Source organism: Centipeda sp. (in: firmicutes), assembly GCF_057271695.1.
This window is the reverse complement of record NZ_DBHIVL010000006.1, coordinates 1-44,710: the sequence shown is the minus strand read 5'-3', so window position 1 is coordinate 44,710 and position 44,710 is coordinate 1. Positions and strand designations below refer to the sequence as shown.

Annotated in this window: 35 protein-coding genes, 2 tRNA genes, 1 pseudogene and 2 riboswitches; of the genes and pseudogenes, 11 read left to right on the top strand and 27 right to left on the bottom strand. The window is 54.0% G+C overall.

What is annotated here, in order from left to right; genetic code table 11:
* Positions 1-21: 21 nt before the first annotated feature.
* Genes ACO6BQ_RS02155 through lgt form a run of 4 tightly spaced genes read left to right on the top strand, consistent with a single transcriptional unit; the run spans position 22 to position 4,718 of the window.
* Positions 22-1,968: a peptidase U32 family protein gene (locus ACO6BQ_RS02155; RefSeq protein WP_489119278.1), complete on the top strand. Its 1,947-nt coding sequence runs from the start codon at positions 22-24 to the stop codon at positions 1,966-1,968.
* A gap of 21 nt (positions 1,969-1,989) precedes the next feature.
* The gene (locus ACO6BQ_RS02150; protein WP_489119276.1) at positions 1,990-3,303 is read left to right on the top strand and encodes an aspartate aminotransferase family protein; all 1,314 of its coding nucleotides are present in this window, start codon (positions 1,990-1,992) and stop codon (positions 3,301-3,303) included.
* Positions 3,304-3,313: 10 nt separating this feature from the next.
* Positions 3,314-3,865, top strand: a complete 552-nt coding sequence (locus ACO6BQ_RS02145; RefSeq protein ID WP_489119274.1) for a phosphoribosyltransferase family protein — start codon at positions 3,314-3,316, stop codon at positions 3,863-3,865.
* A gap of 19 nt (positions 3,866-3,884) precedes the next feature.
* Positions 3,885-4,718, top strand: coding sequence for a prolipoprotein diacylglyceryl transferase (gene lgt, locus ACO6BQ_RS02140; protein WP_489119272.1), 834 nt, complete (start codon positions 3,885-3,887; stop codon positions 4,716-4,718).
* A 41-nt stretch (positions 4,719-4,759) separates the two neighbouring features.
* Here the strand turns inward: lgt and ACO6BQ_RS02135 are convergent, their stop codons facing one another.
* The 11 genes from ACO6BQ_RS02135 to ACO6BQ_RS02085 form a co-directional block, all read right to left on the bottom strand.
* Positions 4,760-5,518, bottom strand: a complete 759-nt coding sequence (locus ACO6BQ_RS02135) for an ABC transporter ATP-binding protein (protein WP_489119291.1) — start codon at positions 5,516-5,518, stop codon at positions 4,760-4,762.
* Between the two features lie 16 nt (positions 5,519-5,534).
* Positions 5,535-6,584, bottom strand: coding sequence for a FecCD family ABC transporter permease (locus tag ACO6BQ_RS02130; protein WP_489119270.1), 1,050 nt, complete (start codon positions 6,582-6,584; stop codon positions 5,535-5,537).
* Complete coding sequence (locus ACO6BQ_RS02125) at positions 6,581-7,588, bottom strand: ABC transporter substrate-binding protein (RefSeq protein WP_489119268.1); 1,008 nt, start codon at positions 7,586-7,588, stop codon at positions 6,581-6,583. The genes ACO6BQ_RS02130 and ACO6BQ_RS02125 overlap by 4 nt, the downstream gene beginning before the upstream one ends.
* Positions 7,589-7,655: 67 nt before the next feature.
* Positions 7,656-10,091, bottom strand: coding sequence for a TonB-dependent receptor domain-containing protein (locus ACO6BQ_RS02120; RefSeq protein WP_489119266.1), 2,436 nt, complete (start codon positions 10,089-10,091; stop codon positions 7,656-7,658).
* Positions 10,092-10,331: 240 nt separating this feature from the next.
* A riboswitch (cobalamin riboswitch) is annotated at positions 10,332-10,503 on the bottom strand.
* Positions 10,504-10,717: 214 nt separating this feature from the next.
* A complete protein-coding gene (locus ACO6BQ_RS02115; protein WP_489119264.1) occupies positions 10,718-11,875 on the bottom strand; it encodes an amidohydrolase in 1,158 nt (385 codons plus the stop codon).
* Positions 11,876-12,215: 340 nt separating this feature from the next.
* Positions 12,216-12,821, bottom strand: coding sequence for an ABC transporter ATP-binding protein (locus tag ACO6BQ_RS02110; RefSeq protein ID WP_489119262.1), 606 nt, complete (start codon positions 12,819-12,821; stop codon positions 12,216-12,218).
* A 1-nt stretch (position 12,822) separates the two neighbouring features.
* Positions 12,823-13,641, bottom strand: coding sequence for an ATP-binding cassette domain-containing protein (locus ACO6BQ_RS02105; RefSeq protein WP_489119259.1), 819 nt, complete (start codon positions 13,639-13,641; stop codon positions 12,823-12,825).
* A gap of 8 nt (positions 13,642-13,649) precedes the next feature.
* Positions 13,650-14,498 (bottom strand): ABC transporter permease, encoded by an 849-nt coding sequence (locus ACO6BQ_RS02100; RefSeq protein ID WP_489119257.1) that lies wholly within the window; start codon positions 14,496-14,498, stop codon positions 13,650-13,652.
* Positions 14,495-15,481, bottom strand: a complete 987-nt coding sequence (locus ACO6BQ_RS02095; protein WP_315440355.1) for an ABC transporter permease — start codon at positions 15,479-15,481, stop codon at positions 14,495-14,497. Before ACO6BQ_RS02095 ends, ACO6BQ_RS02100 begins: the two co-directional genes overlap by 4 nt.
* Positions 15,482-17,071: an ABC transporter substrate-binding protein gene (locus tag ACO6BQ_RS02090; RefSeq protein ID WP_315440356.1), complete on the bottom strand. Its 1,590-nt coding sequence runs from the start codon at positions 17,069-17,071 to the stop codon at positions 15,482-15,484.
* 181 nt (positions 17,072-17,252) lie between these two features.
* A riboswitch (cobalamin riboswitch) is annotated at positions 17,253-17,424 on the bottom strand.
* Between the two features lie 75 nt (positions 17,425-17,499).
* The gene (locus tag ACO6BQ_RS02085) at positions 17,500-17,625 is read right to left on the bottom strand and encodes a secretion protein HlyD (RefSeq protein ID WP_315451520.1); all 126 of its coding nucleotides are present in this window, start codon (positions 17,623-17,625) and stop codon (positions 17,500-17,502) included.
* Positions 17,626-17,772: 147 nt separating this feature from the next.
* Between ACO6BQ_RS02085 and ACO6BQ_RS02080 the strand changes: the two genes are divergently transcribed.
* From ACO6BQ_RS02080 to ACO6BQ_RS02065, 4 genes are all read left to right on the top strand, one after another.
* Positions 17,773-17,849, top strand: a tRNA-Val gene (locus tag ACO6BQ_RS02080).
* Positions 17,850-17,891: 42 nt separating this feature from the next.
* Positions 17,892-17,967, top strand: a tRNA-Val gene (locus ACO6BQ_RS02075).
* Positions 17,968-18,065: 98 nt separating this feature from the next.
* The gene (locus tag ACO6BQ_RS02070; protein ID WP_315451451.1) at positions 18,066-18,590 is read left to right on the top strand and encodes a flavin reductase; all 525 of its coding nucleotides are present in this window, start codon (positions 18,066-18,068) and stop codon (positions 18,588-18,590) included.
* Between the two features lie 2 nt (positions 18,591-18,592).
* Positions 18,593-19,291: a Crp/Fnr family transcriptional regulator gene (locus ACO6BQ_RS02065; protein ID WP_489119254.1), complete on the top strand. Its 699-nt coding sequence runs from the start codon at positions 18,593-18,595 to the stop codon at positions 19,289-19,291.
* Positions 19,292-19,681: 390 nt separating this feature from the next.
* On the opposite strand, the gene ACO6BQ_RS02060 is transcribed toward ACO6BQ_RS02065, so the two are convergent.
* From ACO6BQ_RS02060 to ACO6BQ_RS02045, 4 genes are all read right to left on the bottom strand, one after another.
* Positions 19,682-20,821 (bottom strand): YDG domain-containing protein, encoded by a 1,140-nt coding sequence (locus ACO6BQ_RS02060; RefSeq protein WP_489119251.1) that lies wholly within the window; start codon positions 20,819-20,821, stop codon positions 19,682-19,684.
* A gap of 42 nt (positions 20,822-20,863) precedes the next feature.
* Entirely contained in the window at positions 20,864-21,826 is a 963-nt protein-coding gene (locus ACO6BQ_RS02055; RefSeq protein ID WP_489119249.1) for a M26 family metallopeptidase, read from the bottom strand.
* Positions 21,775-22,281: a two-partner secretion domain-containing protein gene (locus tag ACO6BQ_RS02050; protein WP_489119247.1), complete on the bottom strand. Its 507-nt coding sequence runs from the start codon at positions 22,279-22,281 to the stop codon at positions 21,775-21,777. Before ACO6BQ_RS02050 ends, ACO6BQ_RS02055 begins: the two co-directional genes overlap by 52 nt.
* A gap of 239 nt (positions 22,282-22,520) precedes the next feature.
* Positions 22,521-23,405: an Rpn family recombination-promoting nuclease/putative transposase gene (locus ACO6BQ_RS02045; RefSeq protein WP_489119244.1), complete on the bottom strand. Its 885-nt coding sequence runs from the start codon at positions 23,403-23,405 to the stop codon at positions 22,521-22,523.
* Positions 23,406-23,461: 56 nt separating this feature from the next.
* Between ACO6BQ_RS02045 and ACO6BQ_RS02040 the strand changes: the two are divergent.
* Positions 23,462-23,566, top strand: a pseudogene (locus tag ACO6BQ_RS02040) (secretion protein HlyD); the annotation flags it as partial.
* A 78-nt stretch (positions 23,567-23,644) separates the two neighbouring features.
* Here ACO6BQ_RS02040 and bioB read toward each other — a convergent pair.
* The 6 genes from bioB to uvrA all read right to left on the bottom strand — a co-directional run bounded on the left by bioB (position 23,645) and on the right by uvrA (position 31,999).
* Positions 23,645-24,655 (bottom strand): biotin synthase BioB, encoded by a 1,011-nt coding sequence (bioB, locus tag ACO6BQ_RS02035; RefSeq protein WP_489119241.1) that lies wholly within the window; start codon positions 24,653-24,655, stop codon positions 23,645-23,647.
* Between the two features lie 90 nt (positions 24,656-24,745).
* Entirely contained in the window at positions 24,746-25,573 is an 828-nt protein-coding gene (locus ACO6BQ_RS02030) for a methyltransferase domain-containing protein (protein ID WP_489119239.1), read from the bottom strand.
* Positions 25,570-27,027 (bottom strand): O-linked N-acetylglucosamine transferase, SPINDLY family protein, encoded by a 1,458-nt coding sequence (locus tag ACO6BQ_RS02025; RefSeq protein WP_489119237.1) that lies wholly within the window; start codon positions 27,025-27,027, stop codon positions 25,570-25,572. Before ACO6BQ_RS02025 ends, ACO6BQ_RS02030 begins: the two co-directional genes overlap by 4 nt.
* Complete coding sequence (locus ACO6BQ_RS02020) at positions 27,024-28,178, bottom strand: metallophosphoesterase (protein WP_489119235.1); 1,155 nt, start codon at positions 28,176-28,178, stop codon at positions 27,024-27,026. Before ACO6BQ_RS02020 ends, ACO6BQ_RS02025 begins: the two co-directional genes overlap by 4 nt.
* A gap of 19 nt (positions 28,179-28,197) precedes the next feature.
* A complete protein-coding gene (locus tag ACO6BQ_RS02015; protein WP_489119233.1) occupies positions 28,198-29,115 on the bottom strand; it encodes an AEC family transporter in 918 nt (305 codons plus the stop codon).
* Positions 29,116-29,167: 52 nt separating this feature from the next.
* Entirely contained in the window at positions 29,168-31,999 is a 2,832-nt protein-coding gene (uvrA, locus tag ACO6BQ_RS02010) for an excinuclease ABC subunit UvrA (protein WP_489119230.1), read from the bottom strand.
* 135 nt (positions 32,000-32,134) lie between these two features.
* On the opposite strand from uvrA, the gene ACO6BQ_RS02005 reads away from it, so the two are divergent.
* Entirely contained in the window at positions 32,135-32,248 is a 114-nt protein-coding gene (locus ACO6BQ_RS02005) for a secretion protein HlyD (protein WP_226372156.1), read from the top strand.
* On the opposite strand, the gene ACO6BQ_RS02000 is transcribed toward ACO6BQ_RS02005, so the two are convergent.
* The 6 genes from ACO6BQ_RS02000 to leuS form a co-directional block, all read right to left on the bottom strand.
* On the bottom strand, positions 32,211-32,741 hold the full coding sequence (locus ACO6BQ_RS02000; RefSeq protein ID WP_489119227.1) for a restriction endonuclease subunit S: 531 nt from the start codon (positions 32,739-32,741) through the stop codon (positions 32,211-32,213). The two genes, ACO6BQ_RS02005 and ACO6BQ_RS02000, sit on opposite strands and share 38 nt — an antisense overlap.
* Before the next feature lie 20 nt (positions 32,742-32,761).
* Positions 32,762-33,754, bottom strand: a complete 993-nt coding sequence (xerA, locus tag ACO6BQ_RS01995; protein WP_489119222.1) for a site-specific tyrosine recombinase/integron integrase — start codon at positions 33,752-33,754, stop codon at positions 32,762-32,764.
* 49 nt (positions 33,755-33,803) lie between these two features.
* The gene (locus tag ACO6BQ_RS01990; RefSeq protein WP_489119220.1) at positions 33,804-37,640 is read right to left on the bottom strand and encodes a restriction endonuclease subunit S; all 3,837 of its coding nucleotides are present in this window, start codon (positions 37,638-37,640) and stop codon (positions 33,804-33,806) included.
* 11 nt (positions 37,641-37,651) lie between these two features.
* Positions 37,652-39,700 carry an excinuclease ABC subunit UvrB gene (uvrB, locus tag ACO6BQ_RS01985; protein ID WP_489119218.1) on the bottom strand — a complete coding sequence of 683 codons (2,049 nt, stop codon included), beginning with the start codon at positions 39,698-39,700 and terminating at the stop codon, positions 37,652-37,654.
* A 116-nt stretch (positions 39,701-39,816) separates the two neighbouring features.
* Positions 39,817-40,968, bottom strand: a complete 1,152-nt coding sequence (locus tag ACO6BQ_RS01980; RefSeq protein WP_489119216.1) for an HD-GYP domain-containing protein — start codon at positions 40,966-40,968, stop codon at positions 39,817-39,819.
* Positions 40,969-41,010: 42 nt separating this feature from the next.
* A complete protein-coding gene (leuS, locus tag ACO6BQ_RS01975) occupies positions 41,011-43,485 on the bottom strand; it encodes a leucine--tRNA ligase (protein WP_489119214.1) in 2,475 nt (824 codons plus the stop codon).
* A gap of 299 nt (positions 43,486-43,784) precedes the next feature.
* On the opposite strand from leuS, the gene ACO6BQ_RS01970 reads away from it, so the two are divergent.
* Positions 43,785-44,537: a sulfite exporter TauE/SafE family protein gene (locus ACO6BQ_RS01970; RefSeq protein ID WP_489119211.1), complete on the top strand. Its 753-nt coding sequence runs from the start codon at positions 43,785-43,787 to the stop codon at positions 44,535-44,537.
* The last annotated feature ends 173 nt before the right edge of the window (positions 44,538-44,710 follow it).

The following is a 44,710-nucleotide window of genomic DNA, read 5'->3' as shown; positions in this document are numbered from 1 at the left end:
CCAGAAGGAGTTTTTTACACAATGCTGTTACACCGAAAATCCGTCGAACTGCTTGCCCCGGCGGGCACATGGGATGCCATGACCGCAGGCATTGCAGCGGGTGCGGATGCCGTCTATCTCGGCGGCAAACATTTCAATATGCGTCTGCATGAGGGCGACTTCAATTTCGATGACGAGCGCCTGAAGGCAGCCGTGGACTATGCGCACGCGCACAATGTTGAGCTCTACATCACGCTCAACAACCTCATCAGCAACGAGGAGCTGCCCGCGCTGCGCGAATACCTCGCCTACCTCAACGAGATCCGTCCCGACGCGATCCTCGTCCAGGACTTCGCCGTGCTCGAACTCGTACACGAGATGGGCATCACCGTCCCCCTGCACACCTCCGTCATGATGAATACGCACAACGAACACGCCATCGAAAAACTCAAGGAGTACGGCATCACGCGCATCGTCGTCGGGCGCGAGATGACGCTCTCCGAACTCGCACTTTTCCGCACGCGCACGGGCATAGAGGTCGAGTACTTCATGCACGGCGATATGTGCATCTCCGAAAGCGGACAGTGCATCCACTCGGGCGTGCTCTTCGGACAGAGCGGCAACCGCGGACGCTGCATGAAGATCTGCCGCTGGCCGTTCGCCCTCATCGATGAGACGACAGGAGAAGTGCTCGATGCGAACAGCCCTGGGCCGTACAAGCTCGCACTCAAGGATATGTGCATGTACCGCTCCATCCCCGCACTCATTCAGGCGGGGGTCTATTCGTTCAAAATCGAGGGGCGGATGCGTTCGCCCGAGTTCATCGCGCGGCTCGTCTCTACCTACCGCAAGGCGATTGATGCCTACATTGCAGACCCGAACGGCTATACAACGGATGAGGAGGGCTGGCGTACGCTCTACGACAATCGTGTACGCGACTACACGACGACGTTTGCATTCGGACAGCCGACCGCCGTCGATATCGGCATGACGGGCGAGCGCGAACCGCGCTTCTTCAGCCAGGCGATCGAAGAGGCGGGCTTTGCCGACGAGGTGCTGCGCGCCGAACGCCCGATTGAAAAGGAAAATGCGCCGAGCCGCCATCTCAGCGTTCGCGTCGGCACGGTCGATGCTGCGCGTGCGGCAGTGGATGCGGGTGCCGATACCGTCTACGTCGGCGGCGAGACATTCCGCCCCAACTGCCCGTGGAAGCTCACGGACTACGAGGATCTCGTCCGCTATGCAGCAGGACGCGCACGCGTCATCGTGAACACACCGCGCACGACCATGCGCCGTGAGTGCGGCGAACTCGAACAGTTCTTTGCCGCACTGAACGACATCGGCGTTGACGGCATCATGGTCGGCAACCTCGGCACGCTGAAGCTCGCACGCACGCTCACGAAGCTGCCTGTGCAGGCGGATCATTCGTTCAACATCTTTAACCACCTCGCAATCACCTTTCTCAAGGAGAACGGGCTCACAATGGCAACCGCCTCCTACGAGCTTTCGTTTCAGCAGCTGCGTCAGATCGTCGAGAACGCTGTGCTGCCCGTTGAGGCAGTCATCCACGGTGCATACGAGTCGATGATCTGCGACTACAATTTCCCCGCGATGTCGCTGCCGAACTACAGCGAGCTTGCTGCACCCGAGCTGTTGGATCGCCTCTACGCGTTCCGTGACGAGGCTGGCGGCGTGCACTCCATCCGCATCGACCAGTACGGGCGCAACCACCTCTACTTTGCAAAGGATCTGTGTCTCTATCCCTACCTGGAGAAGTTCAACGGACTCGGCTCCTATCGCATCGAGGCGCAGGACTATACGGCGGACGTGACCGCAGAGATCGTCCGCATCTACCGCGCTGCACTCGACCGCCTCGCGGCGGGCAGTGACGGTTTCCGAGCGGCAGACTTTGACCGCCTCACAGAGATTGCGCCGCGCCCCTTGGGCATCGGCACCTACCGTTTCCGCCAGAGCCGCAATTCCATTTGAACACCATAGAAAGCGTATTTCATGAACATCGACTCATCGAACGAGAACGGATACATCGGCGCAGCCGCCATCCTGGAAAAGAAGAAGAAATACATCATGCCCTGCCTCGGGCATTTCTACAGCGAGCCGCGCCAGATCGTACGCGGCGAGATGCAGTACCTCTACGACAGCGAGGGCAGGAAATATCTTGACTGCTTTGCGGGTGTCTCCGTCATCAACTGCGGGCACTGCAATCCCACGATCAATGCCGCCGTCACAGAGCAGCTGAACACGCTCCAACACGTCTGCAACATCTACCTTACGGAGAACTTCGTCAACCTTGCTGAGCAGCTTGCACGCATCACACCGGGAAAACTCCAAAAGAGCTTTTTCTGCTCCACGGGCACAGAGGCGAACGAGGGTGCAGCACTTCTCGCCCAGATTGCCACGGGCAGCAGCGAGCTCATCGCTCTGCGCGGCGGTCTCCACGGGCGCACGAAGCTCACGATGAGCCTCACGGGCATCTCCATGTGGCGCACCGACCCGAATCCCGTCGGCGGCATCCACTTTGTCAAAAATCCCTACTGCTACCGCTGCCCGCATCAGCATACGCCCGAGGAGTGCGGCATTGACTGCACCTACGAGCTCGAGGAAACGATCAAAAGCGCCACCTCGGGACGACCTGCCGCATTCATTGCAGAGAGCATTCAGGGCAATGCGGGCATCATCGTCCCGCCCAAGAACTACTTCAAACGCGTCAAGGAGATTCTCGACCACTACGGCGTACTCTTCATCGCGGACGAAGTGCAGACAGGCTTTGCGCGCACGGGCAAGATGTTCGCCATTGAGCATTTCGGCATTGCACCCGATATCATGACGATGGCAAAGGCACTCGGCAACGGTGCCCCCATCAGCGCATTCATCGCAACCCCCGAGGTCGCGGATACCTACACGAAGCCCGGCGCATCGACGCTCGGCGGCAACCCCGTCTCCACAACGGCGGGACTCGGTGTCATCCGCTATATCGAGGAGCATGATCTCATCGGGAATGCCGAGCGACGTGGGAAGCAGCTGCGTGCAGGCCTCAGGGAAATCCAAAAACGCCATCCCATCATCGGCGATGTGCGCGGACTCGGACTGATGGTCGGCGCAGAGTTCGTCCACGCGGACAAATCCCCCGCCGCCGCCGAACTGGATGCCGTGCTCGAAGGGCTGAAGAACCGCGGCTTTATCGTCGGCAAGAACGGCATCGGACGCAACGTCATGGCGTTTCAGCCGCCGCTCATCATCACCGAGGACAATATCAACGACGTACTGAACGCCGTAGAGCTCGTCCTCACGGAGAAAGGACTCTAAAGGGTGCATTATGGCAAAACGATACTACGATCTTACGGTCGCGGGCTGCAAGCGCAGCCTCCCCATCCTCAACCTGAGTGACAGTCTTGCGATTGCGGGCTTCGTCATGCTCGGCGATGTCGAACTCTGCGAAAGCTGTGCGCGTGAACTCGCAAAGAAGGTGCCCGCCGAAACCGAGATCATCATGACCGCCGAGACAAAGGGAATCCCCCTCGCGGCGGAGCTGGCACGCCAGCTTGGAATGCCCTACTACGTCACTGCACGCAAATCTGTTAAGGCGTACATGGAAGATCCCATCTGGGTCGAAGACGAATCCATCACAACGATGGGCAAGCAACGTCTCTACCTCATGAACACGGACATCGAGCGTATCAAGGGGCGCAAGGTGCTCCTGCTCGACGATGTCATCAGCACGGGCGGCTCCATGACGGCACTCGGCAATCTCGCCAAAAAGGCGGGTGTCCACATCGTCGGACAGGCAGCCGTCCTCGCCGAGGGCGATGCCGCAAAGCGCACGGACATCATCTTTCTTGAGGAGCTCCCGCTCTTTGAGGCAGAGTAGAGAGGATAGGTAGGCTTCCTTGCATCAATACCTCTTCTACATCGGAGACTTCCCCATCCGCTCGTACGGTGTCGTCATCTCCCTCTCCATCCTGCTCGCGACGGGTGTCGGCTACTTTCTCGCAAAGATGGACGGACGCGGCTATGAGAAGCACGTTCCCGATCTCGGCATCTACTGCGGCATCGCGGGACTCCTCGGCGCGCGGCTCTGGGACGTGTTCTTCTTCGACTGGGACTACTACCAGCACCACCTGACCGAGATTCTGAACGTCTGGCAGGGCGGCATGGCGATCCAGGGCGGTGTCTTTCTCGGGGTGCTCGTCGGCATCCTCTACAGCCGGAAACACAAGCTCGACACCATCCACTTTATGGACATTGCCGCACCTGCGATTGTCCTCGGACAGGCACTCGGCCGCTGCGCGAACCTCCTCAACGGGGATGCCTTCGGCGCACCGACAGGCAGCAGTTACGGCATTCTCTACCCCGACACCACCCTCGCGCACCACACCTACGGTGCGCAGCCGCTCTGGCCGGCGGAGGTCTGGGAGGGGCAGCTCGACATCGTCATCTTTGCCCTGCTGCTCATCTTCCGCGCACGCGGACACGCACGCGGACAGTGCTTCGCCCTCTACGTCATGCTCTACAGCCTCGTGCGCTTCGCGCTCGAATACCTGCGCGGCGACTATACGGAGAAATACCTCGGGCTCTTTACCAGTGCCCAAATGACCAGTCTCGGCTTCGGTCTTGTCGCCCTTGCGATCTTCCTCTGGCTCGGACTGCGTGGGACACCCGCCATAGAGAATGTTCCCGAGAACACATCCACACAATCTAAAAAAAATAAACGTAGGAAATAATTTTAGCCCCGATCAGCGAAAAGCGTTGATCGGGGCTGTTTTCATAGATGATATGAAATTACAATCGTGCCATCCTCCAACGGATGAATGCGTGCGTGCACACCATAGAGCTCATAGATAAATTCATTCGTGAAAATCTCCTGCGGTGTCCCCTCCCTCAAGATTACACCGTCCTTCATCGCAATGATCCGATCGCAGTACGAGGCGGCGACATTGAGATCATGAATCGCGGCAATCACCGTCAGATTCATCTGCCGAATATTTTCCATGATCTCTAATTGGTAGCGAATGTCCAGATGATTGGTCGGCTCATCGAGAATCAGACACGCCGTCGACTGCGTAAGCGCCCGCGCGAGAAGGACGCGCTGCTGCTCGCCGCCCGACAGACTGGAAAAGGGCTGCTCCTCAAATGCCCCCATTCCTGTGAATGACAAATAGTGCTTGGCAAGTTTATAGTCCTCCTCATTATAGCTCTCCAGCATGCGCTTATGGGGGCTGCGCCCCATCAGAACGACCTCGAACACGCTGAAATCAAATGAAAAGGCATGATGCTGGGCAAGCACAGCCTGTTGTGTTGCCGTCTCGCGCACGGACAGATCACCCAGCCGCTCACCGCCAAGAAAGACGGCACCGGAATCCGGTTTGAGCACGCGATAGATGCACTTGAGAAGCGTACTCTTCCCGCTCCCGTTCGGACCAATAATGCCCACGAACTCTTTATTGTGTACCGCAAGAGAAATTTTATTCAGAATCTGCCGTTCATCAAAGCTCTTTTCCAGCTCTTCTACGCGAATATCCATCGTATGCTCACCCCACCTACGCGCCGCCAAAGCCATACGTCCGCTTCACCATCAGATAGATAAAGCAGGGCGCCCCGATCATCGAGATCAGGATACCGATCGGAAGCTCGGTCTGTGGAATGATAATGCGGCAAAGCACATCTGCCCAGACGAGAAATATTGCCCCGGAGAGCGCCGCAATCGGCAGCAGCCTCCTGTGATCTGCACCAACCAGCATGCGGCTGACGTGCGGGACAATGAGCCCGACAAATCCGATCATGCCCGCCGCATAGACCGCAAATCCGACAATCAGAGCGCTGACCAGCAGATAGCCTTGCCGATAGAGATGCAGATCCACGCCGAGTGTGACCGCCGTATCATCTCCGAGGAGCATCAGATTCAAAATCTTTGACTGCGTGTAGAAAAAGAACGGCATGATGATGCTCATCGGAATCATCACCTGCAGGGTCGACCATTTCGCCCCCCCCATACTCCCCATCAGCCAATACGTAATGGATTGGATGCCGTCCTTATCGTTTGCAAAGTAGACAATGAAGCTCGAAAATGCGCTGCATACGGCGCTCAGTGCCATGCCCGCGAGCAGGAGCTTCACGGCATTTGCGCGCCCTCCCATATTCGCAATGAAAACAATCGCAAGGGAGATTGCAAAGGCACCGATAAACGCAGAAATGCCGACAAAATTTTCTCCGAGAGACACGCCGATGCCTAGCAGAATCGCTGCCGTTGCCCCTAGAGAAGCACCGGAGGAAACGCCAAGAATATAGGGGTCGGCAAGCGGATTTTTCACAATCGCCTGCATGATGACGCCCGATGTTGCAAGCCCCGCTCCGATGCACGCAGCCATGAGAATACGCGGCATGCGGAGCAGCCATACAATATCATGGAGTGCTCCCTGTCCCGGCGCATCGATCGGCACACCGCTGCGCAGGGAGTCATAAACCGCAGATACAACGTCTCCGACAGACAGAGACACCGTGCCAATCGTCAGTGCGCCCACCATGCTGACAAGCAAAATCAAAAACAATTCGAGAAGGATCACGCCTTGCCGCCAATCTTTGCGATTCATAATTCCGGATACAGCCCCCTTTTGATTGCGCGGATGCCATCCAATGTATTGACTGCCGGGGTATACATGTACCAGAACGGCAGCATGTAGATGCGCTTATTTTTCGATGCCTTCAACGAATTAAAGCGCACATCTCCTAAAAACTCCTCCGCGTACTTTCCATGTTGAGGATTGAAATACGCTACAAATATGACATCCGGATCATACGCAAACAACACCTCTTCGCTCACACGCCGACTGGTAACGGGCATATGCCCTCCCAGACGCTTTACCATATCTCCTACGAGCCACCCATCATCATAATTTGTAATCGCCCTTCCATTGATTTCTATGACCATAACGTCCTGTGTTTTTTGCTGTGCGATCCACGCACTATCTTTGTCCAACTCCGCATAAATGGAGTGGATGAGGTCATCCGTCTGATCTTTTATTTCAAAAATCTGCCCAATATCATCCAAAAATTTGCATTCGTCCTCAATGGTACCGTACTTCAACACATGATTCGATGTCGCAGCAATGTAGGTATTAACCCCACGATCCTGCCACCATGAAACGGTTCCAAAACGTGACAATGTAAACGCGGACTGCCATCCCATTATAAAGTCCGGCGCATAGGCGACAACCTGCTCCCTATTCATTCCCTGCGGCGCAATATGCGGTACCTTCTCAAGCTCCTCAGGATACTCCTGCCGAATCCTCTCGTATGCACCGCTCGATGCACCGCTGATTGATGCAGCGACAATCCTATCGCCCTGTCCCAATGCCAACAATGACTCCAAAATGCTGCCCTCACTCACAAAGACGCGCGATGGTGTCCCCGTAAGATAGATTGAGTGCGGCTGCTTCGTCGTATCAAAGGTCTGTATCTCTATGGCACTCTGCCGCGTCTGGTCGATAAGCGCCTTTGTTTCAGACTCATCCATATATATGGACGAGTGCTCTCTCCCGAGTAAAAGTATCACGATCATCATGAGAACGACCGATAAGCTCGAAATTCTTTTCATAAACAGAGCCCTCAAACACAATGGCAAGCAGTCAAAAAAGTGCCGCTTGCCATCATGAACCTATATTTTAGAATGTGTATTTCGCGCCAATCACAAACGAACGACCGGGCATAGCCGCAGAGCCGATGCCATTGCGTGCGTTATACGTCGTTTCATATGCTTGATTCGTGAGATTGCTGACCACCATATATACGTTGAAATCTTTCGCCACCTGATAGTTGATATTCCAGTCGAGGAGAAGGAATTGCCGCGAGGTGAATGCGCTCGTGTTATTCCCTGTATACCAGTTTGCAAGCAATCCGGTATAGAGCTTCCGATTTTCATAGGAAAGATTCAGTGCATAATGATTTGCGGGACGCAGACGATTGATCTGCACATTGATATCATCAGCACTGACATATCCCCAGTTCGGATCGATTCTCATACCGTCTTTTGCCGACCATTTATCATACATGTGATCGTATGAGGCACTCAAGGTCACATGCGGGTCAAACTGGTGATCTAGCGTTATGTTGAAGGAAGTCTTCTTTTCCCGCGCATTGACTGCCGTTGCTGCAAAATCATTCTTTTTAACCGACCAAATAGGAAGGGTCGCGACAGCATTGGTCATATCTGTCCAGTTGTAGTTCACGCCGATGGAGGTCTTATTGCCGAGCAGCTTTTGCATGCCGATCGTCATTACATGACCTTCCTCATCCTCCAACATGTTCGGATATTCCCCGTTTGCAGTTGAATAGTCGCCCTCGCGCAGCGGGCGAAAAATACGAGTCCATCCAAAATACATGCTCATCGTATCATCGAACATATACTGTGTATTGAGCGCATAGGTCAGTGCGCTTGTCTTGCCCTTTCCCTGTTTTGTATCGTTGGAATTTGTATTCTCAAAGGAACTATACTGCGAATAGCGCAGTGCCGGAGTAATATCCCACTTGTCCGATACATGGATCTTATCCTGCACATATCCCATTATTGTGTCACGGGACAGATGTGTGACAGAATAGTCGCCCGCTCTCCGGTTGCGCCAGCTATAATGTTTCGCCTTATCATAATTGATGTCTGCAATAATATCATGCTTTCCAAGCGACTTTGCATATTGCAGCTCTATTCCGCTGTTTTCCTCACGGTGCCAGTCCGTAACAGGCGAAACGCCGCCCGTCTTGGCTACCCATTCATCCATCGCCTTTTTATCCCCACCAGGGAACGGTGCCAGATGTTCCTTCATCCACGCATACATTTGCTCATAAGTAGTTCCCATCGGGAACGTATTGTTGTATTCATCATAGCCTACACCGGCGCCATTTCCGCCGCCGCCACCAAACAGGGAGAATTGGAATGCACCTCGTCCCCTATAAATGTGGTTCTGATAATAGGCGCGAACAAAGCTCTCCATTCCCTTATCTTTATTGAAAGTATATACCAAATCCCAGTCGTTATTGTTAAAGTCGTTGGAGATGTCATACATATATCGTGTCAGATAGATATTGTGATACCCCGGCTGACGCTGATCCGTCCACCACTGTCCCTTTTCTGTGAGCTTGTGGTTCGAATCATAGCGCCCCACGACGACCTCGAATAAAATGCGATACCAATCTCTTTCATTCCAATACTTTGCACTCGGTGTTGCAACGGGATAACCATCCCGTCCGCTTTTGTGGTTATACCATAATTTCAAGTTATGCTTTTTGTCAAAATCCTTATCAATTCTAATATTTGCACCGTCTTCTTTATAACGAGAACCCGGCAGACGAATGATATCTCCCGTCTGTCCATCCTTGAATTCTGTATCACCGGACATTGTGCGATTCATCGAAACAAAATAATGCAGGGAGTTATCATTATCCAGAGAGCCGGAGTAGCTAAATGAATAATTGTGCTTATTCCACGACCCGCTTGCCAAATCAATCGTCCCAACTGTGCTGTAGCCCCCCTTACGTGTGATGATATTGATCACACCGCCAGTTGCATCCGGTCCGTAAGCTGAGGCGCCGGATCCCTTGATCACTTCGATCTTTTCGATATTTTCCATATTCGTGACCTGATCGAGATTGACGCCCGTGGATTTTGTACCGCGCCGGCTCGAATCACTGATCCGTTGACTCGCAGCATTGTCAACGCGGCGTCCATCGACCAGAATAATGACGCGCGAATCACCATTGATCAGAACGCCGTTGTTATACGCTACGTATCCATACTCACCGCCGCGATACCCGGGATTCTGGAAGGTCACGCCGGGAATCCGCTTAATCGCCTCTGTCACATCCGTATAATGCCGCTTCTCAATCTCTTCCCTTGTAATGACCTTGACATCGCCGCCCGTGCGGTAGTAGGACTGTTCTGTTACCGTATCATTGAACTGGTTGACTGTCTGTTCTACCTCAACAACAATGTTATCAATCGTATAATGCTGAAGATTTTCATCATATCCTGCATGCGCTAAGTTCTGTCCCAAGCCTGTGCCGACAATCGCTGCCAGAATCGACAGAGTAAGATGCCTTTTTTTCATAAAGATTTTCCCCCTCTTAATGGGCAGTATTTCCCTCTCCCATTATGTCCGCTACCACACTCTCTATTGGCAATGAGAAAATCACCTCAGGATTTGTGTTGATGACCCCCTCATATCCAAACGTAACATCCAGACAGATTTGTTCATGAAAAGCGCAAACAAAAAGCCTTCTTGCTCTCCGGCAAAAAGGCATACGAAACACATAAAAATAATCGTGCCTTCCTGTCTCTCGCAGGGACGATACAGCGTTCCAATCGGGCAGTTCTTCTGGCTCTGCATCCTCGTCTTCCTCGCCTTCCCGGTTTCCCAGTGACGTATTGAGGTCGACTCTGCATTACAGCTGCGGGACAGCGCAGGTCTTTCACCTGCTTCTCTATTAAGTGCAACGCACACCCGATTAGCAAAGTATTCAATTGTGATTTTATTCCCAAAATCCTCCTGTAGATTATCATAGAATAAATAAAACGTCAAGGAAATTTAATCGAAATCAATGTATTTTAGGAATCGCTGATAAAATGAAGTCTGCCAGATTGGCGTAGATTTTTCGTCCGAACAAGGAGGCAAACTGGACGCATAGCCAAAGCTATGTGGAGGATCGAGGGCACAGTGCGGGCAAAAAAGATGCGTCAAGATGGCGTGGCTGAATTTATCAGTGCTTCCTTAAATGCACCGCATACGAGTTCCGCGAGATAATGTGCCGACGGCGCGAGCGCATTCAGATCAACCCGAAAGTTCGGATTGTGGAGCGCGGGGGAAAGCCCCGTGCCGACGAGGACGAACATCCCCGGTACTTTCTCCTGATAGAAGGCAAAGTCCTCACCACCGAGCGACTTTGGTGCGGGAACTACATTCAGATTGCGTTCCTTTGCTTTTTCCTCTGCATACGCCGCCCAAAAGCCATCGTTGAGCGTTGCCGGCGGACCTTCATACCAGTCCGTCTCTACCGTCGCGCCATACGCCGCCGCCAACTGCTCCGCAAGCGCACAGACACGCCCTCGGATGCGTGCCCGATCCTGCGCATCCATGCTGCGCGTCGTCCCCTCGATGAGAGCCTCCTCAGGAATGACATTCCACGTATTCCCCGCCTCGATATGCGTGACACTCACAAGCCCTGCGGAGAACGGATTGAGATTGCGTGCGACAACCGTCTGTACCGACTGCACAAATGCTGCCGCCAGCGGAATCGGATCCACCCCCGCCTCGGGATGTGCGGCGTGTGTCCCCTTGCCGCGAAAGCGGAACACAAAGCGATCCACCGCCGCCATCACCGCACCTGCCGTGATGCCGACCGTGCCTACCTCGAGGAGCGGCGATGCGTGCAGCCCGAAGATTGCCGCAACATCCTGCAGAGCCCCCGCCTCGATGAGTACCTTCGCCCCGCCCGGAGCCTCCTCTGCGGGCTGGAAGAAGATGCGCACACGTCCCGCGAGCTTCGCCTCACGCTGCTTGAGCAGCAACGCTGCACCGAGCACCGCAGCAATGTGAAAATCGTGCCCACAGGCGTGCATACGCCTTGCATGCTCCGAGCGATACCGTAGATCCGTCTGTTCCTCGATGGGCAGCGCGTCGATATCACTGCGCAGGGCAACGATGGTCTCACCTGCGCCGACATCCGCAACAAGCCCCGTCTTGAGCGGCAGATCCAGAATACGGATTCCCGCACGTTCCAAGGATGCACGGATGCGCTTAGTGGTTTCAACTTCTTCGTAGGAAAGCTCAGGATGGCGATGAAACCATTGAAACTCTTCTGCGATATAGGCTTCGATGTTTTCAATTGCTGCCATAGTTCTCTTCCTTTCAAACAGTAAATTCATATATTCTTTATATGTTATTGTGGTATTATACAAGCTGTATATTCTTTTGTCAATCATGTTTTCCTATATTTTTTCTATGCTTATAGGAATCGCTGATAAAATAGACCCTCAGATTGGCGTAGATTTTTTCGTCCGAACAAGGAGGCAAACCGGACGCATAGCCAAAGCTATGTGGAGGATCGAGGGCACAGTGCGGGCAAAAAAGATGCGTCAAGATGGCGCGGCTGAATTTATCAGTGCTTCCTATACACGCAAAAATCCGGCATCCGTCTTTCAGACAGATGCCGGATCTTCGTATGAACAGAGGCCTTTATCCCTGCAAGTCCTCAATATGCACCATACGCTTACAGATCCGCTGTGCCAACGCCTCATTGTGCGTGATGGCAATGAGCATGGTGCGGTTTTTCTCGATCTCGCGCAGGATCACCGACCAGATCTGCGCCTGCGTGATCGGGTCAAGGCTCGCCGTGATCTCGTCGGCAATGAGCACGCGCGTCTTTGGACTGAGCGCACGCAGGATCGAGAGCCGCTGCAGCTGACCGCCCGAGAGCTCGTTCGGCCAGCGTGTGAGCCAATCAGGCTCGGCGCCGATCGCCCTGAGGAGTTCATCCGGCACATCCCATGCTTCGCTCAGGGAATCCTTCACCTTCCAGCGCGGATCCATCGCCTTTTCCGGATGCTGATAGATGAGCTGGATGGGATTGTAACCGCCCTTCGGCAAGGCTGCACCGTCCAATGCAATAGACCCTTCCTGCAGCGGCAGATAGCCTGCAAGGAGCAGCGCGAGCGTGCTCTTGCCGCGCCCGCTTGATCCTAAAAGAGCGAGCCGCTCCCCGTCTGCAATATGCAAAGATATATTCTGCAGAACGGGAGCGTTCATCCCATAGCGATAGGAGAGATTCTTCACATCGAGCATCTCATGCACCTCCCGCTTCCGTCATCTGCCGCACCTCTTGCGCCGAATAGACCTTGAAACTGTTCTGCGGCAGGGCATGATAAAGCGCCTGTGTATAGGGATGCTGCAGCTCGCTGCCGTCGCCGCGAAATGCAGCCGCCGGAATCTGATCCACCGTCCGGCCTTCATAGAAAACGGCGACGGTGTCGGCGACCTCGACAGCGAGATCGATATCGTGCGTGATGAGCAGGATGCTCTTTCCCGCATCGGCAAGCTCACGCAGAAGCTGCAATGCCTCAACGGCGCTCTTGACATCCATGCCGGGCGTCGGCTCGTCCGCGATGATGAGGGCGGCGTCCGTGATGACAGCGGTCGAAAAGAGCACGCGCCGTGCCATGCCGCCCGAGAGCTGGAATGGATACAGGCGCTGAACCTTTTCCTCCAAGTGCAGCCGCCGGAATGTTGCCGCCATATCCACTGGAGAACCGTGAAGCCCACACACCTCTTCGCCAACGCGCATGAGCGGGTCGAGATATGTCACGGACTGCGGAATCAACGCCAGCTCCCGTCCGCGAAGCTCTTCCTGCCGCGCCGCATCCAGCGCGGTTCCGCGATAAAGCATCTCGCCGCTCGTCACGGCATTGTACGGCAGTATGCCGAGTACGGCATGCGCCAAAAGGCTCTTGCCGGAACCGCTTGCGCCGACGACGGCAAGGATCTCTCCCGTCGTCAGACGCAGATTGACGCCGTGCATCCCTGTCACCAGCGTATGCTTCAACGCACCCTGATACATGCGGAAGGACACGGACAGATTCTTTACTTCGAGAAGTTCTTGTCCCATAAAGCCTCCTATTTCTGTCCAGACTGCGGATCAAGAATATCGCGCAGCGTCTCGCCGAGACGATCAAAGATCAGTACGACCAGCAGCAGCAAGAAGCCGGGGAAAAACGCCAACCACCACATGCCGAGCGCCAGATAGCTCATGGACTCCGACAAGATGATGCCGATGGCCGGCATATCGAGCGGCAGTCCGTAGCCGAGGAAGCTGATTGCCGCCTCATGCATGATCGCATGGGGAAAGAGCAGAACGAGCCCGATGATGTACTGCGGCAGCACATGTGGTACGAAATGCCGCCGTGCCACAGTCACCCACGAGTACCCGTACTGCCGTGCCGCCAGAACATAAGGCTGCGAGCGCAGCTGCATGACTTCCGCACGGATGACGCGCGTCAGACGCGGCCAGTGCGTGACGATGACGCCGATGGATACGCCGAGGATGCCTCCGCCCATCATCACCGAAATCATGAGGATGAGCAGGATGTGCGGAATCCCCATGCAGAGATCGACGAGCCAGAGAATGAAGCGATCCACCTTGCCGCCGAATGCCGCCGACAGCGTTCCGAGAAGGAGTGCGATGCAGGAGCTGAAAAATGCGGCGGCAAAGCCGATCTGCAGACTGATCGACATGCCCTTGACGGAGCGCAGGAACATGTCGCGCCCCATATCGTCCGTACCAAAGGGATGCAGGACGGACGGCGCAAGATTCTTCTGCCCAAAGTCGACGGCATAGGAACTCTCATCCATCGTCGTACCCCAGAGGAGCAGGCCCAAAATGAACAGGGTCGCAAACACGGCAAAGATGAGTCGGCGCTGGCGGACACTCAGCCCGCTGCGAGAGAGGGAAAGAGCCTTGCTCATGACGTCCCCCTCCCCTCGCGCAGCTGCGGATCCACAACGCCATACAGGATGTTGGCGATGAGATTGCCGACGAAGATGAACACCGCGCTGAAGATTGCGATGCCAAGCAGCAGCGAAAGATCGCCGCGCAGCCCCGCCAGCGTGACCGTACTGCCCAGTCCCGGGTAGGAGAACACCGTCTCGGCGAGAATCGCTCCGCCGAACAGCTCATTGAAGGAAGCAAACTGCAAGGTGATCGCGGGCATCAGAATGTTTCGCAGACCATGCCGCCGCACGCGCTGCCAGAGCGTCTCGCCGCGCGCCTCCGCGAAGAGCATGTAGTTCGTCCCCATCACCTCGATCATCTTTTCACGCGTCTGCAGCGCGATGGCAGAAATCCCCGTGACGCTGAGCGTCAACGCCGGCAAAATCAGATGATGAATCTGATCGGCCAGCGTCACCTCCTCATGCAATTTTCCAATAGGAGCGGCGAGCGCCAGCGGAAACCACTGCAGCTTGACCGCGAAGATCATGAGGAACAAAAGCCCGAGCCAGAAGACCGGTACGGAGACGCACAGAAGAGAGAACCCCTGAACCGCCTTGTCCAGCCGGCTGCCGCGGTACATTCCTGCGAGAACGCCGAGCACGAAGCCGACCGCACCGGAGAGCGTCCACGCCGTCATCATGAGAAGCAGCGTCAGACGGAATTTCTCCCCGATGACTTCCAGTACGGGCGCACGATAGATGAACGACGTGCCGAAATCACCGTGCAGAATATTCCCCGCCCAAAGCAGAAAGCGCTCCAGCGGCGGCTTGTCAAAGCCCCAATAGGCGGCGACGAGCGCATGCTGCTCCGCCGATGCCGCCTTATTGATGAAGTACGCGTCGATGGGGTCGATGGGCGAATTGGCGAGCAGGATAAAACTGATGACGCTCACCGCAGCCAGGAGGAGCACAAGCCGAAAAAGATTGCCTCCAAGAAAGCAGAAGATTCTCTTATCCATTTACTTCCTCCACTGCCATTCGTCAAGTGTTATAAGGATCCCCATGCCCTGTCCGCGCTCACCCGCACGCAGCTGACCGAGATCGAGCTGATTGTTGACGAAATACGGCATCTGAACCGTCGCAATCCAAAGATAGGGGATATCGACCTTCGGCCCTGTCATGCCATCCCACTGTGCCGCACGGAACTCGCGCAGCATCTCCTCATCGGTCGCAGCGGCAAGTGCCCGATCGATATGCACATCAACCGTCGGGTTGCGATACATGGCAGAGTTGTTGATGACATTCACCCCGACCTGCGAGGAATGGAAATAATTGTAGATCACTTGCGGCGTATAGTCGCCGCCCGCCCATACCGTCGGGATGTTGCGCGCTATCTTGCGGGCCTCCGACCATGGCGTCGACTTTGCGATGATGTTGATGCCGAGCTTCTTCGCATCCTGTGCAAGCGCCACCGCTGTATTGTAGCGCTGCAGGTCATTGGAACGGCCATTGATGACGAATTCCGCCTTCTGACCGTTCTTCTCGCGAATGCCGTCGCCGTCCGTATCCACCCAGCCCGCAGCCTCAAGGATCTTCACTGCTTCGTCCACGCGGTTGTCCGATTCCTGCAAATCGTTATTCGCCCAAGAAAGAGCTTCCGCAAAATTCATCGTCGGCTTTCCGAAGCCGCCGAGCGCATTCTCGATGATCGTCTTGCGGTCGATGCCGATGTTCAGTGCCTGGCGGATGGCAGGATCGCTCGTCACATTGTTGCCGACCAGCATGCCGTTTTCGTCATGCTCCGGCTCCTGCGGCATATTGACGCAGAAGCTGTCGATGGTGTCCATCACTACCAATTTCATATTCGGCACGCTTGCCGCCGCAAATTCGGGCGGTGCAAAGACGAGATCGACCTGTCCGGACTGCGCTGCTGCAAGCACAGCATCATTGCCCAGATTCAGCGCCGTCACCTTTTTCAGCTTCGGCTTTTCTCCGTAATAATATTCGTTCGGCTCCATCACAAGCTGCTGTTCCTTTTGGAACGAGACGACCTTCCAGGGACCGCTGCCGACCGGCGCCGTCGCATACCCTTCTTTATAGGCGTGCTTCGGCACAATGCCGAGGGATGCCGCCGTTTCGAGGAAAACAGACCACGGGCGTGACAGCTTGAACTCCACCTGCGTCGGGGACAGGGCGCGCACCGACTCCATCGCGGTCAGATCCACGGCGCTGGCCGCCTTCTTCGCCGTTTCGTAGGTAAAGACGACATCCTCTGCCGTCAGCGGCTGACCGTCAGAGAATTTCGCATCATCCCGGATCGTAAAGGTATACTTCAGCCCATCCTCTGAACGTTCAACGTTTGTAGCCAGCTCCTTGATGAGCTGATTCTTTTCATCATGTCCCATCAATGCGCTGTGGAACGGATCCGGCCCCCAGAGACCCCATCCCATCGTCGGATCGAAACCCTCGCCTACCATATACTTGCCGACCGAGATCACGATTTCGCCCTTCTCTGCGCGCTCGTTTTTCGCCTGATCCGCGCCTCCGCAGCCGACGGTGAGCATCATCATCGCCGCCAGCAGAAACATACAAAGTTTCCTCACTGTCATGCCTCCTCGCATATAACACCCAATACTCACAGCATACCTTCCTCCAGACAATCCTATCATTCTGCGCCTTCCATCCACCTCCTTCCATCACTTTCGCCCAGACATATAAAAAGCCTCTTTGCTAAAGAGCAAAAAGGCGCACGAAACACGAGCCACGCCTTCCTGTCTCTCGCAGGAATAATAACAGCGCTTCGATCGGGCAGTTCTTCTGGCTCTGCATCCTCGTCTTCCTCGCCTTCCCAGTTTCCCAGTGACATCATGAGGTCGACTCTGCATTACAGCTGCGGAACAGCGCAGGTCTTTCACCTGCTTCTCTATTAAGCGCAGCGCGCACCCGATCGGCAAAATATGGAATTATGATTTTAACGAGATTCGGGTTCAGCCTATCATACAATCTACAGGATGTCAATATGAAATGCGATTACTTATTAAGGAAGCACTGATAAATTCAGCCACGCCATCTTGATGTATCTTTTTTGCCCGCACTGTGTCGACAAATCCTCCACATAGTCCTTGCTATGCGTCCGGTTTGTCTCCTTGTTCGGACAAAAAATCTACGCCAATCTGACGGACTTCATTTTATCAGCGATTCCTTAAGAGACTTGATGCCCATATTTCATTCTTTTGAAAAATTCCCTTGACAGATTTTCGATCCCTTGTTATAATTCATTTTGTCGTTTGGACATGAGCGGCGAACAAATGGGGTTATAGCTCAGTTGGTTAGAGTGTCTCGTTGACATCGAGGAGGTCACAAGTTCGAATCTTGTTAACCCCACCATTTAATTTTTCATCCGCAAGTGTGCGGATTTTTTCATCTCAGGCTCACTTAGCTCAGTTGGTAGAGCATCTCCGTCACATGGAGGGGGTCGGGGGTTCGAATCCCTCAGTGAGCACCATTGTATATAACAGCCGTCCCGTGTGGGCGGTTTTTTTGTGCTTTCTTTTCCCCTATGCTATAATGGTAGCAAACAAAACGCTATTGGGGAGGTATATCATGTCAATCAAGGAAATTCGCCCAACGGATCTGACCGACAATGTATTCAAACTGATTGGTCAAGATTGGATGCTGGTCAGTGCAGTGCACGATGGAAAGACCAACGGAATGACGGCTTCATGGGGTGGTCTTGGCATCCTCTGGGCGCGTCCCGTCGCCTATATTTTCATTCGTCCGACACGCTACACGAAGGAGTTTGTCGATGCCTCAGATGGTATGACTCTCTCGATCTTTGAGCAGAAATACAAGCCCATGATGCAGTATTTTGGAACCGTATCGGGGCGCAACGAGGATAAGATCGCAAAGCAGGGGCTTACGCTGAAGGAACACGGTGCTTATACGTACTTTGAGGAGGCGCGTCTCACTCTGCTCACGAAAAAACTCTATGCGCAGCCGTTGGATAAGTCCTTCTTCACATATGCCGCTGTCAATGAACGAGAGGATTTCCCAAATACCTACTATCCGGAACATGACTATCACACAATGTATATTGCGGAGATCGAGAATGTCCTGATCAAGGAGTAAGTATGGCAACCAAAGACAAGGAAAATGCCGCGCGCATCCTTGCGCAGACAAGCCTCGCGCAGGGAATGAATGCAGAGGAGGTCGCCGAACTCCTCGCCTCAAGCGATGTCACACTGCGCACCTATCCGAAGGGAGCACTCATCTTCCATGACGGAGAGATGCCGCATGCGCTCTACATTCTGCTTGAGGGCGAGGTGCATATCCTCAAGGATACGTACTCGGGGCGGCAGATCTTCATCTCGGAAATCGACCGCCCGGGCGATCTGTTCGGCGAGGTCTACGAGGTGCTAAAGCGCCCATACGATATGTATGTCCGCGCTGTGACGAAGGTGAAGCTGCTCGAAGTGTCGAGCCGTCTCTTTGCCTTCGATGTGGGCGATGCGCCGCACCGCGCTGCGCTGATTGTGCAGCGAAACCTCATGAAGATCTTTGCAGAAAAAGCATACGGGATGCACACGAAACTCAAGATTCTCGCGAGCGGCACGCTGCGCGAGAAGATTGTCCGCTATCTGTTCCCTCACATCGACAAAGATGGGTGTGTGACACTCACGGTCAGCCGTGAGTTTATCGCCGCCTATCTCGCCGTCAGCCGTCCTGCCCTCTCGCGTGAGCTGGGTGCGATGCAGCGCGAGGGCATCATCGAGGCAAGAGGGCGGAGCATACGCATTCTGGATATGGAGCGTTTTGAGGGGTATCTGTAAATAAAGGAAGCACTGATAAATTCAGCCACGCCATCTTAGCGCATCTTTTTTGCCCGCTCAACGCTCGCAAATCCTCCACATAGCTCTGGCTATGCGTCCGGTTTGCTGCCTCAATCGGACAGAAAAATCTGTGCCAATCTGAGGGTCTATTTTATCAGCGATTCCTAAAGAGTCTTTCCAAGAAAAAAGAGATTCCAAACGTCGAACGTGACGAATGGAATCTCTTTTTTAGTGTATGAACCACATCCGCGCAATGCGTCCCTTAACGGCATATCAGCTTCCCCCGTCGCTACGGGGGAAGTGGCACACCGAAGGTGTGTCGATAGGGACACCGGTAGCATAAGTGACTCTGATTCGATAGATAACCTATACCGCTCCGAGAGCAGCCCATCAATCAAGCCGCAGCCCCTCGATGAGGAGATCACGCGCAGGTGCGAAGCGATAGAATCCAAGAATCTCAACGGGAATGGGGCGCGGCATGCCGTAGAGGTAGACGCGGCCCTCGAAGCCCATATCAAAGCGCGGCGCAGCATCCTGCACGAGCGCGGTGAGTATACCGCCCGGCACGGCTGCGGCGTGGATGGTGAAGGCAGTCGCGTTGCCTGTCGCCTGTCGGATGCGGTAGTTGCCGGCGACGCCGTCGCTCATGCCGCCGATGCGCCCTGTGATATCGTAGCTACCCGGCGTGTCGCTGCTCGTCACCGTCGTGCCAAATTCAATGCCATCCGCACCTAATACGGACGGATTCTCGCCGACCGCGAAGCCGTCCGCACACCCCGTAAAGGAGGGCATAGCCTCGCCCTGCACAATGCTCCGTGCGTCGGCGGTCAACGTGAGGGTGCTGTGCGTGATCGTGCCCGTGCCTGTGAGCGTATCTGTGCTCAGACGATAGTTCCCCGCGCCCGTACCGCGCAGTGCGAACGTGTAGCTGACCGCATTTGCCGACGCGACATCCTTGCTGTTGTATGCCGCGCCCGTGGCGGTCGCCGAGACAAGGCTCTCCTCGCCCGCGACGACGTTATTCAGCGTCGCGTGGAACTGCGCTGCGTCTGCGGCGGTTGTGCCGTCGTAGGTCTTGCTCTGCGCCGCGACGCCGCTCATGGTCAGCGTGCGCTGCGTAATGGTCGCGCCGCCGATGAGGTCATAGCCGAGCTGGTCACTGTAGGCATCGTATGTGCCGACATCCTTCCCCGTATTGACGAGGGTGATGTGCGGATCCGTTGTCGCAAAGACATTGCCGTCGTAGACTTTCGCAAGGCGCTTCGTACCCTTCATCAGACCCGTGAGCAGCGGCGTGGTATGCCCATCGTAGATGCGCCACGGCGTGCCCTTGCCGCCCTCGGTGGCGACGACGGCATTGCCGTTCGCGTCCTGCCAACTCATGTATGTCGCCGCCAGCTTCATATCCGCCTCAAGAGCGACCTTGACATCCGTCACGTCAGCCCCACCGCTCAATGTCCCGACCGTCTGCCCTGCGCTGCCCGCCTTCGATACGGCATGGCGAATGCTGCCGCCGTTCACCTTCCCCACAACGCCGCCAACCTTCTGACTCCCTGTGACCCTCCCCGCATTTCATGCATTCTGAAGGCTACTGTTCTTTATATATCCCGCAATACCGCCGCTTTCATCCGCATCCCCTCTGACCTCGCCCGTATTGCAGACATTCTGAAAAGTACTGCCTTCGTCCGCCTCTCCCACAATGCCGCCGATCTGCTGACTCCCTTTGACCGTGCCCGCATTCCATGCGTTCTGAATACTGCCGCCCAACACCCGTCCCGCAATGCCGCCGACCACCCACATTCCGGCGACCGTTCCGGAATACGAGACGTTCCGAATGACAGCCTTCTCTGCAAGCCCTACAATACCGCCGACGTAAGCCCCCGCCTGCACATTGCCATCCCAGATGGAAAGATTTTCGATGGTCGCCTCCTTGACAGTGCCAAACAGCCCGATATGGATTTTAAGCTGACGATTGATATACAGCCCCCGCAGCGTGTGTCCCGCGCCGTCCAATCGTCCCGTAAATTCGTTGCCCCCATCTCCAAGCGGCGCAAAGCCCTTGCCGCTGTTCCAATCCTGTGTCGCCGTCGCGTCGATGTCCTTCGCGAGGATGTATCTGCCGTCCCGTTTCGCATTGATATTCTGCAGGTCGTAGATGTCGTGCACGCGCATATAGTCATAGTCCGTATGCGCCGCACCGCCGAGGTTCTGGACAACCCACCCGCGCGTTGTTGCAGATTTTGCGGTGTTCGGATTCGCATAGTCATAGAAGTTATGCGGCACAGAGCCGCCGCTCTCGTCAAAGTTCGCCGTCGCTCGATTTCCGACATCGTAGCCGATATGCGGCGCTTCCGCGCTGCGGATCGTGACGTTCGCCCCCGTGAGCGGCGCATTGCCCGCCGCGTTCTTCACATCATCTGTATTGAGGACGGTGACGTTATTCCCCTCGATGTAAAGTTTCGCCGCCTTTACCGTGCCAAGGTTCAGCACATTGCCGTACTGCGTGCCCGCTGTGAGTGGACTATTACCCCCCATGATGTACCCGCCGTGCTTGCAACAGCGTCGACATTCGCCGTCGAGAGGTAGAGTGCGCCCGTATTGACCTCGAAGCCTTTGGCGAAGAGGATGCCGTGCGGGTTGACGAGGTAGATGTTCCTGCCGCCCTCGATCGTGCCGTAGATGTTCGATACGCCCTCGCCCGTGACGAGGTTCAGATAGTCGCGTGTCTTTTCGCCGCCGTCGAAGCGCACCTTCTCGTTCTGCTCGATGGAGAAGTCCTCCCATTTGAGGATATTGTGCTCCGTCTTGCCAGCGATGTCCATGACCGTGCCGCTCGTGGAGATATTCGCCTCCCCCGCATTCGTCGTGGCATTCGCGCCCTCGATGGGCAGCGCATACGCCGTCTGCGCGGCAAAGGGGGCGGCGAGTGCGCCCGCAACGAGGGCACAGAGGAATTTGCGGCGCAGATGTGCATTTGATGAGGCTTTCATATTGCGACTTCCTTTCTCTATCGTACTGATATCGTTTCATAGATTCTGCGTTTTGCTCTATAGGAAGCACTGATAAATTCAGCACTACCATCTTGACGCATCTTTTTTGCCCGCACTTCGGCGGAAAATCCTCCACATAGCCCTTGCTATGCGTCCGGTTTGTCTCCTTGTTCGGACGAAAAAATCTACGCCAATCTGACGGACTTCATTTTATCAGCGATTCCCTTGTAGTGTGTCGCCTATAGCAGCGCCAGATATTTGGGGCGCTGCTCCTGATCGATCCCGAGGGCGTTCATCGCAGCATCTGCCGTAATCCCGAGACTTTGAATAAGGCTCTTGATGCCTCTTAGACGCTCGGCTTCCGCGCCCTCTTCGCGCCCTTCTTCGCGCCCTTCTTCGCGCCCTTCTTCGCGCCCTTCCGCAACACCTTCGTTATAGAGTTCTTCCATTACTCTGCACATCGTTGTAACCCCCTCTTCACTTTCTTTGAAAAAGCGCACTCGCTCCGCGAGCACCGCGCTATACATATCGTTCGGATTTGTGCAGAAAAAATCATGCATCAATCTACCCAATGGGCTGTCGCTCCGAGACGTTCCGTTGACGTAGAGGATATACGTGCCGTCGTCAAACACATCTGCCATATCCTCGAATGTGCGGCGCACCTTGTAGAGCGGCTTGCCATGCTTCCATATATCATGCTCGGTGATGAATATGACGTATGTTTCGGGAAGATCGCGGAACTCTGTCCCCTTGCTGACCGCGCGGGCGTCGATCATGCTGCTGTTGTAGCGTGCACGGCGCGGGATTGCCCCCTCATCACTGCGCTGTATCTCCACGTTGTAGATCGCCTCTCCATCCGTTGCAAGCGCGTCAAAACGCACGGAACGACCGTAGAGGTTCGGCGCATTCTGCTGCGTGAAAACCTCCGTCACACGTAGGCGGTCATTTCCCATCACAGCCCGAAGGACAACCTCCATACATGGGATATTCTCGTCAAAACAACTGTTGAAGAAGGTATCGTCAATCAGACGAAGCTGTTTGATCTTATTAAGATATCGTTCTTTGCGCTCTATGTGAATCGCCTCCTCCTCTTTTATTTTACTGTTTTTATCAATTTTTCGCAAGGAATCGCTGATAAAATAGACCCTCAGATTGGCGTAGATTTTTTCGTCCGAACTAGGAGGCAAACCGGACGCATAGCAAAGGCTATGTGGAGGATTTGCAGGCGTTGTACGGGCAAAAAAGATGCGCCAAGATGGCGGTGCTGAATTTATCAGTGCTTCCGCAGGAAAAGAAAACGGGTCTGCCGCGCGAAATCCGATAAACGCGCACAACAGACCCATCTATGTAAATGTTGGAAGAATTACCGTGCCCCGCACGCACCCGTCGACACCCTGCAGTCCTCGCTGCGGTTTGTAAAGCCCATCGCTCGGATGAGTGCCACGTCCTCGGCGATGGTCGTCCCAGAGGTCGTGAGCATATTCCCCGTGATGGACGCGGATGCTCCTGCACGGAACGCCGTCGCACCGTTCTCGGGCAGGAGCTTGCGCCCCGCACCGAGGCGAATGTTCGCGGTCGGATTGATGAAACGGAAGATCGCCACCGTGCGCAGGATGTCCTCGCCCGAGAGCGGCGCGAGATGTTCGAGCGGCGTCCCGGGAATCGCCATGAGCGAGTTGAGCGGGATGGACTCGATGCCGAGTTCCTGCAGAGCGAACGCCATGTCAAAGCGATCCTCCCACGTCTCGCCCATACCGATGATGCCACCCGAGCAGACGCAGAGCCCCTCCGCCTGTGCTGCCCGGATCGTACGGATGCGGTCTGCATAGCTGTGCGTCGTGCAGATCTCGGGGAAATACCGCTCCGATGTCTCGATGTTGTGATGATAGCTCGTCACACCGACCTCGCGCAGACGACGGAACTGGCTGCGCGTGAGCAACCCATGCGAGGCACACAGCTCAATCGAGAGTGTGCGCTTCATCTCCGCGTACGCCGCAAGTGCCTTTTCAAACTCTTCACCAGAGAGCGCACCGCCCGAGGTGACGATGGAGAAACGATTTGCACCCGCATCCTGATTTGCCTTTGCGTGTGCAATCAGATCCGCCTGTGCCATAAAGTTATAGGTATCGACACCCGTCTTGTGCCGCCCTGCCTGCGCACAGTATTTGCAGTCCTCGCCGCATCGCCCGCTGCGCCCGTTGACGATCGTGCACAGATCGATGTGATTGCCGCAGAAATGTTTCTGAAGGCGATAAGCCCCCTCGCCCAGCTCCTCGACCGGCGTATCCATAAAGACGGAGCGATCATCTTCGCGGCTGATACGATAGCCCGCGATGATCTTCTTCGTGAGTTCTGCAATACGATGTTCGCGCATAAAAAATCCCCTGCCTCATAATAGATAGTATTTATGTCATCTATTATAAGGCAGGGATTTGTTTTCGTCAACTAGATATTCGGTTGCGGTTTACTCTGCAAGTAAATCTTTCAACACATTTCGCACGCGTCCGTCATGCACACAGACCTCCGTGATAAAATCTGTGAGGTAGTCGCGGAAAACGCCCTCACGTGCGCAGAGTTCCCGCAGCTCCGGAGCAGCGTCCTCCGTTGTAATATCGTACTCAATGCGGTGCAGGAGACGCGCGATCGTGTGCCGTGTCTCCTGCGAGAAGAAGAGCTTGAGATTCGTCGCAGCTGCCGTACTGCGCGATGCCTGTATGAGCCATGTGCGCGTTATGAGATCGTCGCTGACGTTTGCAAAGCCCTCTTCTGCCCATGCCTCCCCCATCGACGGATTGTCGTCGCGCTCCCCCGCAAAGAAGTGAATCTCCTTGTAGAGCGTATCGTTCAGCAGACGTACGATCTCGGGCTTCGCGTACAGGTGACGATCCCCGCGCACGCGGAACTCACCGTCACGCAGAGCCGACAAGATGCGATGATAACGGATGTTGGTGTAGCAGGTGTAGAGCGTCCCCGTTTGTTTGAGCGTACGATTCAGTGCCATGAGGCTATCATACGGCTCGTAGGCGCACTCAATCGCAAACACTGAGATGATACGGTCAAAATATTCCTCCGCAAACGGCAGCGGGTCGCGCCGCCAGTCGAGGATGTGACAGTGCACGCCGAGCGCGGCAACCTGCTCGTTCTCCGCAATCTCCTCGTATGGCGTAACGGCGTGCATCTCGGCATTCGGATACATCTCCCGCAGCCGCGCAAGATGCTCCGAGCCATCGACGACAAGGATGCAAAGGCGTTCCGCACTCGGTGCAAGGAGGTCAAGGATCTCCGTCCTCACCGTGCAAAGTCCCCATGCTCTGCCCACAGGCGTTCGATCTCGCCCGTGACTGCACTGAGGTAGGATGCCCCATCCATCAGCGCGGACTGTTCTACCTCTGCACGCAGTGCTGTACGGCTTGCACGCACGGCAGCAATATCCTCTGCCATCCGCACGGCAAGATTCTCATACGCACGCGCATCGTCTGCAATCCACGCCGCTTTCCCCGCCGCCGTGAGCATCGCTGTGCCGAGACGCGACGCGTGGTGTGTCTTCCCGCGCAAACTCACAACAGGTACGCCCATATAGAGTGCCGTCGCCGTCGACGCACCGCCCGCATAGGGGAAGGTGTCGAGCGCAATGTCGATGTCCCCATAGTCTCCGAGATAATCCCGTTTTCCCGTCCGCACGAAGATGCGCTTCGCGGGCAGTTTCAGCCCCTCGATCATCTCCAGGATCGTCGTCACGCGCAGGGGACTGTCCACGGCGGCATCCTGCAGGATCAGCTGCGCCTGCGGCAGCTTTTTCAGAATCCGTCCCCAGACCTTGAGACACTCCTCGTTGATCTTCATAAAGTTCTGGAACACACCGAACGTCACGGGCGCATCGGCAGGACGCTCCGCCACCGCACGCGCACGCATCGCACGGTCCGGTGTAAAGTGGAATGCGTGCGGCAGACGCAGCAGCTGCTCACTGTAGAACTCCTCCGTGCCCGCAGGAGACAACACATTGTCCGTCAAAAAGCCATCCACAAAGGGAACACCCGTCGTTGCGAACCAGCCGATGCCCGAAATCTGTACGGGTGCGGGACGGCGCGCAAGCACCATCAGGGTCATACCGCCATCCGTGTGTCCGCCGAGGTCAACGAGCACGTCAATCTCATCCACACGAACCCGTTCCGCCTGCTCCTCGATGGAGAGATTCGCGAGTACATGGTAGTTCACTGCGCCGCGCAGGCTCTCGGTGAAACCATCCGTTCGGTCACTGAGCGAATACGCATAGACATCGTACTGCTCCGTCAGCCCATGCAAAACCCCTTCATAGAAGAGAGACGAGGACGAGCTGAGGAAATGCTGCGCGAGGAATCCGATCCGAAGCCGCTCATGCCGCACATCTGCACGCGGCGCGAGCGGCTTCTCATCGCGGTAGAGCGTTGCATACATATCGAACTGCGCCTTGAGCTCCTTTGGCGTGAGGTTCGGTACGGCGTGGCAGAGATAGAGATAGTTGGAGAAATGCTGCCGCTGGCTGCGGAGAAATTTATCCTCGGTCGCCGCCTCGAAGTATGCCGCAATCGCGCCCTCCGTATCCGCAAGCGCACGGCAGCACGCGCCCATCATCTCGGAGAACCGCCACTGCTCATCCGCAGGAATCTCCTCGTGTGCACGCAGATAGAGGATCGCCTCGATCGCCTCATAAATATACCCCTGATGAATGTCCTCGCGGAGGGCGGTGTAGTCGTCCATCCAACTCATTGTACTGTTCTCTCCAATCTAAAATATGCAATCTCGGGTGGGCAGCCGATCCGCAGCGGGAACCAGCTTCCGTTGCCCGTGTGCACATAGCCGTAATTCTCACCGATGCGCACCATGCCACGCGTGTACTTGAACACGGGAAAGAGCGGCTGACCGAGGATGCCGAACTGGCTGCCGTGCGTATGCCCCGTCAGCGTGAGCGGAACAGAGCCGTGTGCCGCCGAATCGTCGATAAACTCGGGATGGTGCGCGAGCAGAACGGTAACAGCGTCACGCGGAACATCCGCCATCGCCGCGCTGAAATACGCTTCTTTCTGCGCGTAAAATCCCTCGCCGCGTGCAAAGGGATAGTCCACACCTGCGATGTAGAGTGCGCCGCGCCCTGCGACCTGCTCCGCAGTGTTCAGCACGATATGCACCTGCCCCTCGCGCTGCATCTGCTCGACGAGCGGCCGCGCACCGTGATAGTACTCGTGATTGCCGATGCAGTAATAGATGCCGTCGCGGAAATCTCCGACGTGTGCAGCGAGCACCTCGGCGGCACGCTCGTTCAGCGGCTCATCATCGAACACATCGCCCGTCACAGTGAGCAGATCCGCGCCTCCCGCAGCAGCCTCGGTGAGCAGTGCGTCAAAATCCTCCACGGAGAAAAATGTACCGAGATGCACGTCGCTGATCTGCGCGATCACCATGCCGTCCGCCTCGGGCGGCAAGTTCGGCACAGGGATTGTATAGTCTCGGCGCACCGTATTATACCGCTCGACAAATGCACCATAGCTGCTGAGCAGGAAGCCCGCCGCAGGGTAGAGTGCCGCATTTTTCAGCACGCGCCGACGCGCCTCATCGTATGGAGCGTTTTGCGTCCGTCGCCACAGGAAGCGCACACCAACCGCAATCACAACGAATGCAAGTACCAGAAGCTGTGCCACGAGCAGCAGGATGATCGGCAGCGTGAGCATCCCCGCCCAGCCATCCGTCCGATGCGTGCTGAACAGGAAGAACAGACCGCCGACACTGCCGAGCTCAAAGAGCGCAACACCGATGCGCACCGCACGAAGCCGCCGCCCCTCTGCAAGATAGCGCAGAAAATAGAGACTGAGTGCGAGCGACGCAAGGACGACGAGCAGAAAAATTACCAAAGCAGTGAGCAAATGTACCTCCTTACTGTGGTCAAAGCCCCGTAATCATCGAAACAAACGGAATCGACGCGACGGAGATGAGCGTCGAGAGCGCGATGATCTCCGTCATGAGCGGGTAGGCGACCTTGTTGTAGAGGAGCGCCACCATCGCCACCATGCCACCCGTCGGTGCGGCGACAATGACGAGACTGCACCCGAGGATGTACGGATTTGTGACAAAAAGCTTCATTATGAGGAGAAGCGGAATCGGCAGCACCACAGCCTTGAGAAAGGTATAGATGAGGAGCTTGCGATCCGTCAACATATGACGCACATGGATGTCCTTGAGCGACGCTCCGATCATCATCATCGCCAGAGGTGCGGTCATCGCACCGAGCAAGGAGAACGTCTGCGAGAGGAGCGGATGCGTCGGAATCTCGGCGAAATAGATCACGCACGCAATCAGCGAGGCAATGATGCCGGGATTCAGCAGCATACGGACCATCTCAAACCCGCGCCGCTTGTGGATACTGATGGAGGAAACACCGTAGACAAAGAAGAGCAGATTCACGGGGATGAAGAACAGCGTCATATAGACGACCGCCTGATCGCCGTAGACCCCCTGCACGAGCGGCAGCCCCATAAAGAGAGAGTTGTTGAACCAGAACGAGAGGTTGACCGCCCCGCGCAGCCGCCCGCGAAAGCGCAGCAGCAGCGGCAGCAGAAAGCCGACAAGACACATCATCGCAAGCAGCACGGCATATGCGGTGTATGTCTCAATGACCTGATCCAGTCCCATGTGCTCCTCGGCGCGCATCGCCGCCGAGATGATGAGACACGGACATGCAATGTTGACAATCAGCGAGGAGAACTGCTCCTGATTGTTCGGAATGATGATCTTATAGCGGCGAGCAAGTGCCCCCGCTAGGATCATCAAAAAGAATACAATCATCTGCCCCAAAATCAGCATGACATTACCTTCTTTTCAGTTCGTAAATCCCTATTTCCCTAAAAATACTTCCCTATCCTTGTGCCTCTTCCAACAGCGGCTTCAGAAATTGCCCCGTATAGGACTCTGCGACCTTTACGATCTGCTCTGGCGTCCCCTTCGCGACGATGGTTCCCCCACGCACGCCGCCCTCGGGGCCGAGGTCGATCACATAGTCCGCCGCCTTGATGACATCGAGGTTGTGCTCAATGACGACCACCGTATCGCCGCCGTCCACGAGCCGCTGCAGGATGACGAGCAGCTTGTGGATGTCCGCCGCATGCAGTCCCGTCGTCGGCTCGTCGAGGATGTAGAGCGTCTTGCCCGTACTGCGCTTCGACAGCTCGGTCGCGAGCTTCACACGCTGCGCCTCGCCGCCCGAGAGCGTCGTCGCGGGCTGCCCAAGACGGATGTAGCCAAGTCCCACGTCACGGATGATCTCGAGCTTGCGTGCGATGCGCGGCACATTCTGAAAGAAATCCACCGCCTCGTCGATCGTCATGTCCAGTACCTCGGCGATGGTCTTGCCCTTGTAATGCACCTCAAGTGTCTCGCGGTTGTACCGTGCACCCTTACAAACCTCACAGGGAACATAGACATCGGGGAGAAACTGCATCTCGATCTTGAGGATGCCGTCCCCGCGGCACGCCTCGCAGCGTCCGCCCTTCACATTGAAGCTGAACCGCCCCGCCTTGTACCCGCGCATACGCGACTCACTCACCTGACTAAAGAGGTCACGGATCGCATCGAACACGCCCGTATAGGTCGCGGGATTCGAGCGCGGCGTGCGCCCGATCGGCTGCTGGTCGATGTTGATGACCTTGTCAATGTGCTCCAGTCCCTTGATCTTCTTGTGCTTGCCGGGCTTCCCCTTTGCACGGTAGAGACGTGAGGCGACCCCGCGATAGAGAATTTCGTTGACAAGCGTGGACTTGCCCGATCCGCTGACGCCCGTGACAAGGGTGAGCGTCCCAAGCGGGAACTTCACGTTGATTTCCTTGAGATTGTTTTCCGCCGCACCCACTACTTCGAGGAAGTTGCCATTTCCCTTGCGCCGCTCGGTAGGCACAGGGATGAACTTTTTCCGTGCAAGATACTGCCCCGTGATGGACGCGGGATTTTTCATAATCTCCGCCGCCGTCCCCTCTGCGACCACCTCGCCTCCATGCTCGCCCGCACCGGGACCGATGTCGATGATATGGTCGGCGGCATGCATCGTATCCTCATCGTGCTCCACAACGATCAGCGTATTGCCGAGGTCGCGCAGATGGTGCAGTGTTGCAAGCAGGCGGTTGTTGTCGCGCTGATGCAGTCCGATGCTCGGCTCGTCGAGGATGTAGAGTACCCCCATCAGCCCCGAGCCGATCTGCGTCGCGAGACGGATGCGCTGTGCCTCGCCGCCCGAGAGCGTCCCCGCCGCGCGTGAGAGCGTCAGATAGTCCAGCCCCACATCGAGCAGGAAGTTCAGACGTGCATGGATTTCCTTTAGGATCTCCACGGCGATCTTCGCCTCGCGCGGGGAAAAATCCTTCTCCGCCTCTGCGAGAAAGGCATCTGCCTCGCGGATCGTGAGTGCCGTGAGGGCGGCGATGCTCTTGCCGCCGATCGTGACGGCAAGCGTCTCGGGCTTCAGCCGCGCGCCGTGGCACGCCGTGCATGGGGTCTCCGTCATATAGTCCTCGTAGCTCTCGCGCATCTCCTCCGAGTCCGTCTCACGATAGCGGCGTGCGAGCGTGGGCAGAACGCCCTCGTACGGGACATTGTACTCCTTTTCCTCGCCGAACATATTCGTGTATTGGAAGGAAACGTACTCCTCCGAGCCGTAGAGCAGCATCTTCTGCGTCTTCTTGTCCATGCGGTTCCACTGCGTATGCTCGTCGTAGTCATGCGCACGCAGCAGTGCCGCAATCGCACGCATCCCATACGAGTTCGGATTTTTGGACAGGGGGGCAAAAACACCATCTGCCACGCTGAGTGTCGGGTCGGGTACAACAAGCTCCTCGTCAAACTCCTTGTGACTGCCGAGCCCCGTACAGACGGGACACGCGCCGAACGGGCTGTTGAACGAGAACATACGCGGCGCAATCTCGGGGAGCGAGATGCCGCAGTCCACACAGGCGAAATTCTCGCTGAACATGAGAAGTTCCCCATCCACCACCTGCACGTAGACCACGCCGCCACCCGCACGCAGAGCCGTCTCCAACGAGTCTGCCAGACGGCTCTCCATCCCTGCACGCACAACGAGACGGTCAACGACAATCTCGATCGTATGCTTCTTCTGTTTTTCGAGTGCGATTTCCTCGCCGAGGTCGCGCAGTTCTCCGTCGATGCGGACACGTACATAGCCGTCGCGGCGAATCTGGTCGAGGATCTTGCGGTGCTCGCCCTTTTTTCCGCGCACGAGCTGCGCCATGATGAGCAGCTTCGTCCCCTCGGGCTGCGTCAGAATCGCATCCACCATCTGATCGACGCTCTGCTGCGCAATGGGCTTGCCGCAGCTCGGACAGTGCGGACGCCCCGCACGCGCATAGAGCAGACGCAGATAGTCATAGACCTCCGTCACCGTGCCCACCGTCGAGCGCGGGTTGTGGCTCGTCGTCTTCTGGTCAATCGAGATCGCGGGCGACAGCCCCTCGATATTGTCCACGTCGGGCTTGTCCATCTGCCCGAGGAATTGCCGCGCGTACGCAGACAGCGACTCCACATAGCGCCGTTGCCCCTCGGCATAGATCGTGTCAAAGGCGAGCGAGGATTTCCCCGAGCCGGACAGCCCCGTTACGACAACGAGCTTGTCGCGGGGAATCTCCACATTGATATTCTTTAGGTTATGGGCGCGTGCGCCCTCGATTTTGATACTTTCGTTCATTTTCCCCTCCATTTACTGTCCTACCATTATAGCGAACAAAGGACAAAAGTAAAGTTTTCGTAAAAACTGTATCTACTCTCTAGGGAATCGCTGATAAAATGAAGCCCGTCAGATTGGCGTAGATTTTTTCGTCCGATTGAGGAGGCAAACCGGACGCATAGCCAAAGCTATGTGGAGGATTTGCCGACAAAAAGCGGGCAAAAAAGATACGCTAAGATGGCGTGGCTGAATTTATCAGTGCTTCCCTAAATCTCAATTTGTCGACGGATTCGACATATGAGGCAAATTCGTTTTGTAAAGATAACGGCGGTACTCGAATATATGCTTCTTCAATATCTGCATTATATAACCGCTGAATAGTACCACCTTGTGTGACATTCCATGGTTTTGTCTGATAACAGTATAATAAGTATGTATTCAAAACTTCATGTTCATCATTCGACAGCCAGACAATATTAGAATCTTGAAAATATGCAGGTTGACCATCAAACACAACGGTCTTCCCGATTGTCCCAGCAGCTGAAATCAAAACATCCCCTTTTCTGGGATATGGGTATTTCGCTTTATATTCTTCATATTTCTCTCTTTTTATATATGCGTCCGCAGCTCCTCCAAATGTAGAAATTTTATAAAACGGAATTTCTTCCAAATCGTACGTTTCATTTTTCATAATACGCTTACACATCAAGACTTTTCCTATATCCCCTAATTTCTTCATTGGAAAATTTTTGGCTTCAAACATTTCGACAAATCGGGATTTGACTACCCGCTGATATACTTTTGATGGGCGATTTTCACATTGGATTGGTTCACCATTGCGTATTGCAAGGTTGTATCAATCTTCGTGTGACCGAGAAGCACCTGCACCTGTTCAATCGGCATCCCCTTATCAATTGCTCTTGTCGCAAGCGTTCGACGAAACTTATGCGGATAGACACGTTGGATTGCAAGGCTTTTCCCAATGTTACGCAAACGAATCTCCACACCACTGATTTTCAGTCGCTGATGAGGTGCGTGTAAGCTCACAAAAAGTGCCGGATTCTCATCATTTCGCGTTCCAATATACTCCAATAAATGCAGCTTCGTTCGCGCATCAAAATAAACGGTTCGCTCCTTATTTCCCTTCCCGAGCACAACACACTCACGACGATCAAAGTTGAGATCTTCAATATCCAAACGCACGAGTTCACCAACGCGCACGCCTGTGGACGCAAGAAAATCAATCATTGCCAAATCGCGTATGTCTTTACAATGATCTCTGAGCCGCTCCAATTCTTCATCCGAATACGCCGTCTTGATTGTCTTTCCGGTACGTATTTTATGAATACGACGTGCAGGGCTCTTAATGATGTGATCCTCATCCTCCATCCACGAGAAGAACGAAGAAAGGATTCGTCGAATATTGTCGAGTGTGGTTTTTCCTACTTGGTTTTGTTCCTCATAGGAGGCAAGATATGTCCGTAGGTCTGCGGTTTCCATTTGCTTAACAGGTTTTTCTGAGATCTGAAAGAAGCGCTTTATTGTAAAAGAATAGTATCGTAAAGAACGCTCCGAACAACCTTCCACCTTTTTCGCTGCTAAAAACATATCCAGATATACGGCATTGTCAAGACAAGAAGCAGCTCCTTTGTTATCTTCTATGACCGTCTTCCCCCAAAGGGCATGAGTCAAAGCATTATGCAGCATTTCCATCTGTGCATTATTCAAACTTCCTACCATGCCTTGCTCTACTTCCTTGATGAATGCTTTGTTCATACTGCATCTACCTTTCCATATCATCTCACAAAACAAGGCAGGACGGCTTTTAGCGAAAATATTTATCTATCAGCTGTTCTTTTTCTTTCTTCAACTCCTTAATTTTCTCTTCTGTGTCAAATCTCAATTTGTCGACGGATTCGACATATGCGGCAAATTCATTTTGTAAGGATAGCGGTGGAAGTGAGATTTTGATTCGCAACAAATCCGACCGTGTCAGGCTTGGAAGTGTCATTTGCTTATTCAAAGTCATAAAATCAAATGACAGACAGAAATAAAAAAGATACTCCACTCGTAAGACATTTTTTTGAGGTATTACACCAAATGCAGTATCAATATTCCAAAAAGGTTCTTTCACCCAAATGGGGGAATTTATAGTTCCTTTACGTCCAACAACAACAGTATTGGCAGGACATAGAAAATCATCTGCATAGTCTATTATGCCACCACTGCCATATACGGGATATTTCCCCTGAGCGTTTTGCACAGACTTATAGTCTTTACCTTGTTTAATATCAACAACATCATCCCATTCAACACAAGAGAACTTTTGTTTATCTCCAAACATCTCAACAAATCGGGATTTGACTTGCTCATCGTATTCTACAAGTCGTTTTTCCTCTATTTCAATCTTTTCCCTAATCGTTTCAAACGTTTGAACAATCTGTTCTTGTTCCTCGATTGAAGGTAACGGTATAATGTATTGTAATATTTTATTCTTATCTCCACGCGGCATTTTTATCCCTTGAGAAAATGCCATTGTATACTCAAAAAACATATCTTGAGACAGAACGTAGTATAAATATTGTGGAAGCAGTCGCTCTATATCATTACTGCGAAATACTAACACATCATTTGAGCAACCTCCTTTTTTGGTCGATAACCAAATTTTTTTGAGGTACGGTCGTATATTAGAGATCAGAACATCATGGACTTGATAAGGAACAATCGAAGCTATAGGTGGCATTCCTTGGTAATCCTGAACACCGCCCCGCTCTTTTACCATATTATCTGTTGTAATATAGTCCACTATATTTATGTCATCTATACGAATACGTTCACTAACATAAGACGCAACACTTCCCAATGGACTTGAAGGATATATTCCATGATACTGTGTGAATTTATATTTATTATTTGTATTAATTGATTTATCGAATCCCACAGAATTAAAGTCCATCATATCTGCAAGTGAAGTGATATGCACATATGTACTCAGTATCTCTGGAACACCATAGAGTTGTCCAATAAAGTTCTCACGAATAAGCGTATTTATCTTTTCTTTGCTCTCCAAATTTTGAGGGTCGAAAAGAGGCGTAACAATCCCCTCAACTCCCTTGAGTTTCTCGATGACATCATCAGCATCCATGCTGTTTATAGAATAGGTATTCCCATTTCCTAGATACTTAATTCCTTCGCGTCCTTTCGATTCGCTCCACTCATATCCAAGAAAAACCTTTTGTTCTTTATTGTCAACAGGCGCATTGACTACGACAACGTCCCGATGATTATTTCTCGCTAAAAGATAAAAATATAACTTTTCCTGCTCAATCACGCGAATGAACGAAAGAAGAAGTTCTGTTTTTTGTTCCTCTTGTTCTTCGGAAGACAGCTGCTTAAATTTCTTTTTCTTAGCTTCTTTGTATTTCTGACGAATTTTCCTTGCCTCATCGCTAAGTCCTGTTAGATTTTTCTTGTCTGCCTCGAACACTTCCACATAGGCGTTAAAATATGGCACACAAAGAAAATCATCCCCATCGCCGCACAAGAATGCCTGATATTGTTCAAACTCCACATCGATTACGGAGCAGTAATCCTCCAAAAGTGCTTGATCCTGATAGACACCATCGTCCTCAAAGTTGCTAGAAAACCACGCTACAACCCGATTCCTGCAATGCGCTGCCAACGACGGCTTTTCTTCACGACGTTCAAGGAACAGCGTCACTGTATTCGTACCTGTTTTTCCAAATGTCCCACTACCAAGATATGCGATAGAAACAATATTAAAATATTGTAGAATAATCTCCCGACAGACAGAGTAGATTCCACCCTTATTCAAAATACTGCTGGGTAAAATAATGGCGGCAATGCCGCCCCCCTTCAAGAGTTGTTTGGCACGCTCCACAAAGAATGTTTCAATCGCGTTATTTTTTGCTCGATCTGATACACTGTCGGTTAATTCATAGGCTGACAGACCATCATTTGAAAGGGTTTCCAAAAACCCCTTTACACTGTATGGAGGATTTGCAATAAGAATGGAGTATGTTCCGTTTTTGACATCAGAAATATCTTGCGACAACGCATCATTATAGCGAATTTGTATACCATCCTGCCCATACATATAGGCAGAAACCTGCGCCACCTTTGACAGGCGATATTCTTTTTCGATTCCGATGATATTTTCATAGTAGGTATGAATATCGGTATCTCCAGTTTTCTCCACATAGGTACGTATCTGGCTGGCATACTCCGTCAGGAAATGCCCCGCTCCGCAGGCATAGTCAATCACCTTTGGAATTTGATTCTCCTCTTTTATCATTTGCTCCAAAGGTAATGCGGAAATCAAAAATCGAACAATGGGAATCGGCGTAAAAAACTGACCTTCACTCTGCTTGATTCCCTGATCCAGAAAGCCTTCAAAGAGATCTCCCAAAAACTGATTTTGTTTGTCACTGCCCAACTTGATGTCCTGCACCATGCGGACAACTTCTTTCAATATGATAGAGTTCTGGTTAAACAGTTCCTCATTATGAACATCCAATATTGCAAACGGATTATTATTAAAGTATTTGAGCTCACGAAAATAGTTAAGAATGGTTTCTTTTGCCACATCTGTTTTGCTCTTCAAAAAGCGGAATGCTGCTTCGACCTCTCGATTTTCCACATAGGTAATTTTGTCATCAAAAAATTCCTCCATGCCTGTCTTATACAGTTCATGAAGGCGATCATGCAAATCAAAATAATTGTCGTAAGCCGCGCCTTTCCAGTAGCAGCGAAGCTCAGATGCATTGTATTTCTCATCAATAATCTTTGCCAAGAAAAGATTGATGAGCTTATCAAAAGCATTTTCTTTGCTGGAAACATTATATTTACGCAAGATAGTTGCATATTCATTATACTTTTTCTGCATCGAAACAGAATCGATCTCCTGCAAATCTGTGATCGCCAGTTTTTTATTTCCTACTTGAAACGGTGCGATATTTTTCTCAAACACGCCATTGGTACTATAATCCTGCTGATAGGTTTCTTTCCATACAGAAAAATACTCGTAATGTCCGCCGTTCTCTGCTCTCACGGAAGCATAGCTTTGTAATTTTTTGTTGGAGCGCAGATACTCTTCATTATCCAGCAAAGTAATCACATGATAGAATGGAACAGTCCCCTTTTCTGTATAATCCGCCGCATAAAGGACAAGGTAACGAGCCTTTCGATAGGTGTTAAAGTAGTTAAACAGCTGACCGCCCGTCTTTTTCACTTTGTTCCACGCAAGGGCAAACTCATCATTGTCTGTCTGTTCCGTCGTCTTGCACTCAATAATCATGTATGCATTGTTGTCGTTATCAGAGATGAGGATATCTGCATACCCCGCCTTATTATCATCATGACCGCCCGGAACCCCTGCCTCCAAATGCAAATGTTCCGGTTTATAACCCAATGCCAGAAGTCGACAGACACAGTCCAGAACAACAAAGTTTTCTGCCTGACTAAAATTCAGTGTTGTTGCCCGTTCATATTTCAGTTGTTCCGGATATGTGATCGATTCAGCTGCAAAATCGACAATAATATGGCAGTTCGTAGGAGAAAAATATCGATCATATCGGTTATCTTCTACTTCTTCAAAGCCCAAACTAATAAGAGTTTCTCGTAAGTTATTCTGTCGGATCATAGCAGTTTCCCTCACACGGTTTTTTGCTTCTTCGGCAGTTCGCCCTCTAGCTCCACAATCATATCACGCAGCTCCGCCGCACGTTCGAATTCGAGGGCGCGAGATGCCTGCTGCATTTCGCGCAGGAGGCTCTTGACGAGGTTCTCACGCTCCTTCTTGCCGAGTTTTTTCTTCGCCTTGCCGTCCTTTTTTCCATAGGGTGCTCTGTCCTCGGCGGCGACGAGTGTCATCTCGATGAGCGGGACAATGGGCTTTTCGATGGTCTTCGGCGTGATGCCGTGTGCCTCGTTGTATTCGTTCTGGATCGTGCGGCGGCGTTCCGTCTCGTCAATCGCACGCTGCATCGAGCCCGTGATGACATCGCCGTACATGATGACGTGTCCAGCCGCGTTGCGTGCGGCGCGGCCGATGGTCTGAATAAGTGCGGTATCGGAGCGCAGAAAGCCCTCCTTGTCCGCATCAAGAATAGCGATGAGCGACACCTCTGGCATATCAAGCCCCTCGCGCAGGAGGTTGATCCCAACGAGCACGTCAAACTCTCCCGCTCTCAGGTCGTGGATGATCTCCGCGCGCTCGATGGTCGCGATGTCCGAGTGGAGGTAGCGCACCTTGACACCCGCTTCGCGCAGGTATTCGGTGAGGTTCTCCGCCATGCGTTTGGTAAGCGTCGTGACAAGGACGCGCTCATTGCGCTCGATGCGCACGCGGATCTCCGAGAGTAGGTCGTCGATCTGTCCGTCAAGCGGGCGCACCTCCACCACGGGATCAAGCAGCCCCGTCGGGCGGATGATCTGCTGCGCGACCTGCTGTGCCTGCTGCATTTCGTATTTGCCGGGTGTTGCGGAGACGTAGACGATCTGGTTGACGCGTGCGGCGAACTCCTCGAAGGTCAGCGGGCGGTTGTCGAATGCGGACGGCAGACGAAAGCCGTTGTCCACAAGCGAAACCTTGCGGCTGCGGTCGCCGCCGTACATGGCGTGAATCTGCGGCAGGGTCACATGGGACTCGTCGATCATGATGAGGAAATCGGCGGGGAAGTAATCGAGGAGGGTATACGGCGTGTCCCCTGCGTTCCTGTGCGTAAGGTGGCGCGAGTAGTTCTCGATGCCGGAGCAGTACCCCATCTCCTCGATCATCTCAAGGTCGTAGTTCGTGCGCTGCTCAAGTCGCTGCGCTTCGAGAAGTTTGCCCGCACCCTTCAGCTCATCCAGACGCTGCGCAAGCTCCGTACGGATGTCCGCCATCGCAATCTTCATATCCTCATCGTCCGTGACGTAGTGGGACGCAGGAAAGACCATCGAATGCAGACGCTCGCCGTATACCTCGCCCGTCATGGCATCAAACTCGATGATGCGCTCCACCTCGTCGCCGAACATCTCGATGCGCACACCGCGGTTGTTGTAGCCCGCAGGGAAGATCTCGACGACATCGCCGCGCACGCGAAAACGTCCGCGCTCGAATGCGATGTCGTTGCGCTCGTAACGAATGGAGACGAGCTTTTGCAGAATCGCCTCGCGCGGTATCGTCTGCCCCTTGTGCACGGAGAGCACCATCTCATGATAGCTCTCGGGCGAACCGAGGCCGTAGATGCAGGACACGCTCGCGACGATAATCACATCACGCCGCTCGAACAGCGAACAGGTCGCGGAGTGGCGCAGCTCGTCGATCTCATCGTTGATGGACGCGTCTTTCTCGATGTAGGTGTCCGTCTGCGCGATGTACGCCTCGGGCTGATAGTAGTCGTAGTAGCTGACAAAGTAGCCAACGTAGTTGTCGGGAAAGAAGGACTTGAACTCGCTCGCAAGCTGTGCCGCGAGCGTCTTGTTGTGCGCAATGACAAGCGTCGGACGCTGCACACGCTCGATGACCTTTGCCATCGTATAGGTCTTGCCCGTGCCGGTCGCACCGAGCAGCACCTGCGCCGCCATCCCGTTCTCGATGCCGCCCGCAAGATCCGCAATCGCCTGCGGCTGGTCGCCCATCGGCTCGAACGGCGCAACGACCTTAAATGGGATCTCCTTCTCAAAGATCGTCGTATTGAGTTTCGGAACCATCGCCATCGTGCGCCCTCCCCGTCACTGTCGAAAAGTCATTCTGTCATTATAACGCATTCAACGTGTGATGGAAATAGCCGCACACAAAAAAGCACCCGACAGGGTGCTTTTTCATCAGTATATCAAAGTTTACTGACATCTGCCGCCGTCATGATCTCGACGACGGTGATATCCTTCACGGTGTTAAGGTCGATGAAACCGCCGTCCACGAGCTGTACGACGGGCATTGCCGTAACGCGCGACTCGTCGATGTAGACGATGCGTCCTGCCGAGCCGTCCGAGAGGCGCAGCCAGCAGCCGTTGAGCGCGGCGTTGAGCTTGCGCATAAAGAGCACGGCATACTCAGAGTCGAGCTTGCCGTCGAGCACGTCGGCATAGAGGATCTTGAACACTTCGAACGGCGAACGCTTCTCCGCATAGGTACGGCTGGACGCCATTGCATCGTAGCTGTCGAGCACGGCAAGAGCCTTGCCGAATGCGGAGATCTGATCCCCGTCGAGTCCGGAGGGATAACCCGAGCCATCGCAGCGTTCATGATGCTGAATGATGCCGTTCATGAGATCCTTGCGTCCGGAGAGGTCACTGCTCTCAAGCACCTTAAAGCTGTCGACGACGTGGTTCTTGAGAATGTCGAACTCCTCCTCCGTGAGGCGACCTTTTTTCTCAAGCAGATCTTTTTCGATGAACTGCTTGCCGATATCGAGGAAGAGCCCCGCGAGCACGAGGTTCTGACGGTCGATTCCGCTCAGTCCCATCCATTTTGCCATAAGCCCGCCGAGGATGGCAAGGTGAACGCAGTGATGGAGGTTGTAGTCCCCCTCCTGATTCATCGTGTAGATCATGGAGACCGCCGTCGCACCCTCTTTATACAAGTCACGCAGACGCCCACTGGACATGACCTCTTGGAGAATGCCCATGTTGAGTTTGCCGGAGACAGCCGCTTCCTGAAAGAGCTTTTCCATCTCCGTGTAGACGTAGCGATAGTCTTCCTCATACTTACTATCCAGCTTTACGTCACGCTCGGGAGCCGCCTTGCCCGTAAAGGGTGCCGATGTTGCGTCTGCCTTTATCGCCTTCTCCTTCTGCACAGCGGCAAGGATACTGTCCTCATCGACGTAGACAGACGCAATGCCCTTCTCTTTGAGAAGGTTGATCATCTCCCGATCCAGAACCGTGCCGCCCTCGACGAGCACGATGTCAGACTCCTCGTCATACACCGTACGCCCGATGAGCATTTCAGGCAGCAGGCTTCGGACAGCAAACGCTTTTAACATGATGTTTTCTCTCCCTTTTCTTCCTTGAACAGAGCATCCTAATTATCCCTTGACAACAATATTGACGAGCTTGCCTGGGACACAGACGACCTTCACGATTGTTTTGCCCTCTGTGAGTTCCCTCGCTCGGGGCAGCTCGGTGACAAGCTGCTCCATTGCTTCTTTATCCAGATCAGCGGCGATCTTGACGCGGTCACGCACCTTGCCGTTGATCTGCAGCACCACCTCGATCTCGTCCTGCGTGAGTGCGGACGCATCATATGCGGGCCACTTCTCGGCGTGCACACTGCCCGTGAAGAGTCGTGCCCACAGTTCCTCCGTGATGTGCGGCGCAAACGGCGCAAGCATCCGCAGAAGCATGGTCGCCGTCTCACGCGCAAGCGCGGGGCTGAGTTCCTTATCCTGAAATGCGTAGAACGCATTAACAAGCTCCATGATGGAAGAGATTGCCGTATTGAACATGAAGCGGTCACGCACATCTTCCGTGACCTTCTTCACGGTCATGTGCAAGACGCGGCGCAGTTCGGTCTCCTCGGGCGTAAGTGCCGACGGGTCACAGTCCGCAGGTGCTGACTTGATTGCGCCCTCAAACTGGAGAAGGATGCGCCAGACACGGTTCAGGAAGCGGAATGCTCCCTCAACCCCCTGATCGCTCCAGTCGAGGTCACGCTCCACAGGTGCGGCAAAGAGGATGAAAAGACGCGCCGTATCCGCGCCGTACTTCTCGATGATCTCCTCAGGGGAGACGACGTTGCCGAGCGATTTCGACATCTTCGCGCCGTCCTTGATGACCATGCCCTGTGTCAGCAGGTTCGTGAACGGCTCATCGAAGTCGAGCATACCCGCGTCGCGCAGCACCTTCGTAAAGAAGCGTGCATAGAGGAGATGCAGGATCGCGTGCTCGATGCCGCCGATGTATTGATCGACGGGAGCCCAGTAGTTCACCTTGTCCCGATCAAAGGGCCGCTCGGTGTTCTTCGGGTCGGCATAGCGGTAGTAGTACCACGAGGAACAGATGAACGTGTCCATCGTGTCCGTCTCGCGCGTCGCTTCCCCGCCGCATTTCGGACATGTGCAGTGGAGGAAGTTCTCACTCGAGGAGAGCGGCGATACCGCCCCCTGCTCGAATGACACATCCTCGGGCAGACGCACGGGCAGCTCTTCCTCGGGGACAAGCACCTCGCCGCACTTTTCACAGTTGATGATGGGAATCGGCGCACCCCAGTAGCGCTGACGCGAGATGAGCCAGTCGCGCAGACGGTAGTTGACGCGGCGTTTGCCGTATCCCTGCGCTTCTGCCTCGTCGATGATCGCGCCCATCGCCGCGTGCATCTCCATCCCCGTGAACTTGCCGGAGTTGATCAGGAAGCCTTCCTTCTCAACGTATGCCTCCGTCATATCCTCAAGCCGCAGCTCCCCCTCGGGCGGGCGAATCGTAAGGATCTTGCGGATGCCGTACTTCGTCGCAAACATCCAGTCGCGCTGATCCTCGGACGGCACCGCCATGACGGCCCCCGTGCCGTACTCAAAGAGGACATAGTTCGTGATCCAGATCTCGACCTGCTCGCCGTTGAAGGGATTCGTGCAGTAAAGCCCTGTAAAGATGCCCTCTTTCTCCGACTCGCTTGAGGCGCGTTCGATGTCGGACTGCTTCTTCACACGCGTACAGAACGCGCGAATCTCGTCCGCCTTGTCGCTGATCGCACAGATCTTCTCCACAAGCGGGTGCTCGGGCGCAAGCGCAAGGAAGGTAATGCCGAACACGGTGTCGGGACGCGTCGTGTAGACGGGAATCTCCGTCGCAAGTGCGGGTGCGGGCAGACGGAATTCCAGTCCCTCGCTGCGCCCGATCCAGTTCTCCTGCATGGTCTTGACGCGCTCAGGCCACCCCGGCAGCTTCGCAAGATCGGCAAGGAGTTCGTCGGCATAGTCCGTGATCTTGAAGAACCACTGTGCGAGGTTCTTCTTATGTACCTCGGACTTACACCGCCAGCACTTACCATCCTCGACCTGCTCGTTCGCAAGCACCGTGCCGCAGGTATCGCACCAGTTGACGGAGGCTGCCTTTTTATACGCAAGTCCTTTCTTATAGAACAGCTCGAACAGCCACTGTGTCCAGCGGTAGTAGTCCTCGCGACAGGTGATGACCTCGCGCTCCCAGTCATACGCCAACCCGAGTGCCTTCTGTTGACGCTCCATGTTCTCGATATTCGCATACGTCCACTGTGCGGGATGCACCTTGTTCTGAATCGCCGCATTCTCTGCGGGCATGCCAAAGGAATCGAATCCCATCGGGTGCAGGACGTTGTAGCCCTCCATCGTCCGAAAACGCGCGACCACATCGCCGATCGAGTAGTTGCGGACATGCCCCATGTGGAGTTTTCCCGACGGATAGGGGAACATCTCAAGCACATAATACTTTGGCTTCGTGTCATCCATCTCCGTGTGGCAGCTGCGCTCTGTCTCCCAGATGTTCTGCCATTTCGCCTCAATCTCCTGCGGGCAATATCTCTCCACTATACTCCTGCTCCTCCCAGTATTCCAATCATCGTGCGGCTGCGCCGCAAAATTTTCTACTTAAATAATAGTTTCGTTACATTATACATGAAATAGGAGGAACGCGTCAATCATTATTCATAGTTTACAGTAAGGGTATAGGACTTTTTTCTTATCACCTGTATGTATGAATGCCGTATCAAAGCACGTGCACTCATGCAGACTTCATGATACAATGGAGAAAACATTGATACATTCTGGATCAATCTGACGGATCTCATTTTATGACCACGAGAGCTTTTTCGATAGGAGGTGCGCGTTTGGAACACTATCTTTCCGGCGTCGCTGTGCACGCAGGCCCGGCGCTCGCCATCTTCTTTGCGGCATTCATCCAGTCCATCACGGGTTTCGGACTCGTCATCATTGCCGCCCCCCTCCTCATGTTCTTCTACGAGCCAAAACTCACCGTCCCGATTATGCTCCTGATTGCATGCAGCAGCAATGCCATACAGGGCTTCTTCGCGCGACGACAGGCGAACTACGCACTCATCCGATGGCTCTACCTCGGAATGCTCCTTGGGCAGCCCATCGGATTCTTCTTCTTCAACACCATCTCCAACGATGCTCTGAAGGTCTTCATCAACATTGTCGTGCTCCTGACACTCCTCCTCATGCAGATCGCGCACCGCCGCATCGAAGAACGCCGCCGCAACACTGTCATCACGGGGATGCTTTCAGGCTTTACGGCAATCACGACGGGCATGGGAGGACTGCCGTTCCTGATCTATCTTGCGTATACCAGTATGCCGCCCAATGTGTTTCGCGCGACCTGCTTCGTCTACTTCTTTCTCGGAAATGCAACCTCTCTCATCAGCTATCTCATCGGCGGCTTCCCTCTCACCGCGGCATTCCATGAGTTCATCTATCTCCTGCCCGCACTCGCCGTCGGCATCATTGCAGGACGCGAGAGCATACGCTTCGTCCCCGCTGCCCTCCTTCGGCGGCTCATCTTTGCGATGCTCTATGTTGCTTCGACCTACACAATTGTCTCCATTTTGCTGAAGTCATTATAAGGCATTGCCGCATTTGGCAATGTCTTTTTCGCAAAAAGCAGATACAGAATCCCCCACCCTGTATCTGCCGTATAGAATTAGCCGTTATACTTCTGCACACATGATTGCTGCAGTGATGTTAAGGAATCGCTGATAAAATGAAGTCCGTCAGATTGGCGTAGATTTTTTCGTCC

What these genes read in the sequence shown, in the direction of transcription:
- ACO6BQ_RS02155 (WP_489119278.1), top strand. Translation starts at nt 22, where the DNA reads ATGCTGTTACACCGAAAATCCGTCGAACTGCTTGCCCCGGCGGGCACA.
- ACO6BQ_RS02150 (WP_489119276.1), top strand. Translation starts at nt 1,990, where the DNA reads ATGAACATCGACTCATCGAACGAGAACGGATACATCGGCGCAGCCGCC.
- ACO6BQ_RS02145 (WP_489119274.1), top strand. Translation starts at nt 3,314, where the DNA reads ATGGCAAAACGATACTACGATCTTACGGTCGCGGGCTGCAAGCGCAGC.
- ACO6BQ_RS02135 (WP_489119291.1), bottom strand. Translation starts at nt 5,518, where the DNA reads ATGGATATTCGCGTAGAAGAGCTGGAAAAGAGCTTTGATGAACGGCAG.
- ACO6BQ_RS02130 (WP_489119270.1), bottom strand. Translation starts at nt 6,584, where the DNA reads ATGAATCGCAAAGATTGGCGGCAAGGCGTGATCCTTCTCGAATTGTTT.
- ACO6BQ_RS02125 (WP_489119268.1), bottom strand. Translation starts at nt 7,588, where the DNA reads ATGAAAAGAATTTCGAGCTTATCGGTCGTTCTCATGATGATCGTGATA.
- ACO6BQ_RS02120 (WP_489119266.1), bottom strand. Translation starts at nt 10,091, where the DNA reads ATGAAAAAAAGGCATCTTACTCTGTCGATTCTGGCAGCGATTGTCGGC.
- ACO6BQ_RS02115 (WP_489119264.1), bottom strand. Translation starts at nt 11,875, where the DNA reads ATGGCAGCAATTGAAAACATCGAAGCCTATATCGCAGAAGAGTTTCAA.
- ACO6BQ_RS02110 (WP_489119262.1), bottom strand. Translation starts at nt 12,821, where the DNA reads ATGCTCGATGTGAAGAATCTCTCCTATCGCTATGGGATGAACGCTCCC.
- ACO6BQ_RS02105 (WP_489119259.1), bottom strand. Translation starts at nt 13,641, where the DNA reads ATGGGACAAGAACTTCTCGAAGTAAAGAATCTGTCCGTGTCCTTCCGC.
- ACO6BQ_RS02100 (WP_489119257.1), bottom strand. Translation starts at nt 14,498, where the DNA reads ATGAGCAAGGCTCTTTCCCTCTCTCGCAGCGGGCTGAGTGTCCGCCAG.
- ACO6BQ_RS02095 (WP_315440355.1), bottom strand. Translation starts at nt 15,481, where the DNA reads ATGGATAAGAGAATCTTCTGCTTTCTTGGAGGCAATCTTTTTCGGCTT.
- ACO6BQ_RS02090 (WP_315440356.1), bottom strand. Translation starts at nt 17,071, where the DNA reads ATGACAGTGAGGAAACTTTGTATGTTTCTGCTGGCGGCGATGATGATG.
- ACO6BQ_RS02070 (WP_315451451.1), top strand. Translation starts at nt 18,066, where the DNA reads ATGTCAATCAAGGAAATTCGCCCAACGGATCTGACCGACAATGTATTC.
- ACO6BQ_RS02065 (WP_489119254.1), top strand. Translation starts at nt 18,593, where the DNA reads ATGGCAACCAAAGACAAGGAAAATGCCGCGCGCATCCTTGCGCAGACA.
- ACO6BQ_RS02055 (WP_489119249.1), bottom strand. Translation starts at nt 21,826, where the DNA reads ATGGGGGGTAATAGTCCACTCACAGCGGGCACGCAGTACGGCAATGTG.
- ACO6BQ_RS02050 (WP_489119247.1), bottom strand. Translation starts at nt 22,281, where the DNA reads ATGAAAGCCTCATCAAATGCACATCTGCGCCGCAAATTCCTCTGTGCC.
- bioB (WP_489119241.1), bottom strand. Translation starts at nt 24,655, where the DNA reads ATGCGCGAACATCGTATTGCAGAACTCACGAAGAAGATCATCGCGGGC.
- ACO6BQ_RS02025 (WP_489119237.1), bottom strand. Translation starts at nt 27,027, where the DNA reads ATGAGTTGGATGGACGACTACACCGCCCTCCGCGAGGACATTCATCAG.
- ACO6BQ_RS02015 (WP_489119233.1), bottom strand. Translation starts at nt 29,115, where the DNA reads ATGCTGATTTTGGGGCAGATGATTGTATTCTTTTTGATGATCCTAGCG.
- uvrA (WP_489119230.1), bottom strand. Translation starts at nt 31,999, where the DNA reads ATGAACGAAAGTATCAAAATCGAGGGCGCACGCGCCCATAACCTAAAG.
- ACO6BQ_RS02000 (WP_489119227.1), bottom strand. Translation starts at nt 32,741, where the DNA reads ATGTTTGAAGCCAAAAATTTTCCAATGAAGAAATTAGGGGATATAGGA.
- xerA (WP_489119222.1), bottom strand. Translation starts at nt 33,754, where the DNA reads ATGAACAAAGCATTCATCAAGGAAGTAGAGCAAGGCATGGTAGGAAGT.
- ACO6BQ_RS01990 (WP_489119220.1), bottom strand. Translation starts at nt 37,640, where the DNA reads ATGATCCGACAGAATAACTTACGAGAAACTCTTATTAGTTTGGGCTTT.
- uvrB (WP_489119218.1), bottom strand. Translation starts at nt 39,700, where the DNA reads ATGGCGATGGTTCCGAAACTCAATACGACGATCTTTGAGAAGGAGATC.
- ACO6BQ_RS01980 (WP_489119216.1), bottom strand. Translation starts at nt 40,968, where the DNA reads ATGTTAAAAGCGTTTGCTGTCCGAAGCCTGCTGCCTGAAATGCTCATC.